Raw genomic sequence first — 57,671 nt, 5'->3', positions numbered from 1 at the left:
CGCTCTCCTCCTCGTCCCTGGTGTGTCGTACGACGACGAGCAGGCTCATCACCGCGGCCAGGGCGCCCGCGTAGACGCCGACGCGCCACGCCGTCAGTGCGCCGAGCGAGTCGTCGAAGACCGGGCCGATCAGCGCGCGCAGGGAGGAGTTCGTCGCCATCTGCTGCATGAGGTCGGCGCGCTGGGCCGGGGTGCCGTACAGGCCCTTGAGGGTGTTCGGCATGGAGAGGACCATCAGGGTGTTCACGGCCACCCAGACGGGCATCATCAGCCGGTCGCGGCGCAGCGCGAAGCGCAACAGGGCGCCGGTGCCGGTGAGTTGCCTCAGCGCGATCGTGCTCACCTTGGCACCTCGTCCTGGTAGTGCCGCAGGAACAGCTCCTCCAGCGTCGGTGGCGTCGACGTCAGCGACCGTACGCCGGACGCGCTCAACGACCGCAGTACGGCGTCGAGCTTGTCCGTGTCGACCTGGAGCCGGACCCTCCGGCCCTGTACGTCGAGGTCGTGGACGCCGGGGAGATGCGCCAACCCATTGGGCGGGCCGGCGAGTTCGGCCGTCACGCTGGTCCGGGTGAGGTGCCTGAGGTCCGCCAGTGAACCCGTCTCGACCGTGCGCCCCTTGCGGATGATGCTCACCCGGTCGCAGAGTTCCTCGACCTCGCTGAGGATGTGCGAGGAGAGCAGGACCGTACGGCCCCGGTCGCGCTCCTCCTCCACGCAGCGCTGGAAGACCTCCTCCATCAGCGGGTCGAGGCCCGACGTCGGCTCGTCCAGGATCAGCAGGTCGACGTCCGAGGCGAAGGCGGCGACGAGGGCGACCTTCTGCCGGTTGCCCTTCGAGTACGTACGCCCCTTCTTGGTGGGGTCCAATTCGAAGCGTTCGATCAGGCCGGCGCGGCGCTTGGTGTCCAGGCCTCCGCGCAGGCGGCCGTACAGGTCGATGACCTCGCCGCCGGAGAGGTTGCGCCACAGGGTCACGTCGCCGGGGACGTAGGCGATCCGGCGGTGCACCTCCACCGCGTCCGCCCACGGGTCGCGGCCGAGTACCTGCGCGGCGCCCGAGTCGGCGCGCAGCAGGCCGAGCAGGACGCGGATGGTGGTGGACTTGCCGGAGCCGTTGGGGCCGAGGAAGCCGTGGACCTCGCCGGTCTCGACGACCAGGTCGAGGCCGTCGAGGGCGTGGGTCCTGCCGAACGACTTGTGCAGTCCGGAGACGGTGATGGCCTTCGTCATGCTTCAGAAAGTACGCTACTTTCAGAAACTTGTGAAGTTAGAGAAGAGTCTGAATCGCCGGATAGGATGGTCCCCATGACAGACGTGGCGGGACGCGACTCGGAGGCGGTCTCGAAGTTCGTGGAGAGCTTCGCCGCGCAGCTCGTCGAGGCCGGCATGCAGCGGATGCCGGCCAGGGTCTTCGCGGCCCTGCTGTCCTCGGACTCGGGCACGCTGACCTCCGCCGAGCTGAGCGAACAGCTCCAGGTCAGCGCGGCCGCCGTCTCCGGGGCCGTGCGTTACCTGGCCCAGCAGCACATGGTCTCCCGCGAGCGTGAGCCCGGTTCGCGGCGGGAGCGGTACCGGGTGCACAGCAACCAGTGGTACGAGGCGCTCACCAACCGGGAAGCGGTCCTCAAGCGGTGGGAAGGGGCCTTGCGGGAAGGCGTCGCGAGCCTTGGCGCGGACACCCCGGCGGGACGCCGCATGGCCGAGACGCTCGCCTTCTTCGAGTTCGTCGACGGCGAGATCGCGGCCATGATGGAACGCTGGCGCGTCCACCGGGACCAGGTGTTCGGCGCTTCCTAGCGCCCCTTCGTCCCCTCCGGGATTCTCACCTCGACGACGGCAACGACGAGGGCAGCGTCAACCCCAACCCGCCCTCCCGCACCGTCCACGTCCGCCTCCGCACCGGGCCCCAGATCCCCGCATCCGCCCGGTACCGGAAGTCCGCCCCGGACACGGTCACCAGCCGCCCCCGCGCCAGCAGTGGCGCCGCCTCCGCGCCCACCGACGCCGGCCGCACCTCCACCGCCGCCGCTCCGGCGCCGCCCGGCGTTACCGACACCGCCTCCACCGGCTGGTCCAGGTCGACCAGCGTCACCCCGTCGACCTCCACCCGCAGCCGGGACGGCCCGGGCCGGGGCGCGGCGACGGGGGACGGGCCCCTGGACGGCCGGGTCGGCACCAGCGTGCGTACGAGTGACTGGCACGTCCGCAGCCAGGGGTGTGCCGGGTCGGCCGAGGGTTCCGGTTCCTCCGGCGTCCGGAACACCGGAAGCGGCGGTATCCGCAACGCCCCCAGCACCACCCCGTCACTGTCGTCGACCAGCAGGTCCAGCCGCCGCTCGGCCCCGTCCAGCACGGCCCGCGCCGCCGCCACGGTCCCCGTCGGCACCCCCAGCGAACGGGCCACCGACAGCGCACTGCCCACCGGCACCACCGACAGCACGCATCCGGCCAGCTCCCGCTGCCGGTGCAAAAGGGACACCGCCCGCACGAGTGCCCGGTCGTCGCCGATGACCACCGGCCGACGGGAGCCCCGTCGCGCCAGTGCCCGGGCGAATTCCTCGGGCCCGTCCGGCAGGCACACCTTCGTCGCCGCACCCCCGCTGAGCACGTCTTTCGCGATCCGTACGGCCTCGCCGTCCGTCTGCCGGGCGACCGGGTCGATGACCACCAGCAACTGGTCGGAAGTCGCCACCTCGGTCATGCCTCGCTTCCTCGGGTAGCATCTTGGTGCAAGAGCCCCTTGCGCTATTGCGCCAGGGGCTTCGTCTATTCCGGGGCATCCGGGTCCGACGGGTTCGCGGCCGACGACGGCCGTCGGTGGCCGACGATGGTCGCCGGTGTACAAGGCACAAGGCCGTGCCGCGTACGCCCCTGACCTTGGACATGCCCCGCCCGGAAGGGGTGTACGCGCGTGCCCGCACTTGTGCTGCTCGGTGCTCAGTGGGGTGACGAAGGCAAGGGAAAGGCGACGGACCTGCTGGGCGGCTCCGTCGATTATGTGGTGCGCTACCAGGGCGGCAACAACGCCGGCCACACGGTAGTCGTGGGCGACCAGAAGTATGCCCTTCACCTCCTCCCTTCCGGAATCCTCTCCCCGGGGTGCATCCCGGTCATCGGCAACGGTGTCGTCGTGGACCCGTCGGTCCTGCTCTCCGAGCTGAGCGGTCTGAACGAGCGCGGCGTCGACACGTCCAAGCTGCTGATCAGCGGAAACGCTCACGTCATCACGCCGTACAACGTCACCGTCGACAAGGTGACGGAACGCTTCCTCGGGAAGCGGAAGATCGGCACGACGGGGCGTGGCATCGGACCGACCTACGCGGACAAGATCAACCGCGTGGGCATTCGGGTGCAGGACCTGTACGACGAGTCGATCCTGACCCAGAAGGTCGAGGCGGCCCTCGACGTCAAGAACCAGATCCTCACCAAGCTGTACAACCGCCGCGCCATCGCCGTCGACCAGGTGGTCGAGGAGCTGCTGGGCTACGCGGACAAGCTCCAGCCGTACGTCGCCGACACGGTCCTCGTCCTCAACCAGGCGCTCGAGGACGACAAGGTGGTCCTCTTCGAGGGCGGCCAGGGCACGCTGCTGGACATCGACCACGGCACGTACCCCTTCGTCACGTCGTCGAACCCGACCGCCGGCGGTGCCTGCACGGGTGCGGGCGTGGGCCCGACGAAGATCAGCCGGGTCATCGGCATCCTCAAGGCCTACACGACCCGCGTCGGCGCCGGCCCCTTCCCGACGGAACTGTTCGACGAGGACGGCGCCGCGCTGCGCCGTATCGGCGGCGAGCGGGGTGTCACCACCGGCCGTGACCGCCGCTGCGGCTGGTTCGACGCGGTCATCGCCCGCTACGCGACCCGCGTGAACGGCCTGACCGACTTCTTCCTCACCAAGCTCGACGTCCTCACCGGCTGGGAGGAGATCCCGGTCTGCGTCGCGTACGAGATCGACGGCAAGCGCGTCGAGGAACTCCCGTACTCGCAGAGCGACTTCCACCACGCGAAGCCGGTCTACGAGACCCTCCCCGGCTGGTCCGAGGACATCACCAAGGCGAAGTCCTTCTCCGACCTCCCGAAGAACGCCCAGGCGTACGTGAAGGCCCTGGAGGAGATGTCCGGCGCCCCGATCTCCGCGATCGGCGTGGGCCCGGGCCGGGACGAGACGATCGAGATCAACTCGTTCATCTGAGGTCGTGCGGTGACAGGAAGAGGGGCGCCCCTTGGGGGGCGCCCCTCTTTCGCCGTTTCCGTTAATTGACCCGGGCATGACCTGCCCCTGGTTCCCGGCGGACCCGGCAGCCGCCACGCTCTACGCGTGTAGTCCCCGCACGGCTCACCCGTCTACCGCGTCCTCCCAGGAGCCCCGTATGCCCATCACCCCCATGAACCGCCGGGAGTTCATGCACAAGTCGGCCGTCACCGGTGCGGCCGCAGCCGCCGCGGGGACCGTCGCGGCCGCCGCGCCCGCCGAGGCGGCCGACCGGACGCCCGAACACCCGCCCCGCACCTGGTCGTTCTCCATACTGGGCACGACCGATCTGCACAGCCACGTGTTCGACTGGGACTACTACACCGACGCCGCCTACAAGGACAGCAAGGGCAACTCGGTCGGCGTCGCCCGCGTCGCCACGCTCGTCAAGCAGCAGCGGGAGGCGAAGGGCGAGGACCGCGTCCTGCTCGTCGACGCCGGCGACATCATCCAGGGCACATCACTGGCGTACTACTACGCTCGCGTGGACCCCATCACCGGAGCGGACGGCAAGAAGGGGCCCCAGCACCCCATGGCCGTCGCCATGAACCACATGCGCTACGACGCCGCCGCCCTCGGCAACCACGAGTTCAACTACGGCATCGACGTGCTGCGCAAGTTCGAGAGCCAGTGCCGTTTCCCGCTGCTCGGCGCCAACGCGCTCGACGCGAAGACGCTCCGGCCCGCCTTCCGGCCGTACACCGTGAAGCGCGTCCGCGTCCCGGGCGCGCCGGACATCAAGGTCGGCATTCTCGGCCTCACCAACCCCGGAATCGCCCTGTGGGACAAGGACAACGTCAGCGGCAAGATGGTCTTCCCCGGGCTGGTCGAACAGGCGAAGAAGTACGTCCCGCGCCTGCGCGCCCTCGGCTGTGACGTCGTCTTCCTCACCGACCACTCCGGGCTCGACGGGTCCACGTCGTACGGTGACGCGCTCCCGTACGTCGAGAACGCCTCCAACCTCGTCGCCGAGCAGGTCCCCGGCATCGACGCGATCCTCGTGGGCCACACGCATGTCGAGGTCTCCTCGTACACCGTCAAGAACGAGGAGACCGGCGAGGACGTCCTGCTCTCCGAGCCGTACTGCTGGGGCTACCGGCTGAGCGTCTTCGACTTCGAGCTCGAACTCCGCCGCGGGCAGTGGAAGGTCACGAGCAAGAAGGCCCAGACCCTCAACCCCAACGGTGTCGACGAGGACCCCGAGATCACCAAGCTTCTCCAGGCGGACCACGAGCTCGTGGTGAAGTACGTCAACACCCCTGTCGGCACCTGCACACAGGACCTGTCGGCGGCCGAGGCGTGCTGGAAGGACGTACCCGTCATGGACTTCATCCACGAGGTACAGATGAAGACGGTCGCGGCGGGCCTCTCCACCTCCGACGCCGCACTCCCGCTCATCTCCGTCGCCGCGCCCTTCAGCCGCACCGCCGACATCCCGGCCGGCGACGTCACCATCCGCGACATCGCCGGGCTCTACATCTACGACAACACCCTCTACGGCAAGAAGCTCACCGGCGCCCAGCTCAAGGACTACCTGGAGTACGCGGCGAAGTACTACCACCAGGTGCCGTCCGGCACGGCCGTGGACACCGCCACCCTCACCAACGCCAACAGCTTCTGGGACTACATGTACGACACGGCGGCCGGTGTCTCCTACGACATCGACATCGCCCAGGCCGAGGGCTCGCGGATCAAGAACCTCACCTACAACGGCACCGCGGTCGCCGACGACCAGGTCTTCGTCGTCGCCGTCAACAACTACCGCGCCAACGGCGGTTCGGGCTACCCGCATATCGCCGCCGCCGACATCGCCTACAGCTCCACCAACGAGATCCGCCAGCTGATGATCGACTACGTGACGGCGAAGGGGGCCCTGGACCCGGCCGACTTCGCAGCCGCCAACTGGAAGCTGACACAGTCCGGGACGCCGGTGTTCTGAGGTGTCGCCCGGGCACTTCCTCAACCAGGCGTGCAGTCGTGGCAGTTGAGCGGAAGGCCCAGGCAGGGATGCAAGGACAGGGTCAGTCTGCGGTCGATGGACGCGCGTTCCGTCGTGAGGTCGGCGGAGTCCGGCGGAGGGGTGAGCGCGTACGGCAGCGAGGTGTTGAGCACGGCGAGTGTGGCCGCCTCCTGCTCCTTCCCTCGCGGCAGGTGTTCCGTCACGTGGTTGCTCAGCCAGTGCCAGGCCTCTTGGTGCCACACGGTCGTCGGCCGCAGCACTGCGGCATGCGCCAGCGTCGGATCGGTCCGGGCCATGGCCCCGACGACAGGGTGCTCACGCAGCAGACGGGCCGCCCGCACGACGATGCGAACCGGGACACACCGCGGCGGCGGCAGCGGTCCCGGTACTTCGCGTGCGACCTCCAGCACGCGTCTGAGTTCCAGCAGCGTGGCGTCCCGGATCAGCACCTGGGGACTGGCCCAGTTCCGGTAGAGGAACGCGCGGTTGGTGTCGGCCAGGCGGGCGATGTGGGTCACGCCGGCGCGCCGGGGACCGTGCTGGGCCAGCGCGTCCAGCGTCGCGCGTGGACGGAGTGCGGGCAGGCGGCGACTTCGACACAGTTGCCACCGCCGCCGTCGCTGTACGACGACTTGCGCCAGGCGTAGGCGACCTCGACGCAGTTGCCGCCCCCCGCCATCGCTGTAGCTGGACTTGAACCACCGAAGGGCTCCGGCGCCTGTCATTGCTCTCCCCCTGCCAACCGCTCGATGAGGCTCAGTGAGTCGTCGGGGACACTTCCGCCGGATCGCTGACCACCCTCCTCCTGTGTGAACTGTTGTTGCTCACGCAGGGCTTTCGCCAGCGCGGCAACGAGATGTGCCGTGCCGCCCGCCTCCACCTTGTTCCCGGCCCGCGCCAACGCGGTCACCCCCCGAACTCAACCGAACTCAACCGGTCACCAACACCCCGCACCCGTTCCCGACCGTCATGAACAGTCGACGCAGAGTTATGGAAGAACGTAACCCGGCCTGCGGAAACTGTCCTCATGAATACGGAAAGTGACGAGGAAACCTCGGCGAACCCCCACTCGTCCCTGAGATGCCGGGCTGGATTCCCGCGACGGGCATCCAACTCCGCAAGGCGGGCGTGCAGTTCGACGCGATCCGGGTCGACGGCGACGAGGGCCGCGCACTGGCGGACCGGCTGGCCAGAATGACGGGCGGCGACCCGGGCCCGGTGGTCGAAGCGGCGAGCGGGAAGCGGGCGGTCTACTTCCTCGTACGCGCCGGAAGCACCGCCGGGTCCAGAACCTGGCCTCCGGCAGGTCGGCCGACGCGGCGTGGCCGGCAAGTTCTGAGCGGTACCTGAGCGGGGGGCACCTGCGGGTGGGTTCCCCGCAGGGGCTCTCCCCGGTCGGGCGCTGCCCCTCAGCTGAACACGATCATCGACCCCTGCGCCAGACTCCGCGTCGCCGCCGCGTGCAGCCCGAGCCAGACGTGCCGCTCGCGCCCGAACGGACTGGGGTCGTACGGCGCCGGTACGGCGGGTTCCTCCAGCTCCGTGGGAGCGGACGGCGGGCTGGGTGCCGCCGGAGGGTTCGCCGGGTCGATGCCGATCGACGGGGCGACGAACTCCAGCTCCCGCAGCAGCGACTGCGAGGAGCCCAGCGGGCCGCCGCCCGCGAGCAGTTCGTCGTTGGACAGGGGCTGCGGGAAGTCCACGGGCACGTACGCACCCGCGTGGTCGTAGTGCCAGACCAGGTGCGACTGCTGGGCCGTCGACTCGAACATCTCCAGAAGCTGCTCGTAGTCGCCGCCCAGATCGTCCACCGGTGTGACCGGCAGCCCGCACACCTGGAGGAGATAGGCGCGGCGCAGGAAGTGCAGGGCGTCGTAGTCGAAGCCGGCCACGGGGGCGACCTCGCCGGACAGGCCCGGCATGTACTGGTACACCGGCACCGGCGGCAGCCCGGCTTCGGCGAGCACCTTGTTGTACTGCGCGAGTTCCTCGGCGAACGGGTTGTCGGGCGTGTGGCACAACACGTCGACGAGCGGTACCAGCCACAGGTCACAGGCCAAAGAGAGCTCCTCGCTCAGCGTGTAGCACGGCGGTCAGGGAAGGGAAGAGTAGTCGGTGCGGCACGGGTTCAGCTCCCCTCGTGCAGGTCCCATACCCACACCCCGCCGGTCCACTTACCGGGCCGGCCCACCAGCTTCTCCAGGGCCTGGCGCAGCAGGGTGTCGTTGGGCTGCGGGGCGAGGACGAGTACGCCCGCCTTCCAGAAGGCGAAGTCCCGTGCGGCCTGCGCCTGCCAGTTCTTGCCGATCGTCGGGACCTTGCCCGAGTAGCGGATGTCCCGCAGCAGGTTGGAGGTGTAGCGCGGGGAGGCGCCGTAGATGCCGATGCGGTCGTCGCCGTAGGGGCCGTTGAAGTAGCCGCCGGGGAGTTTGAAGCCCAGGTGCGCGGCCGTCTGCCAGTGCAGCGCCTCCGCGTTGCCGGGGTCGGGCAGCGGCACCGGGACCAGGCTCTCGCCGTCGCGGACGTACGACTTCCACATGCCGTCCGTGATGAAGGCGGGGACGTCGGGGCGGGCCGTCGACTTCAGGGGGGCGGGTATGAGGGGGAGCAGGGCGAGGGAGACGGCCAGCAGTCCGGCGTACACCGTGCCCAGGCGTCGGATCGCCGCCAGCCGTTCGACCGCGAGTGCGAGGAGCATGCCCAGCGCGGGGGCGCAGACCATCGCGACCCGGCCCTCGATGACCGACTCGAACAGGGGCTTGTCGGAGAGGAGGGCCCAGGGGCCGGGGAGGACCGTGTCGGTCAGCGGGATGCGGATCTTGGGGCCCAGCGACAGTACGGCCGCCGCCAGTGCCGTGAACGCCAGCGCCTTGACCACGGCCCGCTCCCACAGCCGTACGACGATCGCGAAGGCGAGGAGGGCCAGCGGCCAGCCGTAGAAGGCGTTCTGCTCCGTCGGGTTGAGGGAGAGGGCGTTCGCGCGCTCCGCGTCGCCCGCGATCAGTGAGCGTTCGGAGAAGGAGAGCAGGGCGAGGGGGCTGTTGCCCGCGTTGTCGCCGTGCAGGACGCTCTGGTAGCTCTGCGGGCCGGCGAACTGCCAGGCCAGCGGGTAGCAGATGATCGGCAGACAGACCGCGGCGGCGATCAGCAGGCCGCGTAGCAGCGGGCGCCAGGCCGCCTTCGCCACGTCCCGCCGCAGGACCCCGTAGGCGACGGCGAACAGCAGCATCCCGATCGACGCGAGCAGCAGGGGCTCTTCGCCGAGGAAGACCTGGTAGGCCGCCATCAGGCCGAGGATCACCGCGTCCCGTACGACCCGCGTGCCCGCGCACAGCCGCAGGGCGCGGTCGATGATCAGCGGGATCATGAACAGGATCACGAAGTTGGGGTGGGCGTTGGCGTGGCTGACCATCGGCGGGGCGAAGGCGGCCAGTGAGGCGCCGAGGAAGGCCGCGGCCCGCTGCCGTACGACCCGTTTCACGATCAGCCAGTACCAGGCGGCCGCGGTGGCGGCCAGGCCCAGGGTCATACAGAGGCTGAGCGCGATCGCGGGGCCGAAGAGCAGGGTGATGGGGGCGAAGGGGACGGACAGGCCCAGCATGACCGTGTTGGCCATGAGGTTCACACCGTCGGGGAAGCCCTGGAGGTCGGTGAAGAGCGGGTTGCGCAGATGGGCGACGCTGTCGGCGGTGACCGCGAAGAACCACTCCCACTGGTTCTGGTCCTGGAGGGAGTCCGGGAGATAGCGGTGGGACGGGTCGAAGAAGCGGCCCGAGTACAGGGCCGTCGCCATGAGGAGGAAGAGGATGGCCACGAAGGCGTCGGCGGGGCGCAGGGCGCGGGCCTTGAGGCGGCCGAGTTCGCCGAGGACCCGGGCGTAGTCCAGGGGCCGCAGCTTCGAGCCGGACTGGTGGGACCAGGTCACCGGGACCTCGGCGACCGGCCAGTCGGCCCGGCGGAAGTGCTGGAGGACTTCGACGTCGATGCCCCAGCCGTTGAGCCGGGAGCCGGCGAAGGCGGCTCGCGCCTTGTCGCCGTCGAACAGCTTGAAGCCGCACTGGGTGTCGCGTATCCCGGGGACCGCGACCCAGCGTATGAGTAAGTTGCCGGCGCGGCCGAGCAGTTCACGCAGCCGGTGCTGGTGGTCGCCTATCGTCGCGCCCGGGACCGAGCGGGAGCCGGCGGCTGCCGCGTTCCCTTCGCTCAGCGCCTTGTCGAGCTTCTCCAACTCCTCGATCGGTGCCGCCAGGTCGGCGTCCGTGAGCAGCACGCGCCGACCGCGCGAGGCGGCGACGCCGAGCCGCAGGGCGTGGCCCTTGCCCCGGTTGCGGGGGCTGGTGACCAGCTGGATCCGGGGGTCCCGGCGGGCGGCGACGATCTCGCGGGTGGCGTCGGTGGAGCCGTCGTCGGCGACCACGACCTCCCACTCGCCCCAACGGCCCTCGGGTTCGCCCAGATAGCGGGTGATCGCGTCGAGCGTCGGGCCGAGCCGCTGCTCCTCGTTGTAGGCGGGGACGATGACGGACAGCTCGATGGTGCTCCCCCCGGCGGCGCTGATCCGTCCGGTGCCCGGGCCGCTCATCCGCCTGCCACTCGCTCGATGACGGCCAGGGAGTGCGCGTTGTACTCCGCGACGATCGATCGGGCGGCGGCGGTGTCGCGTTGAGCGAGGGCGTCGACCAGCCGGGTGTGGCCGGACCACAGGTGGCCGCGCAGGTCGGCCACCCGGCGCAGGTGCTGCACCGTGCACACCCAGGACTGCACCCGCAGCCGGTGCAGGAAGTCGACCAGGTAGGGGTTGCCGAACAGGGAGCTGAGCTCGCGCCAGAACCGCAGGTCGTAACCGATCAGGACGATCAGGTCACCGGCGTCGGCGGCGCGCTGTGCCTCCTCGCCGCGCCGGCGCACCCCCGCCACGGCGGCGGCGACCCGCGGGTCATCGAGGTTCTGGAAGCCCTTGTGGCCGGATTCGAGCGCGTGGAACATGCCCTCGACGACCAGTCCGCGGGCCTCGATGATGCCCCGGAAGTCCTCGAACGAGTACTCGTGCACGCGGAAACCGCGGTGCTGGTCGGCCTCCAGGAGGCCCTGCGCGGAAAGATCGACGAGCGCCTCGCGCACCGGGGTCGCGGAGACCCCGTACTGCTCGGCGATCTCCTTCACCGTGAACTCCTGCCCCGGCTGCAGCCGCCCGGCCAGCACCTCGTCACGAAGGGCGTCCGCGATCTGCTGTCGCAGGGTGCTGCGGGTCACGGCGCCGTTGCCGCTGGGGCCGGGCATGGTCAGGGTGTCTCCCTCGTCACGTGGAAGGGGCGTGCTCGTCCGCGTCGCTCGTGTACATCTACGAGCACGCCACCTTACGCGTTCGGGTTCCCGGGCCGCCCGGGTGAGGCGCCTACTCCGTGTGCTCGTCGGCCACGGAGAGCGCGGCGTCCAGAGCGGCCAGCCCCTCCTTCAGTTCGGCCTCGCCGGCATTGCACGGCGGCACGAAGTGCGTCCGGTTCATGTTGATGAAGGGCCACACGCCGTGCTTCTTCGCGGCGGCGCCGAACGCGGCCATCGGCGCGTTCGCCTCACCGGCCGCGTTGTACGGCACCAGCGGCTCCCGCGTCTGCTGGTTCTTGACCAGCTCAACGGCCCAGAACATGCCGACGCCGCGCACCTCGCCGACGCTCGGGTGCCGCTCCGCCAGCTCCCGCAGCCCCGGCTCGACGACGGACGCGCCCAGCTTCGCCGCGTTCTCGACTATGCCCTCCTCGGCCATCACGTTGATCGTCGCGACGGCGGCCGCGCAGGCCAGCGGGTGCCCGGAGTACGTCAGACCGCCCGGGTACGGCCGCTTCCCGAACGTCTCCGCGATCGCGCCGGAGATCGCGACCCCGCCGAGCGGCACATATCCGGAGTTCACGCCCTTGGCGAAGGTCATCAGGTCCGGCACCACGTCGAACAGGTCGGCCGCGAACCACTCACCGGTGCGCCCGAACCCGGCCATGACCTCGTCCAGGATGAAGACGATCCCGTACTTGTCGCAGATCTCCCGCACGCCGGCCAGGTAGCCCGGCGGCGGGACCATGATCCCGGCCGTGCCCGGAATGGTCTCCAGGATGATCGCGGCGACCGTCGACGGCCCCTCGAAGGCGATCGTCGTCTCCAGGTGCTCCAGCGCCCGCGCGCACTCCTGCTCCTCGGTCTCGGCGTAGAAGCGGGAGCGGTACAGGAACGGCGCCCAGAAGTGCACGACCCCGGCCGCGGCACCGTCGGACGCCCACCGGCGCGGGTCACCGGTGATGTTGATCGCCTGCTGCGTACCACCGTGGTACGAGCGGTACGCCGAGAGCACCTTCGGGCGTCCGGTGTGCAGCCGCGCCATGCGCACCGCGTGCTCCACGGCGTCGGCGCCACCGTTGGTGAAGAAGATCTTGTCCAGGTCGCCGGGGGTGCGCTCGGCGATCAGCCGGGCCGCCTCGGACCGTGCCTCGACGGCGAAGGCGGGCGCGAACGTGGACAGGGTCGCGGCCTGTTCCTGGATCGCGGCGACGACCTTCGGGTGCTGGTAGCCGATGTTCGTGAAGACGAGCCCGCTGGTGAGGTCGAGGTAGCGGTTGCCGTCGTAGTCCCAGAAGTACGACCCCTCCGCGCCTGCGACGGCGAGCGGGTCGATGAGCTCCTGGGCGGACCAGGAGTGGAAGACGTGCGCGCGGTCCGCGGCCTTCACGGCGGCGCCGGCCTGGGGGTCGGTCTGAGGGGTCATGCGGGTGAGCGTAAATGTCCGCGATGCGGAAGCGGTATCGGCGTCCTGTCTGCGGACAGGGGGTTTCCGCGACAGGTTGTCCAGGCCACCCGTCGTGCCCGACCTCGCTGCCTTCGCCCGCAACGGCTGTTACGGAGCGGTGGACACCGCTTCCGACGGCTCCCCTCGGGACCGCACTATTCTCGGTGCGTTGCACACCTATGGGGGGAAGGCGGCGCAGCCATGGAGGAACTGGCGCCCGGGGAGCCGCCGAGGATCGGCGCGTACCGGCTGCTGGCGCGGCTCGGGGCCGGCGGGATGGGGCACGTGTACCTCGCGCGGTCCGACCGGGGGCGCACGGTCGCGGTGAAGCTGGTGCGCCCGGAGCTGGCCGCGCAGGAGGAGTTCCGGGCGAGGTTCCGGCAGGAGGTGCAGGCCGCGCGGCGGGTCGGCGGGCACTGGACGGCGCCGGTGCTGGACGCGGACACCGAGGCCGCGGTGCCGTGGGTCGCCACCGGGTATGTCGCCGGGCCCAGCCTCCAGCAGGTCGTCGGGCGTGATCACGGAGCCCTGCCCGAGCGTTCGGTACGGATCCTCGCCGCCGGGCTCGCCCACGCTCTGCAGGACATCCACGCCGCCGGGATCATCCACCGCGACCTCAAGCCGTCCAACGTGCTGGTGACCATCGACGGTCCCCGGGTCATCGACTTCGGGATCGCGCGGGCGATGGAGACGCTGACGGAGAGCGGTCTGACACGCACCGGCTCGCTCGTCGGTTCGCCCGGCTTCATGGCGCCCGAGCAGGTGCGCGGCGACCGCGTCACGCCCGCGTGCGACGTGTTCTGCCTCGGTTCGCTGCTCGCGTACGCCGCGACCGGCGCCCTGCCCTTCGGCTCCGCCGACAGCGGGGTGCACGCCCTGATGTTCCGCATCGCCCAGGAGGAACCCGACCTGGCGGGCGTGCCCGAGGGCATCGCCGACCTCGTACGCGACTGTCTGAAGAAGGACCCGGCGGCCCGGCCGTCGCTCGAGACGATCCTGGAGCGGACGGGCGCCGAGGACACCGTCTCCGGCGGACGTTCCCGCGATCCCTGGCTGCCGGGCGCGCTGGTGGCCCAGCTCGGCCGGCACGCCGTGCGGTTGCTGGAGACGGAGGACCCGCAGGGGGCGGCGCCTGCCCCGGAGGCCGCCCCCGAGCACGCGTCCGCCGCGGACGACGTCCCCCCGGCGGACACGGCAGGCCCGGGGCGCCAGCCGACGCCGGTGGCGACGCCGCCGAACGCGGCGGCACCGGCGCCTGCGCACCCCGCCTACGGCCATCCCGCGCAGCACCCCCAGCAGCACCCGGCCTACGGCTACCCCCAGGATGCTCCCGCCGCTGTTCCGGCGCCGTACAACCCCTACGGCAACCCCGGCCCCACCCAGCCGTACGGCGGCCCCCCGCCCCTCGGCGCGACCGCGCTCCATCCACCCGGCGTCCTCCAGGAACCGCAGCGCCGCAGCGGCCGCTCCACGGCTCTCCTCGTCGTGGTCGCCCTGGTCGTCGCGCTGGCCGCGGGCGGTTCGGTGTACGGCCTGATGAGCGGGGGCGGCAGCCCCGCCGCGGGCCCCACCGCCTCGCCGGCCACCGACGCGCGCACCTCGCCGGACCCCACGACCCCCGAGCCGTCCCGGACGGAACCGCCGAGTTCCGAGTCGCCCGGCGACGGAGCCGTCCCTGAGGGGTACCTCGGCACCTGGGCCGCGACGATCGACAACGCCGACGGCGCGAACACCCGCCGGCTGACGATCCGGCAGGGCGAGGTGGGCGAGGCGGTCCTCACCCTGGTCGCCGACGGTCCCGCCGGGAACGGCACCTACCACTGCGAGTTCACGGCGCCGCTGGCCCAGAAGCCGGGCGTGGACGGCCCGTTGGAGATCGGCCCGTCCACCGTGGCGTCCGGCGAACCCCGCTCCTCCTGCTCGCCGGGAGCGGCCACCGAGATCACCCTGCTGCCGGACGGCAGCCTGGAGCGCGTGAACACGAGCACGGGGGAGAAGCTGACGTACCTCAGGCAGAGATGAAGTACCTGTTCCAGCAGGGAAGTTGAACGTACGGCGAACTTCGGCGGTGCGGCCTGGAATGCCCTTTCGGACAGCCGTACGGTGACCCCACGATCCGGCTCCGGGAGTGGCGGGGGAACCCACTGTGGAGTGGCTGAGCGCAGAGAACGTCGTGGCCGTCGGGACGGCGGTGCTCGGTATCGTCGCGTCCGGCGTCATGGTCTGGTACGAGCGCCGGGTGCCGCGGCGCAAACGGATCGGCTACCGCGTACAGATGGACAACCCGATCGGGGACGACGTCAGATCGGGGCGGGCCAACAGACGGCTGGGGCTGTTCGACGAGGCCCCCGGCATGACCGACGCCACGCTCGTCCTGCTGCGGATAGAGAACGACGGCTCGCAGAGCATCGTCGACAGCGACTACACCGGACGCGAACTCCACGGCCTGACCGCGGTGTTCACCGACCGCACCATCCGGGGTGTCTCGGTCACCCAGCCGCCCGAGACCGACCACCTCATGGACCACTTCACCGCGGCCGCCGGCCTCGGCTACGAGGGCAATACCCTGCGCATCCCGCGCGTCCCGCTCAACCGCGGCGACCACTTCAAGCTGCTCGTGCTGCTCTCCGGCGGCGACGTGGGCCGCGAGATCCGGCTGAGCGGCGGCATCCGGGACGGCGAGGTGCACCCCAACCGCAGCGCGACCCCGGACGAGAAGCCGCCCCTGTTCAGCCGCGCGGCCCGGCTGATCACCATCACGCTCACGCTCAGCGTCCTCACCCTCGCCGGCATCGTCGTCACCCGCGACGACACCCCGCCGCCCATCGGCTGCGCCCACGGCACTCTGACGGTCACCGGCTCGACCGCGTTCGCGCCCGTGCTGAAGGAGGTCGCGCAGAAGTACCAGCGGGACTGCGAAGGTGCGACCGTCGTGATCGACGCGCATGGCTCGACGGCGGGTGTACGGGAGCTGGCGGCGGCCGGTGCGCAGGGCAAGGGCGCGCCGCCCGTCGTGGCCCTCTCCGACGGCCCCAAGCCCAGCGACATGCCCGAGCTGCGGGAGAACCGGATCGCGGTGTCGGTCTTCGCGCTCGTCGTCAACGACGACGTCCCGCTGAAGAACCTGTCGACGCGGGACGTACGGCGCCTGTACCGCGGCGAGATCACCAACTGGCGGCAGCTCGGCGGGCCGGACCTGCCGGTGCACCTGGTCAGCCGCGACGCCAACTCGGGGACCCGGCAGGTCTTCCAGCGCCGGGTACTGGGCCGCGGCGAGATCGCCAACTCGTCCGTCGACTGCGTCCACAAGGACGACCCGACGGCACCGGTGACCCGCTGCGAGCTGGACTCGACGGACCAGGTCCTGGCGAAGGTCGCCGAACTCCCCGGCGCGATCGGCTACAGCGAACTCAATGCGGCCGACCGGGCACCGGGCCTGCACCACCTGAACCTCGACGCCGACCCGCCGTCCGTCGACGCCATCGAACACGGCACGAGCGCCTACCCCTACCGGGAGATCGAGTACGCCTACACCTACGGCCGGCCCCCGGCCGACTCCCTGGCGTCGAGCTTCCTGACCTACCTGGCACGGGGAAACGGCCAGGACGTGATCCGCACCCACGGGCACATACCGTGCTGGACACCGGAGGGGATGAAGCTCTGCGCCTAGGGCTTCGCCCAGGCCCGCTGCCCCCGGGTCACCTGGGCTCGGGCGGGCGCTGTCTGGGCATGTTCGGCCGGGCCGGACCCGGCGGCAGGGGGAAGCGCCCCTGCCCGCCCGCGGCGTCCTGCCGGGGCACGGCGGCCATCGTCGACTGGATGCCCAGCGGCGCCGACCCGGTACGGAACTCCATCATCCAGTCGGCGGTCTCCGCCCGCACCAGCTCGGTCACGTCCTCCGTGAACCTTCGCAGCACCCCCAGACACCGGTCGGCGGCCTCGCTCGCCGTGCCCTCCGCCGGACCCAGCACCTCCCGCACGCTCTCCGACGCCCAGTCGAACTGGAACATCTGAAGCCGCCGCTGGACCGCCTGCGCGGTCGCCACGTCCCTTATCCACCCCGACGTCACCCCGAAGAACCGGTCGACGCCCACGCACGCCCCCGCGAGCAGCAGCGCCAGATATCCCCACGGGGCCAACCCGTTGACGACTCCGGTGAGGTCCAGGAAGGGCAGCGCGGCCCCCGAGACCGCCCCGGCCGCCGCACCCGTGCGCAGCACCCGCGCGCCCCGCCGCTTCCACATCCGGTCGGACAGGTACCAGGCCGCGGTCTCCAGGGCCCCGCGCTCCGCCCACCGGTACAGCTCGTCCAGCCGCTCCGCCGGCTCGCCCCAGTCCCCGAGCGGAAACGCCCGCCCGGTCAGATCGCCCGGCCGCAGCCCGGCCGCACCCTCGCCCCGCCCGTCCTGAGGCGGACCCTCGGGCTGCATCTCCGGCTGACCCACCCGGCACTCCCTACTGATCCCGACCGATCACGTTGCGTCACACCGCGCACCGCGACACCGTGACATCTGATGCTGGTGCGCCGCACCTTCCTACCGCCCAATGGGTGGCGAAGAGGAAGGTTTCATTGCTTTTCCGCCCGGACGGGGGCCTTGATCAGGTATAGGGCGGACAATCAACTCACTCGAAAGAGTGCTGGAGCGATGCCTGCCTGGACCACGTAGGCTCGTGCCAGGCGGGGAAATCCCCGCTCCGACAGCCGTACGAAACCAGGAGCTGATCGTGATTCCCGGTGGTGGCCAGCCCAACATGCAGCAGCTGCTCCAGCAGGCCCAGAAGATGCAGCAGGACTTGGCGCGGGCGCAGGAGGAACTGGCGCAGACAGAGGTCGACGGCCAGGCGGGCGGCGGCCTGGTGAGGGCGACCGTGACGGGCTCCGGCGAGCTCCGCGCCCTGAAGATCGACCCGAAGGCGGTGGACCCGGACGACACCGAGACCCTCGCCGACCTCATCGTCGCGGCCGTCCACGCGGCCAACGAGAACGCGCAGACCCTCCAGCAGCAGAAGCTCGGCCCGCTGGCCCAGGGGCTGGGCGGCGGCAGCGGCATCCCCGGCCTGCCGTTCTGACGTTCGTACCGAGTGAGGCCCGTACCGCCTTTCTCGAACGGGCGGCGGCCAACTACGGTACGTACTGAAAGACCCTGAAGACCCAGGAAGGGCAGTCCGTTGTACGAAGGCGTGGTCCAGGACCTCATCGACGAGCTGGGGCGGCTTCCCGGCGTCGGTCCCAAGAGCGCGCAGCGGATCGCCTTCCACATCCTCCAGGCGGAACCGACGGACGTGCGCCGCCTCGCGCACGCCCTCCTCGAGGTGAAGGCGAAGGTCCGCTTCTGCGCGACCTGCGGCAACGTCGCGCAGGAGGAGCTGTGCAACATCTGCCGCGACGCCCGCCGCGACCCCACGGTCATCTGTGTCGTCGAGGAGCCGAAGGACGTCGTGGCCATCGAGCGCACCCGTGAGTTCCGCGGCCGCTACCACGTCCTCGGCGGCGCGATCAGCCCGATCGAGGGGGTCGGTCCCGACGACCTTCGGATACGGGAACTCCTGGCCCGCCTGGCCGACGGGACGGTCACCGAACTGATCCTGGCCACGGACCCGAATCTCGAAGGCGAGGCGACGGCGACGTACCTCGCCCGCATGATCAAGCCCATGGGCCTGAAGGTCACCCGCCTGGCCAGCGGCCTCCCGGTGGGTGGCGACCTGGAATACGCGGACGAGGTCACACTCGGCCGCGCCTTCGAGGGGAGACGACTCCTAGATGTCTGACGCCACGCTGCACGCGACCGAGCAGAACCCGGACGACTTCGCGGTCCAGATCGCGGACCAGGTCGAGAGCTTCCTGGTGGCCGTCACGGAGGTCGCGAAGGGCGACGAGCCCGACTCGGCCGTCCCCTTCCTCCTCCTGGAGGTCTCCCAGCTGCTCCTGGCCGGCGGCCGGCTCGGCGCGCACGAGGACATCGTCCCCGATGAGCGCTACGAGCCCGACCCGGGCCCGGAACCGGACGTGGACGATCTCCGTGAGAACCTCGCCCGCCTCCTGGAGCCGATCGACGTCTACTCGGAGGTCTTCGACCCCTACGAGCCCCGCAAGGCGCCCGTCCCGGCCCGTATCTCCGACGACCTGGCGGACGTCATCGCCGACCTGCGCCACGGCATGGTCCACTACCGCGCCGGCCGCACCACGGAAGCCCTCTGGTGGTGGCAGTTCTCCTACTTCTCCAACTGGGGCACCACGGCCTCGGCCAGCCTCAGGGCCCTGCACTCCGTCCTCGCCCACATCCGCCTGAACCAGCCCCTGGAGGAACTGGACGGCCTGGACACGGACCAGGACATGGGCGACGACGCTCTGGAGATCGAGGCCGGCCGGGTGATGGCGGAGGAGATCGGCGGGTCGCTGGGGCTGGGACCGGCCAAGCAGTAGCGACACCCGCCCTCCGGCCTGCGGCACTGTCAGAGCCCCCACATCCCCTTCCCCAACGTCGTCACCCCGCCCGCCAGGGCGAGCAGCAGCACGAGCAGGCGGGCCCGTTTCTCGGGTATCCGTCGAGCGAGCCCCCTGCCGATCAATCCGCCCGCCACCATCGCCGCCACGGCGGCGGCCCACCTCGGCGCACTCAGCTGCGGCACCCCGTTCGCCGCCACCGAGAACGCGTTGACGACGACGCCGTAGAACTGCGCGTTCGGTACGAACTCCCGTACGGTCCAACCCGCGTTGACCGCGTACAGGGACACCGGCGGACCGCCCACGCCCGCCGCGGAGTTCATGAAGCCGCCCACCACGCCGGCGGCGACCGCGCCCTTCCTGCCGCGCAGAGTGGGGAGTCGGGCGCCTCGGAGGACCAGGAGTACGGCGACCGTGACCAGGGTGCCCATGAACAAGAACAGGGCGGGCTCGGGAAGTTGGCGGGTCAACCAGGCGCCCGCCGGTACCGTGCACGCCGCCGCCGCGCACAGGGGCACCATCGCGCCCGCCCGCACCCGGCGCCAGCCGCCCGCGAGGCCTACGACGCTGATGGCCCCGGCGGCGCAGTTGGCGAGTACGACTCCGTCGGCCGCGCCGAGCAGGAGGACGAGGCCTGGGACGGCCACGAGGGCGAAGCCCATACCGGTGAGCCACTGCACGCAGGATCCGAGCAGCACGATCCCGGCCAGCAGCAGATCGTTTGTCACACCACGGCATGCTGCCCTGGTGCAGCCCGCTCCACCATGGGTTCGGGAGAGTCCTCCCTCGTGACTGCACCCAGGCCAGTGCTTGAAACTTAATTCACAGCAGTCACTTGTGTGTCATTGGTGTCAGTGGGCAGGGAGTGTTCTGGAACGGGCGGCCGGACATCTCACCATGCGGTACCGCAGAGGTGAAATTCGGACGCTCGTTAGACTGAGCCGACCCGCAGTACTCCAATGTATGTGCGGGAAAGAAGACGAACTGAGCGAGGAGCGCACGTGGGCCTTGTCGTGCAGAAGTACGGAGGCTCCTCCGTAGCCGATGCCGAGGGCATCAAGCGCGTCGCCAAGCGAATCGTGGAAGCGAAGAAGAACGGCCACCAGGTGGTCGTCGTCGTTTCCGCGATGGGCGACACGACGGACGAGCTGATCGATCTCGCCGAGCAGGTATCTCCGATGCCTGCCGGGCGTGAGTTCGACATGCTGCTGACCGCCGGAGAGCGAATCTCCATGGCACTGCTGGCCATGGCGATCAAAAACCTGGGGCACGGAGCCCAGTCGTTCACCGGTAGCCAGGCAGGCGTCATCACCGACTCGGTCCACAACAAAGCCCGGATCATCGATGTCACGCCGGGCCGGATCCGCACCGCGCTGGACGAGGGCAACATCGCCATCGTCGCCGGGTTCCAGGGCGTCAGCGCGGACAAGAAGGACATCACCACGCTGGGGCGTGGCGGGTCCGACACCACGGCCGTGGCCCTCGCCGCCGCCCTCGACGCCGAGGTCTGCGAGATCTACACCGACGTCGACGGCGTGTTCACCGCCGACCCGCGCGTGGTGAAGAAGGCGAAGAAGATCGACTGGATCTCCTTCGAGGACATGCTGGAGCTCGCCGCGTCCGGCTCCAAGGTGCTGCTCCACCGCTGTGTGGAGTACGCCCGCCGCTACAACATCCCGATCCATGTGCGCTCGTCCTTCTCCGGACTGCAGGGCACCTGGGTCAGCAACGAGCCGAAGCAAGGGGACAAGAAGGTGGAGCAGGCCATCATCTCGGGTGTCGCGCACGACACCTCCGAGGCCAAGGTCACGGTCGTCGGCGTGCCGGACAAGCCGGGCGAGGCCGCCGCGATCTTCCGCACCATCGCCGATGCCCAGGTCAACATCGACATGGTCGTGCAGAACGTGTCCGCCGCCGCCACCGGCCTGACGGACATCTCCTTCACGCTGCCGAAGACCGAGGGCCGCAAGGCCATCGACGCGCTGGAGCGCAACCGGGCGGGCATCGGCTTCGACTCGCTGCGCTACGACGACCAGATCGGCAAGATCTCCCTGGTCGGCGCCGGCATGAAGACCAACCCGGGAGTCACGGCGTCCTTCTTCGAGGCGCTGTCCGACGCGGGCGTGAACATCGAGCTGATCTCGACCTCCGAGATCCGGATCTCGGTCGTCACCCGCGCCGACGACGTGCCGGAGGCCGTCCGCGCCGTGCACACCGCCTTCGGACTGGACTCCGACAGCGACGAGGCCGTCGTCTACGGAGGCACGGGCCGCTGATGGCCCGAACCGGACGCCCCGGACGGCCGGCGCTGGCGGTCGTGGGAGCGACCGGCGCCGTCGGCACCGTCATGCTCCAGATCCTGTCCCAGCACGCGGACATCTGGGGCGAGATCCGTCTGATCGCCTCCCCGCGCTCGGCCGGCCGCAAGCTGGCCGTGCGTGGGGAGGAGGTCGAGGTCGTGGCCCTGGCGGAGGAGGCCTTCGACGGGATCGACGTCGCCATGTTCGACGTGCCCGACGAGGTCGCCGCGCAGTGGGCACCGGTCGCCGCCGCCAAGGGCGTGGTGGTCGTGGACAACTCGGCCGCCTTCCGGATGGACCCGGACGTGCCCCTCGTCGTGCCCGAGGTCAATGCGCACGCGGCGCGGGTGCGTCCGCGCGGGATCATCGCCAACCCCAACTGCACGACCCTGTCCATGATCGTGGCGCTGGGCGCGCTGCACGCCGAGTTCGGGCTGCGCGGGCTGGTCGTCTCGTCGTACCAGGCGGTCAGCGGGGCCGGGCGGGCGGGCATCGAGACCCTGCGGCAGCAGCTGTCCCTGGTCGCCGGCACGGAACTGGGGACCAAGCCCGGTGACGTACGGCGGGCCGTCGGGGACAACACCGGGCCGTTCCCGGAGCCGGTGGCGCTGAACGTCGTACCGTGGGCCGGGTCGCTGCGTGCGGACGGCTGGTCGTCGGAGGAGATGAAGGTGCGGGACGAGTCCCGCAAGATCCTCGGACTGCCGGGGCTGCCCGTCGCGGTGACGTGCGTACGGGTGCCCGTCGTCACCACGCACTCCCTCACCGTCCACGCCCGCTTCGAGGACGAGGTCACCGTCGACCGGGCCCGCGAGATCCTCGCCACGGCGCCCGGGGTGGTCCTGTGCGACGACCCGGCCGCCGGCGAGTTCCCGACGCCCGCCGATGTGGTGGGCACCGATCCGACCTGGGTCGGGCGGGTGCGGCGGTCGCTGGACGACCCCACAGCGCTGGAGTTGTTCGTGTGCGGGGACAATCTCCGCAAGGGAGCCGCGCTCAACACCGCGCAGATCGCGGAGCTGGTGGCGGCCGAGTTCTCCTGAGGCCCTGGGGCGGACGGAAAACGCCTGGCGGCAGGCGTGCGAGGGTTCGTAGTATCTGTGAGCTGGCTGTGTGTCAGGTGTCGGTCGGATATGGGTCGCATATGGGTCGGATGTGATCCGGTGTGAGCGGACCCATGGTCCGGACCACTTGAATCATGGGCCTGTACAACCGAAGATTTTCTCCCCGCCCTCCGCAACCGCGCCGAGGGCGGGGAGCGTCTTTGCGGTCGCCCTTCCGGGACGTGGGGACGCGTGTGATCCAGGCGTGGGGACGCCGTGGTGTGGGCGTGGGGACGCCCACCGTATGGGACATAGGGGAAGAGCGGTACGCATGAGGGCATTTGAGGCAATGTCAGTTGTGCTGCCTGACGCGAGAACGTTGCCGGTCGCGTCGGCCGTCACGGCTGACGCAAAAGTGACGCCCGGCACGTACAACCCTCACAGGGGGGAGCGTGTCCAACTGGCGTGGCAGAGGTACTCGAATTCTCAACGGCGACGCGCGGCACTGCGCTGCGGCCGCCCCGACGGCCCCGCATGCCCGGTGGGATGCCGGTGATCGCGCCCATGCCCGCAGCGCGGCCCACCCGCATACCGACCCAGCGTGACGGCGCCGACGACGCGGCGGCGGCCGGCACCACCGTCGATCACCTCACCGAGACCTACCGTGCCCACTACCGCTCGCTGCTGGGTCTCGCGGCGCTCCTCCTCGACGACACCGCCTCCTGCGAGGACGTCGTCCAGGAGGCCTTCATCCGCGTCCACTCCGCCCGCAAGCGGGTCCGCGACCCGGAGAAGACCCTCGCCTATCTCCGCCAGACGGTCGTCAACCTCTCGCGTTCCGCCCTGCGCCGCCGCATCCTCGGCCTGAAGCTGCTCTCCAAGCCGATGCCGGACATGGCGAGCGCCGAGGAGGGGGCGTACGACCAGCTGGAGCGCGACTCCCTGATCAAGGCGATGAAGGGCCTGCAGCGCCGCCAGCGCGAGGTCCTGGTGCTGCGCTACTTCGCCGACATGACCGAGGCCCAGGTCGCCGAGACGCTCGGGATATCGCTGGGCTCGGTGAAGGCGTACGGTTCCCGCGGTATCGCGGCCCTGCGCATCGCGATGGAGGCGTCGGCGTGAGGGACGAAGCCGAGGGCAGGGATTCCCACGAGCGACACGAGCCGTTCGCGTGGCACGAGCCGATGACGCCGCCGCACAAGCAAGAGCCGAAGCAATCGCACGCTGGGAACGAAACCGTGAACCACAGCCCTGACGAAAAGAGCCCCTCCGGGCTCGACTCGGACGAGCTGGCACTGCGCAGTCTGCTGCACCAGGCGGTCCAGGAGATGGAGCCGCGCGACGGCACACTGGACCGCCTGCGACGGGCAGTGCCCGCCCGCCGCGCGCGCAAGCGGCAAGCCGCCGTCGGCATGGCGGCCGCGGCCCTCTTCGTCGGCACCGCCATCCCCGCCCTGGTGCACGTGTCCAACTCCGCCGGCTCCGACGCCGACCCGTCGATCGCGGCCAACAGCTCCCAGGTGCAGGGCGGCGCCAGTTCGGGCAAGGGTCCGGACGGCGGGGCGAACACCTCCGGCGGCTCCGGCGGCAAGGCCTCCGGCACGGGCCAGGACAATCCGAAGGACACCGGGAAGGGCAAGGAGACCGGCACCACCACCGGCGCGTCCGGCGGCGCCGACCCGACGGCCACCAGTACGGCGACCGCCCCCGTCTGTAAGGCCGACCAGCTCGGCTCCGCCACCGCGACCGCCGAGGTCCCCGACTCGGCCGGCATCGTCTACGGCACCTTCCGCGTCACCAACGTCTCCACCACCGGCTGTACCGTCAACGGGCCCGGCAGCGTCACCCCCCTCGCCCAGGGCGCCGCGGACGCTACCAAGATCACGGTCGTGGAGCATGCCGCGGGCGACGCGGCCGCCGGCCTGCCCGCCCCCTCCCTCTACGTCCCCAAGCTGACCATCGCACCCGGCTCCGCCTACGAGGTGAAGTTCGCCTGGGTGCCCTCCGAGACCTGCCCCACCACCGGCACCAGCGGCGGCACCGACACCGGCGGGCCCAGTGCCGACCCGAGCCCGAGCGAGGGCGCGAGCTCCGCCTCGGGCACGACCACAGGCACCGACACCGGCACGTCCACCCAGCTGATCACCGAGGACGGCACGGCCGACGGCAGCGTGGTCGTCTCGCACACCACAGAGGCGGGATCGCCGACGGTTTCGGTGACGGTGTCGAACGCGTGCGCGGGGACGGTTTACCGGACGGGTCTGCTGGCGGGGTCGTAAGGAGTCCTGAGGAGTCCTGAGGGGTCCTGAGGGGTCCTGAGGGGGCATTCGGGCGGGGCGCGGTCAGACCGCCGCGTGCTGCTCTTCCTCGGTCACCAGACCGAGCTCCGCGTCCCGCGCGAACTCCACCTCGCGCCGGAGCAACCGGAACCACATGAAGATCACGAACCCGGCGAACACGAACCACTCACCGGTGTAGCCGAGGTTCTGGAATGCCTTCAGGTCCAGCCCCGTGTCCGCCGCGGCGGTCGCGGGTACGGCCTTCATCCCCGAGTCGCCCCGGTTCAGCGTGACCCACGCGTCGTAGACGTCGTACGGCACGAGGTTCACCAGCGACGCCGAGCTGATCGCCGCGGTCTGGCCGGCCGGCAGCCCGCCCTGTGCGCTGACGCCGTTGTCGCCCGGGGTCTCGGACGCCTGGAGCGAGCCGGTGACGGTGACCTCACCGGTCGGCGGCGCGGGGGCCTTGGCCGGGTCGGCGTCACCGGGCAGCCAGCCGCGTACGACGGGCAGGGCCTTGCCGTCGTCGGTGCGCAGCAGGGTCAGGACGTAGTAGCCGCTGCTGTCGTCCAGCTTGCGGTCGGGGACGAGCAGCTGCTTGCCGTACCGGCCGGTCGCGGTGACCTGGTCGCCGGACGTCTTCTTGTCCACGGGCAGCAGCTCGGCCAGCGGCCGGGCCGTCTGCGTCCGCTGGGACGCGGCCTCCTCGGTCGCGTCGCGGTGATCGGCCACCCGCGACTCGAAGCGGCTCAGCTGCCAGGACCCCATGAAGATGCAGAAGGGGATGGCCAGCAGCACGAAGACGTTGATCCCCCACCAGCGGGGCGTCAGCAGGAACCGGTACACGCCTTCAAAGGTACGGGGCGGCCGCGGAGGGGCGGGCGGCGGGGGGAGTGGCTGAGGGCGGCGGGGAAAGTCAGGAAATCGGAAGTGGATCGGAAAGGGACTTCTCGAAGTTATCCACAGGCTGGGGACCTCTTCAGCGGATTGTCGGGCGGTGCGGGCAGTATGGGGTCATGACTGAGAGCAACGGGTCCGTCTCGCCGGATCAGCAGGTACAGCGCGAGAAGATGCCGGACTGGGAGAAGCGCTTCCGGGCGCCGAGGGTGTCGCTGCCCGACTGGGCGGAGGACGCACCGCACCGCTCCTTGTTCGTGTCGAACGCCACGGGGACGTACGAGCTGTACGCCTGGGACCGTTCGACACACGAGCAGCGGCAGGTCACGAACCGGCCGAACGGCACGACGGACGGCGTGCTCTCCCCGGACGGCACGTGGATCTGGTGGTTCGACGACAAGGACGGCGACGAGTTCGGCGTCTGGCGCCGCCAGCCCTTCGCGGGCGGCGAGGACGAGCTCGCCACGCCCGGCCTGGACCCGTCGTACCCGGCGGGCCTGGCCCTCGGCAGAGACGGCCGTACGGCGGTCGTAGGCCGCTCCACGGACGACGACGGTACGACGATCCACCTCGCGCGCGTGGGTGAGCCCCCGGCGGAGATCTACCGTCACCGCGAGTCGGCGGGCGTCGGCGACCTCTCGCACGACGGCGCCCTGATCGCGATCGAGCACACCGAGCACGGCGACGCGATGCACTCGGCGCTGCGCGTGCTGCGCCCCGACGGCACGGCGGTCGCCGAACTGGACGACACGGAAGGCGGCACGCGGGAGCTGGGCCTGGAGGTGCTCGGCTTCGCCCCGGTCGACGGCGACACCCGCCTCCTCATCGGTCACCAGCGACGCGGCCGCTGGGAGCCCCTGGTGTGGGACGTCGCGACGGGCGAGCAGACGGACCTGGCGCTGGACCTGCCGGGCGACGTGAGCGCGGAGTGGTACCCGGACGGCAGCGGGCTGCTGATCGCGCACGGCTTCGAGGCCCGCAGCGAACTGCTGCGCTACGACCTCACGACGAGCGAACTGGCGAGCATCCCCACTCCGCCCGGCACGGTGTCCGGGGCGACGGCCCGCCCGGACGGCAGCGTGGAGTACCTGTGGTCGTCGTCCGCCGAGCCGTCCGCCGTCCGCTCGACGACGGGCGGGGTGGTCCTGGACCCGCCGGGCCTGAAGTCCCCGGGCTCGGTCCCGGTGGAGGACGTGTGGGTGGAGGGCCCGGGCGGCCGCATCCACGCCCTGATCCAGAAGCCGGCGGGCGCGACCGGCCCGCTCCCCACGGTCTTCGACATCCACGGCGGCCCGACCTGGCACGACAGCGACTCCTTCGCGGCGGCCCCGGCGGCCTGGGTGGACCACGGCTACGCGGTGGTCCGGGTCAACTACCGCGGCTCGACGGGCTACGGCCGGGCCTGGACCGACGCCCTGAAGCACCGCGTCGGCCTGATCGAACTGGAGGACATCGCCGCGGTCCGCGAATGGGCGGTCACCTCCGGCCTCGCCGACCCCTCCCGCCTGGTCCTCACCGGCGGCTCCTGGGGCGGCTACCTCACCCTCCTGGGCCTCGGCGTCCAGCCGGACGCCTGGACCCTGGGCATCGCCGTGGTACCCGTCGCCGACTACGTCACGGCCTACCACGACGAGATGGAGGCCCTGAAGGCGATGGACCGCACCCTGCTGGGCGGCACCCCGGAGGAGGTCCCGGACCGCTTCGAGGCGTCCTCTCCCCTCACGTACGTCGACCAGGTCAAGGCCCCGGTCTACATCTCGGCAGGCGTCAACGACCCCCGCTGTCCCATCCGCCAGATCGAGAACTACGTCAAGCGCCTCGAAACCCGCGGCGCGGTCCACGAGGTGTACCGCTACGACGCGGGCCACGGTTCGCTGGTCGTGGACGAGCGGATCAAGCAGGTACGACTGGAGCTGGAGTTCGCGGAGAAGCATCTCGGGAACTGACCGCCCTGCTTGAGCGAAGCCGAGAGCTCGGGGGAGGGCAAGGGCAGCGGGGGTGACCCTCCCCAGCCCTCCCCTCCCCAGCCCGGTCCTTCCCCAGCCCAGTCCTACTCCTCGCCCCGCCCCCGCCTCCCCAGCAACTCCGCCAGCCCTCGCCGCGTAGCCGCCAGCACCACCCGGTCCTCGGCCCGCAGCACATACGTGTCGGGCAGATCCCACACCAGCCCCGACTCACCCTGCCCAGCCTCGGCCGATCCCGATCCCGATCCCGATCCCGATCCCGATCCCGATCCTGACCTCGATCCCGACCCTGACCCTGACCTCGATCCCGCCGAACGCGAACCCGTCGCATCCAACGCCAACACCCGCCACGCCCCCGCCCGAAACGCCTCCGCCACCGTCTTCCCCTCCAGCTGCGGATGCCTACTCACATCCACCGACGCGAACAGCAGCACCCGCCGCTCCACCGGAATCGCCCCCAGGATCTGCCGCCCCAGCATCGCCCCGGCGAACGCGGGCGCCGCCAGATGGGAAACACTCCGGCTCCGGGTGAGCGCCTGTGGATGCGCGGCCCGCAGGGTCCGGTACACGGCGGTCGCGAAGTCGTCGTCGTACAACCGCAGCACCACCCGCAGATCGGGCCGCACGGCCCGCGCGTACAGCACGGCCTCGAGGTTCGTCGTGTCCGAACTCGTCACCGCGAGCAACGCATGCGCCCGATGGATCTTGGCGGCCTCCAGGACGCCCTCCTGTGTCACGTCCCCCAGCACCACCGGCACCCGCAACCGCCGCGCCGTAGCCAGCCCCCGCGCCTCCGGCCCGGACTCCACGCACACCACCGGGATGTTGAGCTCCCGCAGCCGCGTCAGCACCCGAGTACCGATCTTGCCGAGCCCGAGGAGCACCACATGCCCGCCCATCCCGCGCGGCGGCTTCCGCAGCGCCGACGCGCTCCGGAACGTTCCGAGCGCCTCCAGCGCCGCCGCCAGCAGCACCGGCAGCAGCAGCAACCCGACGAGCCCGGACAGGAGTTGAAGCACCTGCCGCTCGGTGGACGCCCCGATCGCCGGGTCGTTGATCGCGAAGAGATCCAGCAGCGTGAGATACAGCGCGCCCAGCGGATGGATCCCGGTAGCCACCCACAGCGCCACGGCCAGCGCGAGCACGCACCCCGCGATCCCCGCCAGCGACAACCGCAATCGCCGCGAGAACAGCGAGGCGAACGGCGGTACGGCCCCCATCCCGCGCCCCGCCGAAGCCGACGCGGACGGTCCGGCGTACGACACCTGCTCCAGTACGACGGTCCCGCGCCCGGTGGCGGCCCGTACCGCCGCGGCGTCCGGAAGCAGCTGCGGCCCGTGCTCCCCGCTGTTCTCGGAACCGTCGGCGCCGGCCGGGTCGTTGCTCGTCGTGGACAGCAGCGCGAGCGTGGCCAGCCCTGGGTCGGCCACCCGCCCGGGACCCGGCGGCGGCCGGTCCACCGCGCGCAGCAGCAGCCCGTCCGTCTGTACGACCTTGGTGGTGCCGGCGACGGCGGACGCGGCCAGTGCGGGCGCCGCGGTGTCGGCGTCGGACAGCACGGTGGTGGAGGCGTCGCTCCCCGCCGCCGTGCTGTCATCGGAGGCGGCCGCCAACGCCGCTGCTTGGTCGAGGAGTTCCTCGATGTGCTGGCCCAACCGCCGGTTGTAGAGCCGCAGGACGAGGTTCAGCCGGGGATTGAGCCGACGGGCGGTGAGGGCGGCGCGGATGTTGGTCTCGTCGTCGTCGTACACGAGCGCCAGCGCGGCCGCCCGATCCACGCCCGCCTCGGCGAACACGGCCTCGGAGGGCTCGGCGGCCTCCAAGGTCCGCTCGTGCCGGGCAGGTTCACCACCACTGGCGGCATTGCTGCCGCCACCGCCACCGCCACCGCTGCCACCGCCGCCATTGCCCGCGGCCCGGTTGACGGCCGCGCTCACCACCCGGTCGAGCAGTGCCGCCGACACCGCCCGGGCGCGCCCGACCACCGGCGGCCGGATCGTACGTTCCGAGGGCGGGACGACGAGCGTCACCTGCTCGCCGTACACGCCGCGCAGCTCGGCGGCGAGCCGGTGCGCGAGCCCGTCGTCGCCGCACACCACCATGTGTGCGCCGACGTCCGTCGGCAGACCTTGATTCGGAACGCTCCCCACGAGGGAGAAGACTGCCTTACTGGGACGGGTGGTTCCAGGAGTCGTCCCAGGCGGCTGAACACCGCTCCCCACAGCCCCGTACTGAAGGGGAGGGAGAACACGGAAAGCGGAGGTGCCCGACCCGTGGCGATCACCAACTCGGCCCCGCCCGGAGCCGACCACCGCGCCGACCCTGATGCCTCCGAACGGGACCACGAACGGGACCACGAACGGGACCACGAACGGGACCACGAACGGGACCACGAACGGGACCAGGAGGGCCGCCGCTTCGACTCCACCCTCGCCCTGACGATGCTTCTGCTCCTGCTGGTGCTGCTCCAGGGCCCCCTGCGCCGCGCGCTGTCCGCGCCGGTGATGCAGAGCTGGACGACGGTGTTCGTGGCGGTGGTCGTGCAGGCCCTGCCCTTCCTGGTCCTCGGTGTCCTGCTGTCGGCGGCCATCGCGGTCTTCGTGCCCCCCTCCTTCTTCGCCCGCGCCCTGCCGAGCCGTCCCGCCCTGGCGGTCCCGGTCGCGGGGATGGCGGGTGCGGTGCTGCCCGGCTGCGAGTGCGCGTCGGTGCCGGTGGCCGGCGCGCTGGTCCGCCGGGGCGTCACCCCGGCCGCGGCCCTGGCCTTCCTCCTCTCCGCGCCGGCGATCAACCCGATCGTGCTGACGGCGACCGCCGTGGCCTTCCCCCGCGCCCCGGAGATGGTCCTGGCCCGTTTCGTCGCGAGCCTGCTGGTGGCGTGCGTCATGGGGTGGCTGTGGCAACGCCTCGGCCGCGCGGACTGGCTGCGCCTGCCGACGCACGCGCCGCACGACGGCCAGAGCAAGGGCGCGGCGTTCTGGGGTTCGGTCCGGCACGACGTGATGCACGCGGGCGGCTTCCTGGTGCTGGGCGCGATGGCGGCGGCGACCCTGAAGGCCGTCGCGCCCGCGAGCTGGCTGCGCACGGCGGCCGACAACCCGGTGCTGGCGGTCCTCGCCCTGTCGGTCCTCGCCGTACTGCTGTCGATCTGCTCGGAGGCGGACGCGTTCGTGGCCGCGTCGTTCTCGCAGTTCTCGCTCACGGCCCGGCTCGCCTTCCTGGTCGTCGGCCCGATGATCGACCTGAAGCTGTTCGCCATGCAGGCGGGCACCTTCGGCCGTGGCTTCGCCTTTCGCTTCGCCCCCGCCACCTTCGCCCTCGCGGTCACCGTGTCGGTCCTGACGGGGACGGTGCTCCTGTGAACCGCCTCGCCCAGGCGGCGGTCCTGTTCCTCCTCGGCGCGGCCCTGCTGCACGCGGGCGCGACCGACCTCTACCTGCGCTACGTCAAGGCGGGTCTCCAGCCGCTGCTGCTGGCCTCGGGCGTGGTGCTGATCGCGGCGGCGGTGGCGACGGTCTGGTACGAGCGGCGTGAGGCAAAGGAAGTACGACAGCCTGACGCAACGGCAGCTCGACAACGTGAGGCAGAGGCAGTTCGACAAGGGGAACATGCGCACGTCCACCGCGAACCCCGGGTCTCCTGGCTCCTGATCCTCCCCCTCCTGGCCCTCATCCTGGTCGCCCCGCCCGCCCTCGGCTCCTACAGCGCGACCCGCACCGGCACGGCCCTGCAACAGCCCCTCGCCTACCCGCCCCTCCCCACCACGGACCCCCTCCGCCTCAGCGTGGTGGACTACGCGGGCCGGGCGGTCTACGACCACGGCCGCACCCTCACCGACCGCCGCATCCAGCTCATCGGCTTCGTGGCCCTCGACCACGACGGCACCCCGTACCTGGTCCGTATGGCCCTCAACTGCTGTGCCGCCGACGCCCAGCCGGTCAAGATCGGCCTGACCGGCCACATCCCGCCGGTCCTCCAGCCGGACACCTGGCTCCAGATCACCGGTACCTTCACCTCCAGGCAGGTGAAGGACCCCGTCAACAACGGCCCGATCCCGTTCATCGAGGTCACCGCCGCGAAGCCGGTCCCGGTGCCGCACGACCCGTACGACGAGTCATGGAACACCTGACGGCTCGCCGGAGTGCTAGTGCCCGGGCTCCTTGCCATCGGATTTGGTGTTCGACTTTCCGTTTGCCTTGGCTGCGCCGGTCTGCGTCTGCGTCTCCGTCGGCGTCTGCGTCTGTGCCAACTGGTCGGCGCAGTAAGCAGCGACGTTCTCCGAACCACCGGCGGCTGTGACGAGCCTCTGCCAGGCCGTCGAGTTCACCGCTTTGCCGCGGCCCTCCACCGATGCGTACGCACGACAGTGGGCCTGGATGTCCTTGGCTGTGGGCGGGCGGTCCGGCGTGGCAGAGGTGGCAGGATCGGGTGATTTGGCCGCTTCCGGCACTGCCGTGGACGGTTGGGGAGCGGTCGGTGACGGATGCCGTCGTCCAGGGGCGTCGCCCTGCGGGGCCCCGGCGGAGTGGGGCGAGCCGATCGCCGCGATCGCGACACCGCCCAGGCTGAGGCTGACGGCGAACAGGGCGACGGTGGCTTTCATCCGGCGCGGGATCGGACTGCGTCGCACCCGCCAGTCGTCCCGTCCAAGTGTCCGCGCCTCCTTGTGCAGGCCGGCGTCCCGGGCGGCGCGGAAAGCCGCCACAGCCCGCTGCTCGCCCGATGCGCCGAGGGCGTCCGCGCGCAACGCCTGGCGGAGCGCCGATTCCAGCCCGGTCGAACCGATCGCGTTGTCCGCATGGGGCGCGCGGCCTCCTGCACCAGCGCGCCGATGTGCCAGTGCTCCGCCCTCGCTGTGTCGGTCACCCATGCCCGTGTCCGTCCCTGCGTGATCGTTGCCCGTTGGTCTTACGCGTCCGGCGCCCTCGTTGCTCACTTCGACTGCCTCAGCGTATGAGCCCCGTTTCGTGTCACATCCGAGGCACCCGAGGCATCCGAGGCATCCGAGGCGCCGAGTTGGCGGCCCAAACGCTTCAGCCCGCGGTGGGCGGCAGTGCGTACCGCGCCGGGACGCTTGCCGAGGACGCGGGCGGCGGCCGGACCGCTCAGGCCGACGACGACGCGCAGCAGCACTGCCTCGGCCTGATCGCGGGGCAGGCTGCGCACCAGTTCCAGTGCGCGTTCGGTCGAGAGGGCTTCCAGAGCCTGGTCGTGGGCACTGTCCGGCCCGGGCAGCTCTACGAGATGCAGATCGACCGGGGCGATCACGGGGCGGCTGCGGCGGCGGCGCAACTGGTCCAGGGCCCGGTGGCGGGCGATGGTCGCACTCCAGCCGCGAAAGCCGGCGCCGTCGCCCTTGAACCGGCCCAAATCCCGGGCGATCTCCAGCCAGGCCTCGGACGCCACATCCTCGGCATCCTGGTCGACCAGCCCGCGCACGTAGCCGAGCAGTCCGGGCTGCACGATCCGGTACACGACCGCGAAGGCGGCCTCGTCGCCGTCCTGGGCCCGTGCGACGGCGGCACCCAGCTCCGCGTCCCGCGCCTGCGTGCTGCGGCGCTCGCCTCCCTGGCCCAAAACCCGTCCTCGTCCGCACCGTTCGTCGAGCACACACGGCGGTAGACCCCTGATGCGGTGCCACGGGCCCTGCCCCTCCCTACTTGGTCATCAGCGTCAGGTCTCACAGAAATGTCACAGGGACCCGCCGGCCCCGGTCGTTCCGGTCGGCAAGGCGGCTGACCGACGCCCGCGCACTGCAGCCGAAGTGATCTATGTCACGGCAACGTGTTTGCCTGTGACGTTTATCGGGCCAGGCGCGCTGTGGAGGCGGGTCACCTTAGTGACGGGTGTGCCCTGAGTGACTTTCCTTTGTGGCCTTTCCGGCCTTCTGTGGGGTGGATTCGTCGTGAGTCGTCGTACGTCGCATGCGTACAGACCGCTGAGCATGAAGCGACGGGCGTGGTTGACGCTCGGTGCCGTGGTCCTGGGAGGCGGGGGCGTGGTGACCTACGCCGTGGCCAGCCCTTCCGGTGATCCCGGCGCGGCAGGCCGGGCCAAGCGACCGGTGAAGGTCTACGACCTCGCGCTGAAAGGCACCGCAGGCGGCAAGCGGGAGCTGCCCGGCACGGAGACCAAGCAGTTCTCGATGCTCGGCGTCTCCTGGGACGGTGCTGCCAAGCGGTTCGACGGCAAGGCGCAGGTTCGCACCCGTAGCCTTGAGACCGGCAAGTGGAGCGACTGGCGGGAACTCGAGGTCGACGTCGACCCGCTGGAGAAGCCCGACCCCGGTGCGCGGGGCGCGTCCGAGCCGTTCTGGGTCGGCCCCTCCGACGGCGTCCAAGTGCAGGTCGTCGGCAAGAACGGAAACTCCGCCGCGCTGCCCAAGGGACTCAAGGTCAACCTCGTGGACCCGGGCGTGGTGACCGATGCCGAGGCCAAGGCCGCCGGCACCGAACCCGCCGCGTTCGTCGCCGAGGACAGTCCCAGCGCCACGGCCACCGACACCGCCACGGCCACCGACTCCGCCTCGCCGAGCGACGGCACCACCGCCACACCGACGGACGAGCAGACCAGCGCATCCTCGTCCCCGACCGACACCACGCCCGCGGCCCCTGCCACCGACTCGGCATCCGCGTCCCCCTCGACGAGCACGAGCACGTCCCCGAGCCCGTCGGCCACCGTGCCCACCGCGCCGCCGTCCACCGTGTCCAAGCCGCCGATCGTCTCGCGCGCCGACTGGGGCGCCGACGAGTCGCTCAGCCCCGACCCGTCGGAGTACATCGCCGATGTGAAGGCCGTGTTCGTCCATCACACGGATGGGGTCGACTACGACTGCTCCCAATCGGCGTCGATCGTGCGGGCCATCTACGCGTACCACACCGCCCCCGCCCCCAACGGCAACGGCTGGAACGACCTCGGCTACAACTTCCTGGTCGACAAGTGCGGCACGATCTTCGAGGGCCGCAAGGGCGGCGTCGACCTGCCGGTGTTCGGCGCGCACACCTACGGCTGGAACCGTGAGTCCGCGGGCATAGCGGTGATCGGTAACTACGTCTCCTCCAACGCCAGCAACGCAGCCCTGACCTCGGTCGCCCGCCTGGCTTCCTGGAAGCTCGGCCAGTACAACGCCGACCCCGCCACCACCGTGCAGCTCAAGGCGGGCGCAACCCAGACGAACTACTCCGGCACCAGCTTCACCGCGGGCAAGTACTACACCTTCAACCGGATCTCCGGCCACCGCGACGGGTACAACACCCAGTGCCCCGGCGGCTCCCTCTACGCCCAGTTGCCGACCATCCGCGCCTGGGCGGCCGGCCCGGTGCAGGGACTGAAGGTCACCTCGGTCGGCGGTGCGGGCCTTTCGGGCTCGACGTACTACACAAAGGGCGGCATCACCGTCCACTGGACGGCCACCACACCGGCCTCGCTCATCTCCAAGTTCGAGCTGCTGGTCGACGGCAAGACCGTCGCCACCACCTCCGGTACGGCCACTTCCGCCACCGCCACGCTGGCCCTGGGCAGCCACACCGTCGCCGTGCGGGCCGTGCACCAGTCCAAGAAGACGACGACCAGCGCCGCGCTGAACGTCGTGGCGGAGACGACCGCACCGACCTTCACCACCACCCCGAAGCTCTCCCTGCGCACCGGCACCGTCAGCACCACCGCCGTCCCGGTCACGCTCGGCTGGAAGGCCACCGACGACAAGGCCCTGAGCTCCGTCAAGCTGCTGAAGCCGACCGCGGCCACGTTCGGCCCGACCGTCACCAGCTCCAGCCGCACCGCCAAGCCGGGCACCGCCACCACCTGGTCGATGGGGGCCTACGACTTCGCCGGTAACTACCGCACGTCCTCGCCCGCCTACACCCCCGTGATCCTGCAGGAGAGCTCCGCCGCCAAGTCCGGCAGCTGGACCACCCGCTCCTCCACCAGCTACCTCGGCGGCAAGTCCTACTCCAGCGGTTCCAAGGGCGCCGCCCTCACCTGGACGTTCACCGGCCGTTCCGCCGCCTGGGTGGTCTCCCGCGCCACCAGCTCCGGCCAGGCATACGTGTACGTCGACGGCACCAAGGTCGCCACCGTCGACCTGAAGTCCGCCACGACCCTGTACCGGCAGGCGATCTGGACCAAGACCTGGTCCAGCAGCGCCAAGCACACGGTCAAGATCGTCGTGGTCGGCACCAGCGGCCGTCCCACCATCACCACCGACGGCCTCGTCTACATCAAGTAGGGAAAGCGACTTCTGGTTTACGCGGGCGACGTGCAGCACACTGCCGCGACCACCGAGGCGGTCATCACCGTCACCAAGTAGTACCCACCGCCCGCGCTGATCTGTCAGCACCGTCAGCGCATGCGCCCCGAGCCGTCTCCGGCCGGCTCGGGGCCCGGGCCGGTCCCGCCTGCCCCTTGCGATCGAGGTGAGCACCGCCTAACTTGAACTGACGGTCCGTCAGATTTGCGGATGGGGCAGTGAGGAGTTGGGTCATGGTCGGCAAGGACGGCGACACCAGGGAACTGCCCAAGGTCATCAGCGTGGACGATCACGTGATCGAGCCGGCGCACCTCTTCGAGACGTGGCTCCCGAGCAGGTACCGGGACAAGGGGCCGAAGCCCTTCACCGCCGGTATCGGCGACCTCGCGTACGTCGGCGGGAAGTACCGGTTCACCACCGATCCGGACGGCCAGCTGACCGACTGGTGGGAGTACGAGGGCGAGCTCTTCCCGTACAAGCGCATCATCGCGGCCGTGGGCTTCTCCCGCGACGAGATGACCCTTGACGGCATCACCCGGGAGCAGATGAGGCGAGGCTGCTGGGACCCGAAGGCCCGGTTGGCGGACATGGACCTCAACCACGTCGAGGCCTCGCTCTGCTTTCCGACCTTCCCGCGCTTCTGCGGGCAGACCTTCGCGGAGGCCGACGACAAGGAGGTCGGGCTCGCGTGCGTCCGCGCCTACAACGACTGGATGGTCGAGGAGTGGTGCGGCGACAGCGGCGGAAGGCTGATCCCGCTGTGCCTGATCCCGCTGTGGGACGTCGACCTGGCCGTCGCGGAGATCCGGCGTAACGCGGCCCGTGGCGTGCGGGCGGTGACCTTCAGCGAGATCCCGACGTACCTGGGGCTGCCGTCGATCCACTCCGGCTACTGGGATCCCTTCTTCGCGGCGTGCGAGGAAACCGGGACGGTCGTCAACATGCACATCGGTTCGTCGTCGCAGATGCCGGCGGCGTCCCCGGACGCGCCCCCCGCCGTCCAGGCCTCGCTGAGCTTCAACAACGCCATGGCGTCGATGATGGACTTCCTCTTCTCCGGGGTCCTGGTGAAGTTCCCCCGGCTGAAACTCGCGTACAGCGAGGGGCAGATGGGGTGGATCCCGTACGCCCTGGAGCGTGCCGACGACGTGTGGGAGGAGCATCGGGCGTGGGGCGGGGTCAAGGACCTGATCCCGGAGCCGCCCTCGACGTACTACTACCGGCAGATCTTCTGCTGCTTCTTCCGGGACAAGCACGGCATCGAAGCGATCGAGACCGTGGGTGTGGACAACGCGACCTTCGAGACGGACTACCCGCACGTCGACTCGACGTGGCCGCACACGAAGGAGGTGGCGGCGGAGCATGTGGCCGGCCTCTCCGACGAGGTGACGTACAAGCTGCTGCGGGGGAACGCCATCCGGATGCTGGAACTGCCCTTCGACTGAGCGCTCCGCTGGAAGTCCAGGAGGCGGCCGAGCGGTGTCCGTCGCAGGCCATCAGCATCATCGAGTGAGTCAGGTGGCCGGATAACGCCACTGGAAGGACGCCAACGCCCTGGCCCTTTCCTCCACGACGGCCATCCGCGCATCGCGCTCGGACGGGTCCACGTGGGCTGCCTGGCCGGTCGCCTGCCCCTCCCACTTGCGGTACAGGAGCCCTACCGCCGCGGAGAACCAGCCTCGGCTCACGGAGTTCAGCGCGAGCAGGAGGCCGGTGTCCTCGGATGCCGGCAGTGCCATCCAGCCGCCGAGGGCGACCAGCAGATCCCGCCGCACGAAGAGCGTCGCCGGATGGACCTGGGCACGGAAACCGTTCGCCTTCCAGAAGTCGAGCACGGCTCCGCGCTCGACGGGCCCGTCGTCCGGGTCGCCGGGAAAACCGGCCGTCGAGCCGTCGGGCATGAGGTCCAGGACGCGGGAGGTCGCCCAACCGATGGTGGGGTCGGCTTCGAGGGCCGCCAAGTCGCGGGCCAGGGCACCCGGGGCGAGCTGGTCGTCGGCGTCCAGGACCTTCACGTACTCGCCGCCGGCGTGGGCCAGGGCGATCGTGCGGGCGATGCCGGGGCCACCGGGCCGGCCCTGCCCGAAGGTCACCCGCTCGTCGTCGGGGACGTAGGGGCGGACCTCGTCGGTCCTGCCGTCCTCCTGGATCAGCCAGTGCCACTCCCAGCCCTCCGGCAGCTGCTGCTCGCGGAGGGACTTGTACGCCTCCGGCAGGAATCGGGCCGAGGGCGCGTGAACAGCAGTGACGATGATGATGCGCCGGCTCACGGCAGCACTCACCACCTTTCCAGGGAAGTGGTGAAGAGCAGCTCCGTGCGGTCGCCGGGCAGCGTGATGTCGGAGATGTCCACAATGCGGTCATTGATGTCGTACGACGTCTTCCGGAGCAGGATCACCGACGTCCCGGGCGGCAGCTCGAGCTCGTCCGCCTCTTCGGGGGTCGGCGGACGGGCGGTGAAACGCTCCTCGACGCGGTCCAGCTCGATGCCCACCGTGTAGAGCTGGTTCTGGGTGCCGCCCGGCCAGGGCTCCTTCGACTCGTCCAGGAGGTCGGGGTTGGCGGCGATCATGTCGCGGACGAGGTAGGAGGTCACGAGCTTGAACGGCGCGGTCTCGGCGGCGTGGCGCGTCCGGTAGGTCCGTTCGAGGAGTTCGGTGCCCATGGGGACGCCGAACGCGTCCGCGAGATCCTTCGCCGCCCTGATCACGCGGTACTTCGCGAAGAAGACGAGATCCCGCGGCTCGAGGCCGGTGTCGTGCTCCGTGGCTCCGGTTTCCGCACGTGTGGCCCGCGGCTTGCGGGCTCGGTCCTTCTCCCACTGGTGCCGGGTGTTCGCGCGGACCGCCAGTCTGCGGGGGATGTCGTCCGCGATCACTTCGTACGCCTTTGGCACTGGTGCTCACCGACCCCAACGACTCCACCCTGAGCCTACGACTCCTGAAGAGGTCTTGACGACCGGGGGCGAGTGCGGGGCGAGCGGAGGGCGATTGGGGGGCGATTGGGGGGGGCGAGTTGCAGCAGGTGGGCGCCGTGGTCGACGGCACAGAAGCGCCCGATCGCTGGCGACGGGGGATGCACCAGCGATCGGGCTATGGCCAAGACTAACAAGGCTGCTTGTCCGGCGGGAGGCGACTGCTCAGCCGCGACGAGGCGGTGTGATCGGGATCACGACTACGTCATTGGCCGCACGGAGGCTCGTACGAGAGCCGGGGCAGGTACTCGTGCCACTTCTCCGGCGTCAGAACACCCCGAGTGGTCGAGCAGATGCGCCGAATGGCGTCGTCGGCATCCAGTTTCCACAGTCGGACGGTGTCGGCGCCGCTCGATACCCCGAGCATGTGGCTGTTGGGACTGAACGACAGGAAATTGCCCGTCTTGGCATTGGGGCTCATCGACTGGCCGATGGGAGCGGCATCGGACGGGGCGGTGATGTTCCAGAGCCGGACCGTGTTGTCGTCGCCGCCGCTCGCCAGGGTGCGGCCGTCCTCGCTGAACGTCAGCGACACGACCGCTTCGGTGTGACCGGTGAGGGGGGACCCCTGCCGGGTCGCCCTGCTGGGATCGCTGATGTTCCACAGGCGGACCGTGTCGTCGTCGCTGCCGCTGGCCAGGGTGTGGCCGTCCGGGCTGTAGGTGAGGGAGTTGACGGGACCCAGGTGGCCCGCGAGGGGCTTGCCGAGCGGGGTCGTGCGACGCGGGTCCGTCACGTCCCACAGGCGGATGGTGCCGTCCGCGCTGCCGCTGGCCAGTGTGTTGCCGTCCGGACTGAACACGAGGGCGTTGATGTAGCCCTTGTGGCCCCTGAGCGGGGCGCCGAGGGGCACGACATGGGAGGGGTCGCTGACGTTCCACAGTTGGATGGTGCGGTCGTCGTAGGCGGTGGCCAGGGTGCGCCCGTCGGAGCTGTAGGCCAGCGCTTCGGGGCCCATGAAACGGGTGTGCAGGGCGATGGGGGGTCCCGAGGAGACCGGGTGGGACGGGTCGGTGACGTTCCACAGGTACACCGCCCGGCTCGCCGTCAGCACGGCGAGGGTGTGGCCGTCGGGGGAGAACGCGAGCGAGCGGTCGCCGCCGTCCCCCGGCATGAACGGCTCGCTCAGTGACCGGGGACGGTCGGGGGCCTCGACGTTCCACAGCCGGATCCGTCCGTCGCGCGCCGCCGTGGCCAGGACCTTGCCGTCCGGGCGGAACGCTCCGCTCCGGCCGATCATGTCCGACGTCGGGATCGACCACAGCCGGACCTTGTTGTCGCCGCTGCCGGTGGCGAGGGTGGCGCCGTCGGGACTGAACCCCAGGGCGTACATCTCGCCACTGCTGCCCGCGAGGGGCTCACCGACCTGGGACGGGTACGCCGAATCGCTGACGTTCCACAGGCTCGCCGTGCTGTCCGCGCTGGCGGCGGCGAGCATGGAGCCGTCCGGGCTGAAGGCCACGGACCAGATGGGACCGGTGTGGCCGGTCAGCGGCCCGCCGAGCGCCGCCGCGCGGTCCGGGTCGGTCACGTCCCACAGGCGGATGGTGTCGTCCGTGCCGCCGCTGGCGAGGGTGCGGCCGTCGGGGCTGAAGGCGACGGAGTGCACCGTGCCGTCGTGGCCGGTGAGCACCGGTCGGATGGACTTCGGGTGGCGCGGATCGGCCGTGTTCCAGAGCCTGATCGTGCTGTCGTCGCCGCCGGTCGCCAGCGTCCGGCCGTCGGGGCTGAAGGCGAGGGAGCGTACGGCGCCGGTGTGGCCGGTCAGGGTGTCCAGGGCGGTCGGCCTGCTGGGGTCCGTCATGTCCCACAGGTGCACGGTGTGGTTCTCGTCGGCGGTGGCCAGGGTGTGGCCGTCCGGGCTGAAGGCGAGCAGGTAGATCGTGCCGCCGTGGCCGGTCAGAGGGGCGTGCAGGGGGCGGGGGTGGCTCGGGTCCGTCACGTTCCACAGGCGGACCGTGCCGTCGTCGCCGGCGCTGGCGAGGGTGTGCCCGTCCGGGCTGAAGACCGCGCTGCTCACCCAACTCGTGTGGCCGGTGAGCGGCTTGCCCAGGGGCACGGGGTGGGAGGGGTCGGCCACGTCCCACAGGCGGACCGTGCGGTCGTAGCTGGCGGTGGCCAGAACCTTTCCGCTGGGGCTGAACGAGGTGAGGTAGACGGCGCCGGTGTGGCCGAGGAGCGGGGTGGCCAGCGGGGCGTTCACGATCGAGATGAGGCGGTTGCTCGCGCCCGCGTCGTCCGGGCGCAGGCGGTGGGCGACCAGGTCGAGCTGGGCGGACAGCGACGGATCGGTGTACTGCACGCGGTCGGCCTCGGCGATCACCTGCTCGAACACGGCGTCGTTACGCTGCTGCCAGGCGATCACCGCCGCGCCGGCGGCGAGGATCGCCAGGACGACGAGCGTCGACACCGCGGCCCGGCTGATCCACACCGTGCGCTTGCGCAGCCTGGCCGACGCGGCGAGGAAGTCCACCGCGCTACGGGTCAGGAAGGTGTTCCCGGCCGACTTCGCCCAGCTGTGGGCCTGTTCCAGTCGCGAGCCCCGGTAGAGCAGCGAGGAGTCGCGGTTCGAGCCCTCCCAGGCCCGGCCGTCCTCCTCCAGCCGCTGGCGCAGCAGATGGTCGCTGCGGTCCTCGTCGATCCAGGTGCGCAGCCGCGGCCAGGCGGTCAGCAGCGCTTCGTGGGTGATCTCCACGGTGTCCGAGTCGAGCGTCACCAGCCGGGCGCGCACCAGCGCTTCGAGCGACTCCTCCGTCTTGCCGGGGTCCGTCGACTCCTCCGCCAGCTGGCGTCGCGTCCCCCGCCTACGGGTGGCCTGCGTGTCCTCGCCCAGCCGGACCAGCCTGAGGAGGAGCAGGCGCGCGGCCGTGCGCGCTGCCGGGTCCAGGCCGGACCAGGCCCGTTCGGCGGTCGCCGCCACCGCGCCCTGGATTCCGCCCGCCGCGCGGTAGCCGGCCAGCGTCAGCCTTCCCGCCTTCCGTCGCTGCCAGGTGGCGAGCAGGGCGTGGGAGAGCAGCGGCAGCACCCCCGCGTCGTGCGCCCCGCGGGGTCCGTCGGCGCTCACTTCCCGGACGATCAGCTCCGCCAGCCCCGGTTCGAGTTCCAGCCCCACGGCCTTGGCCGGCCCGGTCACCGCTTCGCGCAGTTCCGCGGTGGTCAGTGGCCCGAGCACCATGTGCCGGTGTTGCAGCGCGTCGGCCAGTTCGGGATACCCGAGGCACTGCTCGTAGAAGTCGGCGCGTATGCCGAGCACCACGAGCACGGGGGCCGGGCCACCCGGGTCGGCGGGCGTGCACGCGGCGTGGAGGAACTGGATGAAAGTGCGCCTGTGCGCCTCGTCGGAGCAGAGGGTGAAGGCCTCCTCGAACTGGTCCACGATGACGACCGGACGGGCGGCGGTGGCCGTCTCGCGTTGCGCCCACGCCGTGAGGGTTTCCCGCACGGCGTGCGCGAACTGCGAAGTACCGGACGGAGTGCCGGACTCCTTCGCGGCCGCTTCCTTCGCGGCGGATACGACGGGTTCGAGCTCGGGTATCCGGCGGGTCAGCTCGGCGAAGGGATCCGCGCCCGGCACCAGCTGGAGCACCTCCCTTGCCCGGCTGCCCTCGTCACTCAGTCCGCCGTTCTGCAAGGTGGGCACCAGGCCGGCGTTCAGCAACGAGGACTTCCCGGCTCCGGAGGCGCCCACGAGCATGACCAGGCCACCCGTCCTCTCCGCTGCGCGCAGCTGAGCGACGAGAGCATCCGTGCTCCGCTCCCGGCCGAAGAACCACCGGGTGTCCTGCCGACGGTAGGGAGCCAGCCCCCGGTACGGGCACACCCCGCCGGGGACGGCCACGGCCTCGGCCGACTGGCGTTCCTTCTCCTCCGCGGCGGATGGCGCAGGGGGGTCGCCGACCGGGTCGGCCACGGCGCGCTCCCAGAGCCGCTGCCACTGGGCCAGGTCGTACAGGCCCGTGGACACCGGCGCGGGCCGCGAGCGCCGCGCTTCGGGGATCAGGACGTGCAGCACAGCGGCGAGGGCGGCGAACTGGGCAGGTACGTTCCTGGCCCGTCGCCAGTCGCTGATCCGCTGGACGGACACCCGCACGGGCCGCCCTCGTTCGTCGACCCGCTGAAGTCGGAGGACCGCCTCGGACACGCTCTTGAGGGGAGGGTTACCGGCTTCCTTGTACAGCAGCGCGAGACGCTCCGCGAAGGCTGTGCGTGCCCCTGAGTCGGAACTCAAGGCCTCCACCCCTTACTTCCCTCGCACTTGAACATCCGGACCGGAAAACTCACTTTATACGGCTGACCTGCGATGAAGCCCTCGTCCGGATGCCGGAACCTCCTCGGCGAGCGCCATGGCTGGCAGGATCATGCAGTAGCAGCGTAGTAACAGGGCGTCGCCCGGACAGTCCATCAACCTCGATCCCGCGCCGACCCGCCGACACGGCCCGGATCGACGCCGCTCGCACCGTCCGGCACCGGTCCCCACGAGGGGAGGGACCGGTGCCGAACGACGCGATGCCAGGCGATACGAAGGGGCCCCCTCCTACGGGAGGGCGGCCTCTTCGACGTACCCAAGGACTACCCGCCCTCAACCGGCAGCGCGGAGATGTTTCTGGGACCGGCAGTCCCGGCAGTCCCGGCAGTGTCCGGGTTCCGGCGCGCGGAAGGCCCGGTCGCAGCCGTCGCAGGTCTGCAAGGGCAGCACGGCGGGGCGTTCCGCGATCTGCGGGAGCGGGGGCGGCGCGGGCAGGGGCGTCTCCCGGAGGCGGAAGGCGAGGACGTTTGCCGGACGAGCCAGGAAACTGTCGGGCAGTCGTGCGGTGAGCAGCTCGGTGATCTGCGCCGCTCCCACACCCGCCGCCATCCACCGGGCGACGGCCGGTGCCAGACGGGCGGCCTCCCGCTCGGACAGAACCAGACGGGGGTCGATCCGGCGCAGCGCAGCCAGCACGGCGAGTGCCTGCGGGTCGGCGTCGGCGAGTGACACCGGGTTCTCCGCCCGCTCCCGGGCCGGAGCGGGCACCGCTTCCTCCACGACCGAGGAAGCGGGCGCCGCCGCCTCCGGAGCGGCGGGCTGCTTCCGAGGCGGCCGACGCGGCTTCGGCGGCTCTGGAGGCCCCTCGGGATCCGGAACACCGCCGCCGGGTACGTCGTAGAAGTACGTCCGGGTACGGATCTGCCCGGCGGAGAGTCGCTCGCGGCGGCGCTCCAGATATCCGGCCGCTTCGAGCTCCCTGAGGGCCCGCGAGATCAGAATCTCGCCCTCGGTGAAGTGCTCGCACAGCGCGGCGATGCTCACGGGGGAGCCGTCGGGCAGGGAGAGGATGTAGGCTGCGACGCCGATCGTGACCGCGCTGCCGCGTCGTTGCGCGAGGGCGTTGGAGATCACGGTGAAGTCGGCGGTGAGCCGGGTGCGTACGTGGATCACGCCGGAGGTCGGAACTCCGGCCTCGGCGCGCAGGCGCGCGTTAAACTGCGATTCAGCCATCGGGAAGAGGTTCACTTCCTGATCGGTCAGGCCCTCGTTCGGGATTGCAGTCCCGGCCGGGGGCCGTATCTGTTTGCGGTTGTCGCGGCGAACGTAACCGTCCGCATCCTGCCCCTGCAAGCCAGTCACTCGGACGGGTGACGGGGGCCGGGAGGACGCGGGAGGGTGGGCGGGCGGGTAGTTCTTTCCCCCGGTTCTTTACGGAGGTCAGCGGCCCGCCGGACCCTCGCGGACAAGGATCCGGCGGACCCGGAAGACGGGCCGTGACCGGGACCTGGTTGACTCAGACGCGGCGCTGACCGGTCTTCAACTCGCCTATGAACGTGGCCCAGGAGTCGACCTCGAAGGTGAGCGCGGGACCGCTCGGGACCTTGCTGTCACGGACGCGGCCTCCGGGAAACGACCGCCCGCCGTCCCGCCCTCGTCCTGCCCCGACGGAGAGTCGGGCCGCGGCCTGCTCCTGGTGCACGGCCGCCGCCCGAGGACAGGTAAAGCCGAAACTGTCACACATCTCCCAGATCTGTAACACTTTCAGCCGGTACCCCCCCTCCGCGGACACGCCCCGGCGAGGGCCGTGGCCGTCCCAGGGTGAAGAGCCACCGATCGCCGACTGGCCCGCGACCTGGGTACAGCGTGCCTGAGACACTCCATCTCCAGTGCCGTGCTTCGAGGAGATGCCATGCAGGTAGCCGTGGTCACCTTTGACGGATTCAACGAGCTCGACAGCTTCATCGCCTCCGCGCTGATCAACCGGTGCCGAAAGGACGGCTTGGAGGCCTTCATCACGACGCCGACGCCGATGGTCACGTCGATGAACGGTGTCGAGGTGACCGGGCAGCGCCCGATGGAGTTCGTGACCGAAGCCGACGTCGTGCTGATCGGTAGCGGGGTGAAGACGCGAGACGTGGTCGCCGACGACCGGCTGATCTCCAGGCTGCCTCTCGACCCGTCCCGACAGCTGATCGGTGCGCAGTGCTCCGGCGCGCTGGTGCTCGCCCGGCTCGGGTTGCTGGATGGCATGCCCGCCTGCACGGACCTGAAGAGCCGGCCCTTCGTCGAAGCCTGCGACGTCACCGTGCTGGACGCGCCGTTCCACGCTGAGGGAAACATCGCTACGGCGGGCGGCTGCCTGGCGTCCCAGTATCTGGCCACCTGGGTGATCACCCGAACCCTCGGGGAGGACCCCGCACGCGACGTCATCGGCTACGTGGCTCCGGTAGGCGAAAACCAGGAGACCGTCGAGCGCGCCATGCGTGCCGTCCACACGGGCGAGACCGCACTGCGCTGACACCCCGCGAATCAGCCCTCGCTGGTTGCCTCGCTAACCTGTGGCGGTTACTCGCCGGTGGCGCCGTCGATGGCTTCGCGGAGGAGATCCGCGTGGCCGACGTGGCGGGCGTACTCCTCGATCACGTGCTCGAGGACGAACCGCACATCGGTGTCACCGAACTCGGGGTTCGGAACGATGCGCGCAGGGTCCTCGGTCACCTGCGCGAACACCTGCCGCGACTCCTCGCACGCCTTCAGGTAGTCCTCGTACACATCCTTGGCCGGCGTGGGGTCCGACTCGTCGTACCACTCGCCGCCGACAGCGGTGACGTAGGTCCGATAGGGGAAGTATTGAGGGGTTACGCCTGCCAGCGTCCGCTGGAACCAGGCACGCTCGACCCCCTGTAGATGGCGCATGAGCCCGAGCAGGGTCAACGCCGACGACCGCACAGGCCGTTGCCGCAGTTGGGCGTCCGAGAGGCCCTCGCATTTCCACAGGAAGGTCGCTCGGTGGTAGTCGAGGTTCGAGGCGATCACCTCCAGCCAGGACCCCGATACCGTGCGCTCCGGTCGAACGATCTTCTGGACCACAATGTCGCTCACGCTGGGCGTCTCCTTGCTGAGCAGCCTTGACGAAGTCCGGTGCGGTATCGCGCCCACTGCTCCCCCGTGTCAAGCGCGTCCAGCCAAGAGGACTCCCCTCCGCATCGAAACTCATCGCCCGGTTCGATTCCGTCGCTGACCGACCTGCCCCTTTCGGTTGATCTGTTCTGTCCTGCGAGGCCGAGGTGTAACACTTCCGGCCGAGTTCGCTCTTTCCCATCGGACGACCGCGTCGGTCGGCCAGGACAAGGAGCACGACTCGTGCAATGGACGGACGAAAGCGGCAGAGCGTACGGCGGGGATCCGTACGGCGGCGCGTTTTGCGCAGCCGGCACCGTGCGGCGGCTTTTCTGACTCGTGCCGCCACGCCGGCCTTCGCCGGGATTCACACAGTCCATTCGAACTCGAAACGACCTGAGCCATGCCACCACACTGTCAGTGGTGCGAACTGGTGTGCGAGAAGTGGTCGGAACGCTTCCTGGCACACCACAGACAAGAGGGAGACCCGTATGCCCGTCGGTCGCTTGACCCGCAGAGGAGCACTGCCCATCGTCCTACTGTCCGCCGTCGCCCTGCTGGGCGCCGGGAACGCCCCGGCTGTAGCGGACAGTAGCGTCTCGCTGCCGATCTCCTCGGCCTCGGACATCGTGGTGGACAGCGTCTATCAGCACCTTTTCATCAGCGACGCCGCTGACAGCAGCGTCCTGGTCACCGACTACGACGGCTCCGTCGTCACCGAGATCCCTTCGCAGTCCGGCGCGGCGGGGCTCGCGATGGACGAGGATTTTGTTTACGTCGCGCTGCCGAGTGCCAACGCCATCTCCGTGATCAACAGGTCCACGCTTCAAGAGATAACCCGCCGACCCACCGGAGTTGGCATCGCGCCGCAGCACCTGGCCTTCGCGGCCGGCAAGCTGTGGTTCGGCTACGACACATCACTCCAGGGCAAGCTCGGCTCCCTCGACCGCTCCGGCTGGTATATGACGCTCAATCAGGACGGAAACCATTCGTGGAAGTCGGCGCCGCTCCTCGCGTCGTCTTCGGGGGCTCCAGGGATGTTGGCGGCTGGAGCCCCCGGACAGAGCCCGACCGAATTGCAGGTCTACGACGTCTCGTCCGGCACCGCGGTGTCGACGGCATACGCATCGGACCCCGGCAGCCAGGGCGGCGGCAACGTGTCGGACATGGCCCTCGCCCTGGACGGCAAGGACGTCGTCACTGCCAGCGCTTCGCCCCAGTATGCCCAGGTCTTCCGTACTTCGGACCTGAGCGTAGATGGCAACTACGCAACCAGCGGGTCGCCGAACGCCGTGGCCGTCTCCCCGGACGGCAGGGTCGCGACTGGCATAGCTGGGCCCGCCTCGACGGACCTGTCCGTCTTCCTGCCCGGAAACTCCACAGCCGTGCAGAACTACGATCTCTCCGACGACCTCGTGCCTGCGGGGCTCGCGTGGGATCCGTTCAATAACCGCCTCTTCGCCCTCACTCAGCCCAGCGGCGGCGGCCCCGTCACGCTGCACGTGGAAACGCCCGCGAAGGCCGACACCACCATGGAGCTCCAGGTACCCGCCACGGCCAAGCGCAACAGGCCGCTGACCCTGAACGGCACGCTCAGCTCGCCCATCGCCATTCCGGACGCAACTGATGTCAGTGTGACCCGCACGGACTCGGCGTCGCCCAACGGCATCACCGTGGGCAACGCCGGCGTCAGCAGCCTCAACACGTTCACGATCACCGACATCCCGCCGGTGGCTGGGGTGGTCACCTACACCGTCACCTACGCAGGTGACAACGCCCACAACGGAACAACCGCCACAGCAACGGTCCAGGTTTCCAAGTAAGCGGGATGTCAGACGTGCTGCCTGGGTGCCATCGAACCCGGGCAGCACACTTGGCCGCGAGCCGCCCTGTCATTTGGACAGTGGTCGGTCTGCGGCGGGACACGACCACGTGCGAGGGCTCCGAGCTCCGGTCAGTCCTTGTCCTTGCCTTCGTGTTTGTCGGCCTTCCCGGCGCTTGGTCCGCCGTTGGTCGCCTCGTTCTCTTGGTCGGCGGGTTGCGCCGAGGATGGGGAAAGTGACGGCGAGAGTGAGGAAACGGTGCTGTCCTGCATGGGCGACGGGGACGTGGCGGCGCTCGTGGACGGCTCAGCCTGCGGCCCCTGCGCCGAGCCGGTGCCGGGCGAGAACCAGGCCAGGCCGACGAGCAGCGCCACGGTGAACAGGGCGGTGCCACCCAGTACCGCCGACAGGCGGGAACGGCCGAGGAACGGCAGCCGCGAGCGGCGGGGCGCGGTCCGGTGCACGCTCGTCTTCCACTCGGTGTCCGCCACCGCGACGAAGGCGGGCTCGGACGTGCCCGGCATCGAGGTGGCAGAGGCCGTCGCCGCCGGACCGGGGACGGTCGGCCCGCCCGGATGTCTGTGGCCCTGGTACTCGCTCGGCAGGGGCTCCGGCGCCCCGTGCCAGGCTCCGCGCCCGAACCAGCCGGTCACCTCCTGGGCGGTGGGCCGGTTGTCGGGTTCCTTGGCCAGGAGGCCGAGCAGATAGCTCTCGAAGGCCGGCGGAAGGTCGACGCTGAGCTGCCGGGGCGGCACCGGGGGCGTGTCGAGGTGCTGGTGGAGGATCGCGAGGGCGGTGTCCGCCTGGAACGGTGGTCGGCCGGTGAGGAGTTGGTAGAGCACGCAGCCCAGCGAGTAGATGTCGGAGGCCGGGCCGGCAGTGCGGCCCAGGGCCCGTTCGGGCGCGAGGTAGAGGCTGGTGCCGATGATCTGTCCGGTGGCGGTGAGCGCCGCGCCGGGGTCGTCGAGGAAGCGGGCGATCCCGAAGTCGCCGATCTTCACAGTGCCGTCGGCGTCCAGCAGAAGGTTGGCGGGCTTGATGTCCCGGTGGACGATGCCCTGCCGGTGGGCGGCGGCGAGCCCGGAGGCAGCCTGCGCGGCGATACGGGCCACCCGCTCGGCCGGCAGCGGACCGGAGGCGGTGAGCACCCGGGCGAGGCTGTCACCGTCGACCAGTTCCATCACCAGGAACAGGCGGTCCTGGTACTCGCCGAAGTCGAGGACGCCGACCACATGCGGGTGGCTGAGACTGCCGGCGGTCTGTGCCTCCAGGCGGAAGCGGGAGACGGCGGTGGCGTCGGAGTTCTGGGGGAGCAGGAGTTTCACGGCTACCGGTCTGCCGAGCGTCTCGTCGAAGGCCCGCCAGACCTCCCCCATCGCGCCCTGCCCGATTGCGTCCCGCAGCCGGTACCGGCCCGCTATCAGCACCTGTGTCTCATCCTCATACCCGAAAACGTCCCGATCGCCGCAGGCCATGACTCACCGCGAGGGCGGGAATCAAGGTGGAGGGTGCCGCAGCGGCTCCAGCGTACCGGCCCTGCAACTTCCGCCCGTCACGAGAGCGTTGGATCTGTGACCGTCTTCCGCCGCCGGTGATGTTTCAGGGACGTGGTGCGCTGGACAGAGTGACCCGATCATGAGGGTCGAGGCGCCCGCTCTCATGGGGAGGTACGCGGGCGCCGACCGCGGGAGCGGGCCGGCTCCCCGTGCCGGCTCGCTCCTGCGCGCGTACGGCAGCCCGGGTGTCCCACGTGGCAGTGGCGCCCGGGCTGCTGTCGTGAGCGGGGCGACTGTGAGGCCGCCCGCTACTCGGCAAGTGGTCGGGACGCTGGAGATGAGGAGTCTGTCCGCGCCTCCGCAAAAACCCGTTGGCGGACCACGGCGACCACTGCTACTTTTCCGGAGGCCGTGCGAGAGAACGAGGAGGTGGTACCCGTGAACGCAGTATCGACATGGGTGCTCCCCTCCGGGGTCACGGTCGGGCGATAGGTCGTCCGGGAGCGCCGCTCTGAGCACTCCCGAAAGGCACGACCATGCAATTCACTTCCGAGCAGCGCCTCGACGACGGCGTCCTCGAACGCGAATTCACCCTCGGCGAGATCCCCGGCACCCTGTGGACGCCTGAATCCGCCGTACCGGTCCCGCTGATCCTGATGGCCCACAACAACGGCCTGCCCAAGGGGGAATCCCGGCTGGTGGCCCGGGCCCGGCACTCCGCGGCGTACGGCTACGCGGTGGCCGCCATCGACGCCCCCGGGTGCGGCGACCGGCCCCGTTCCGCCGCCGACGAACAGGCCCGCGCCGACCTCCGCCGGGCGATGCAGGCCGGCGAGCCGGTCGACGAGATCTTCGAGTCCTTCATCGGCCCACTGGTCGAAAAGGCGGTCCCGGAGTGGCGGACCACCCTGGACGCCCTCCTTGCGCTGCCCGAGATCGGCGGCCCGGTCGGGTACTCGGGGTGGACCGCCGTCGGCATTCGGCTGGCGGTGGCCGAGCCGCGGATCGCGGCCGCCGGTTTCTTCGCCGGGGGTTACGTGCCCCGCGCCCAGCGCGAGGAGGCCCGGCAGGTCACCATTCCGCTGCTGTTCCTGCTGCAGTGGGACGACGAGGGGAACCCCCGGCAGCGCGCCCTGGACCTGTTCGACACCTTCGGCAGCAAGGAGAAGACGCTGCACGCCAATCTGGGCGGGCACGTCGGCACCCCGTGGTTCGAGGTGGAGGACGGGGGTCGGTTCTTCGGCCGGCACCTGAAGTGAGGCCGGGCAGACGCTAGGTGGGGTCGCCAGGATGCCGCTCATCGAGGACAGGTTCCGGCCCTCCTCGATGGCGGTGGCCGGCAGATGCACGACCGCCCCGATCGCGGCGGTACCGGCCATCGGCGGTACCGGCCGGTCGGGGCGGACTGTTGCGTTCGGCCCCCTCTTTGGCCCGGGTGGCTGTTTAGCCTGATCGGGCCCTGTGCCGAGGCCCCGTACGGGGGCACCTCCCCACCCGCTGCGGTACGCCGCGCCTCCTCCCGGGAACCCCTCCTCCGCACCTGACCGACGGAGATAGGAGGTCCCATGTCGCAGGAGGCTGCCGAGGCGGTCGATCCGAAAACCGATGCGGACGAAGAGGCACTGGACCGTGCCATCGCAGCGGGCCGGTCCGGCGCTCCCCCCGGCGGGACGGACAATTCGAGCCCGCAAAACGCTCTGACCCGGCCCGACGGAAGCCCGGCTGCCCGCAGGCAGCCGAGCGGGGAGTAGGAGGCGCGCCGTGGCGCTGAGGTTCAAGAACAACTACGAGCGCGAAATCTGGACGATGGTCGAGCGGTACCAGCCCAACTGCTCGGCCAGCAGCAACTGGCGGAAGGAGGGCTGGTGGCAGATCGGCCCCGGGGAGACCGCCGTCGTCTACGGCGGTGACGCAAAAGCCGTCAACCCGATCTGGTACTGCTACGCCTACGCGGGCGACAACACCGAGTGGCGGGACAAATACCAGGAGACGGTCCCGCACAGTGTCTTCGAGTGGTGCTCGAACGTCTCGGACTCGAGCTCGCGGACGATCCTCATGCTGGAGTTCACCGTGACCGCCCCGGACTTCACGTTCAACTTCAACCCGTAGCCGGCAGACCCGACAGACCGACCGATCCGGGCGGACGGTCTGGGCAGGCTCGCTTCTCCAGGATTTCTCCAGAGAACCTCTGAGAACAGGTCAGGCCCGGTGCTGATTTCTCAGCATCGGGCCTGACCTGGTGTTTCGGCTGTCGGGGTGGCGGGATTTGAACCCACGACCTCTTCGTCCCGAAGCAACTTGGGAGGGGATGCTGCCTTGGTCTGGAGAGCCTCTCACCTGCACTCCTGGTCCGCAGGCGTCCGTGGTCGTCCGCGGTTGTTTGTCGGCGTTGTCACGCAGTTAGGCCCTGTCTCCCCGATCACGAGCGGAGCCAGATGAGGATGGCTGCGGCGGTGACGGTTCCGAGGAAGACGTACGCTCTTTTGTCGTAGCGCGTTGCGACGGCTCTGAACTGCTTGAGCTTGTTCACGGCCCGTTCCACCGTGTTCCGCGCGGCATAGCGTTCGGTGTCGAAGCCCGGTGGCCGCCCGCCGCGTGAGCCTCGCCGCTCACGGGCAGCGATGGTGTCGCGCTTCTCCGGGATGGCATGGCTGATTCCCCTGCGTCGCAGATAGGCGCGGATCTTGCTGTTGCTGTAGGCGCGGTCGGCGCTGACGCTGTCCGGCAACCGCCGTGGTCGGCCCGAACCCACGCGCGGGACCCGGATCTTGTCCATGACGGGGATGAACTGGGTGCAGTCGGCCCGCTGCCCCGGGGTGACGAGCAAGGCCAGCGGACGGCACAGCCCGTCCGAGGCCAGGTGCACCTTCGTGGTCAGCCCACCGCGCGAGCGGCCCAGGGCCTCGCCAGGTGCGCCACCGCCTCCCGGAGGCTGCGGCGCATGTGCGCGCGCACGTGAACTGATCTTCGCGCAGCCCCCTTTGCCCCAGCCGGCAGGGCCGGTGGCGGCTTCCTCGGTGCACCGGCCGCATGCTGATGGGCGCGGATCGAAGTGGAGTCGACGTTGATGTCCCAGTCGATGTCGCTCACCGCATCGGCGACGGCCTGGAGGTGGTGAAGCAGGCGTTCCCAGGTGCCATCGGCCGACCAACGCAAGTGGCGCTTGTGGACGGTCTTCCACGGGCCAAAACGTTCCGGGAGCTCTCGCCACCGGCCGCATCGGTTGTTGCTCACCGGCAGCAGTGACTCCAGCACGGCCCACTCAGCGTCGGTCAGATCACCCCGGCTCATCATGAGCGGAACAACGAGCGACCTGATGCCAGCGGCACGGTCAGACCGACGCGTGACCGGTTGTTTCCGGACGTCCACCGTGCTGGAGCCACTCCGGCGCCAGGATCGACATCACCGTCGCGTCCACCCGCTCGCCCTCCCAGAGCAGCGCGTCACGCAGTACGCCCTCGGCGACGAACCCCACCTTCTCGTAAGCGCGGCGGGCTCGCGGATTGAACGCATAGACCTCCAGCGAGATGCGGTGCAGCCCCAGCTTCTCGAAGCCGTATCCGACGATCAGACGGGTCGCCTCCGTCCCCAGGCCAGATCCGTAGGTGCCGGGCACCAGGCAGATGCGGAAGCTGCAACTTTCGTTGCCTGGGTCCCACTCGTTGAGGACCGCCTCGCCGATGACGTTCCCCGTCGCCAGCTCGACCACGGCAAGGTCCAGCCGGTCATCTTGCTCCCGACGACTGTCGTACCAGGTACGTATTCGCCCCTCATCGGGCACACCGTCGTCATGACTGCCGGTCAGCCGTGATGCCTCTGTGTCCAGGAACATCGGCATCAGCGCAGGCACGTCATCCACCGTGACTGGCCGGAGCAGCACCTGTTCCCCTCGTAGCGACGGCTTGCTGAGGAAATCCGGGCGTGAAACATCTCGAACGTGATCAACCATGGCCGCATTGTGTCCGGCCGAACCGCCCAACGTCCTCCTGATATTCGCCACAGGACCCCGTGATCGGGGAGACAGGACCTAGACACTCACCCGGTGCGGTGCTCGTGCAGAGGAACCACCGGTGAGGGTCTCTTGAGTGCCGTCCTGCGAGCCCGCCGCCCCTCTTCGTCCGGCCTGGCGAGTGCTGTAGCACCCTGAATCGCAGGGAAGGGCTGGGCAAGCACGCTGCGGGGCAGACTACTTGGCGGCACATGCAAGGGAGCGATTGCGCAGTTCGATCTGAGAGTCACCGGTCTATTTGGGGGACATGTGAGCTTGGCTGTTCAACTCCCAGCTCTGATAGGCGTCGTGATCGGCGGGGTTGTCTCCTTCGCCGGCAGTGCGCTATCTGAGCGATTCCGATGGAAGCGGGATGTGCAACGCGAGTGGAGCCAGCGCCGATTCGAGGCGTACCGAGAGCTAATCCATGTAGCACATGTTCAGGTTGGTGCTGCGCGTTCGCTTGCGACCACAAGGAATCTCCTCGAAGGACCCCCTCCCGTTTCTACTGAAGACGGGATGAAAGAGATCGCCGAATCTGATAGACGCCTGGCACTCGCATACGAAACGGTACAAATGATCGGAGATGAGCAAGTTGGTAGGGCTGCACATGCGTTTCGCTCGGCCTTGTGGCAACTGAGCGACTACGCACGCGGATTGATTGAGGTGGACGCAGCGGAGTGGGGAAAGGCGTATAAGAGATACCGGATATCGCGTGACGGATTCCATTCCGCCATTCGCCACGATCTCGGCATAGCTGGGCGAGGGTATCAGCGCAATACGGCAGGACTTTCCTCTCGTCCCCCCACCGTTGAGTCCCCGTGAGACGAGCAGATACTGCTTTCCGAGCTCGCCGTTCTAAAGCCCCACCTTAGGAGAGAGGCTGGGTGATCTCACGCTTGAGTTGCGGCTTCGTCGGCCGAGGAAGCGGCCGCTCCTCGACCGCAGGGAACCGGTGTTGACCGTGACTGACCCCTGCATCTGGCACGGTTGTGGCACGAACCTCATCCGACGACAGCCAGCCACGACGGCGGGTGCGCCGACCGACCACGCACGCGTGTGCCTCGCTGCACCCCCACCAGCCTCCACCACGCTGCCCGCACGCGCTCAGTGCCATCCCTCATGGTGCACGATGTGGCGTCGGTTGATGCCGCTGGGAGGATGGGGAACTATGTCGTCGCTCGACCGTCTCAGGACGCTGCTGGGCGAACCGGTGACCTGGGGCTGGGCCAGGCCGCGTCTGTGGACGGCGTCCGAGCAGTATCTCGGTGTCGGGCTGCCTTCGGATTACAAGGCGTTCCTGGATCTGTACGGGCCGGGGAGCATCGACGGTTACCTGTCGCTGAGCCGGCCTCTGGAAGCCGACGCCACCGAATTGGACCGGTTGTGGTCGCTGGAGGACTGGCGCCGGGCGCGACTCAGTGCCCCGGACCTGTATCCGTATCCCTTCCACCCCGATCCTGGCGGCCTCATCTCCTGGGGTTCTGACGAGCATGGCAGCGAGTACTACTTCCTCGCGATCGAGCCGGACCCTGATGAGTGGCGCATCGTCGTCAGCAGCGAGTGCAACAGTTGGTTCGAAACTGCGGGCACCTTTTGCGACTTCCTCGTGCGCTGCTTCGATCGCATCGACCGGCCGCCTTTTATGGCCCGCGCTTGGCCCACTCCTGATGCCCGCTACCACTCCTATGCCTGATGCAGCGCTCGCATCGCCCAGCTCGGCATGTGGCTGACACCCGCTTTAGGAGTTCGATCCGAGCACGGCCCGGCTGCTGCCGTCGACTGGTGCGACGGCCGGACAGAGTCGCTGGCGTACGCCCCCGTCCGGCGTCGTTGATGTCAGTCGTAGATGTCAAAGGGCCTTCTGATCCATAGGCCTAGCCGATCCTCTGAAGGGTCGCGAAACAAGTCGGAGACGCTGTGGTCGGGGGCGGCGGCTGCGGGGGAGGGTGGGTCTGGCCGGCATCCGGCAGCACCGAGGCGCATATGGTCTAACGCGTTCGGTCGTCGGCAGCGACTGCGATGGTCCGCGGGTGGGCCTCAAATCCGCTGGGGCTGCCAAGCCGGTGAATCAGTAGACAGAAGGTACTGATGGTGATCGCGCTCGTTCTCTGGCTACTGCTGCCCGTCGCCTGGGCGGCGCTGCCCTGGCTGCCTCCGAACCGGGCGTTCGGCTGCTTCGTGGCAGCGGTGCAACTGATGCTGTCTGTAGCGGCCCTCTCCGTCGGAATGCCGACGGAGAATCTGCCGGCGTGGTTCCTCATACCAAGGCTGGTCTCCTTTGCGGCGCGACTGGCGTCTGTGCCCTTGATTCGCCCGAGGAAAGGATGAGCGACGCCGTGCGGCGATGATCTCGACCGGAGGAGACTGCGAACTGCGACGCCCGCTTTAGGAGCGAGGTTGGGCGATCACATGCGTGACCTGCGGATTCCCTAGCTTGGGCAGACCCCGGCGGAACTCACCCCTATGCCCCTCGGTTCCCCGTGAGTCCCTGTCCGTTCTGGCACGAGAGTGGCACGGCCCGGGGCGGCGCCTTGACTCCCTCGATGCGAACTACGGGCGGGTAAGTCACTGCGGTCTCCATACCTGGTCACGGGGTCGGGGGTAGTCACCCGCACTCCCCACAGCCCGCTACCCACCTCTGAGGGGTAGAGAGTCGGGTGTATCGCACTGTTAGATGCGGGCGTGCCGAGGAACGATGATTACGAGCGAACCAGTACTCGATTGACCGTCTGGGGCTGCCTTGCCGGGTTGGCTGTGGCCCTAGCCATTCCGGTGTACATACTGGTGGCTGTCCTCCTCTTTGGGATGCCAACCCCGTAACCCACCACACCGACCTGTAGTCGACGACGGCGAGAGGTTGGCTGCGAGACTTTGGGCTGGAGCTGCCATGGGGCGAGTGATCATGGCCCCGTAAGCTTCTGGCGAGTCGGGCCCCGCGCTGGGCACAGGATTTGAACCTGTGGCCTCATCCTTATCAGGTCGATCACGGAGCCTCGGTCCATCAGACAACGCCTAGATGAACGGCAATGCTGTGGTCGCTGGGGGCCGCCATGGTTCGGTTCCGTTCATCGCTGTTGGTGTCAGCCGTTGGTGTCAGTCGTCAGTGGGTGGCTTGACAGCACTGGTGCTCAACCTGTCGCACGATGCGGGTGACAGTTGACCGGGAGAGGGCATGACACGCAGCTCTTACGCGAGGGAAGTCATAGGACCTGACGACGTCACCTTCTCCGACGTGTGGCTCCTCGGCGGGTTCCTGCTCTTCGGGATCGTCGCGTTTGCCTACAACGCCTGGCTTATCAGGAAGGCCGAGGAACGCAGCTTCAAAAAGGGCTGTGTACTGGCCTTTTGCGCCACCGGCTACCTGAGCCTGGCCCTGTACGGATTCGTCTGGGCCTTGGCCCACGCGATCGACAACAGTTAGAAGATCGCCGAGTCGATTCCCTGTAGGCACAGCACTGCGCCCCCTGACAACGAGAAGGGGGGAGCACCCCGCGCACGCCACTACGGGCCCGCAGTCGGAAGCGGCGCCCTCTCCACCCCGGTGCCGGCCGATCCCCCGCCGGAGGCACTGTCTTGACCGCAGCCCACGTTCTGCAGTGATCGCCTCATGGCCGCTAGCCTCGTGTCAGGGCCTTGACCTCCGGAGGCAGGCTGCCACTGGGTTGGACGGCGAGGAGCATGACCTCGTCCGAGGGGTACCGCACCGCGATGGCGATACGTGGATTCAAGCCGTCGACGGCATAGGCCGTGGTCGGTTCGGGCCCTGCGACATCGCCGTTGTGGCCTGTGTCATCGCAGGGCGGGAACTCGGCGGGGCCGAGTGCTTTGCCTGCGGTGAAGTCGACGTTGGCCACC

The 57,671-nt window shown here is 69.9% G+C and carries 48 protein-coding genes and 2 pseudogenes (2 of these 50 running past the window's edge); 25 read left to right on the top strand and 25 right to left on the bottom strand.

Going from position 1 to position 57,671, the window contains the following annotated elements:
• Together ABT114_RS05015 and ABT114_RS05010 are read right to left on the bottom strand one after the other, a co-directional pair.
• On the bottom strand, nt 1–268 hold the beginning of the coding sequence (locus ABT114_RS05015; RefSeq protein WP_351139498.1) for an ABC transporter permease. The gene continues 1,241 nt to the left of window position 1, outside the view; 268 of the gene's 1,509 nt are visible here — the first part of the coding sequence; it begins with the start codon at nt 266–268; the stop codon falls past the left edge of the window.
• Nucleotides 269–339: 71 nt separating this feature from the next.
• Nucleotides 340–1,233 carry an ABC transporter ATP-binding protein gene (locus tag ABT114_RS05010; RefSeq protein WP_351138695.1) on the bottom strand — a complete coding sequence of 298 codons (894 nt, stop codon included), beginning with the start codon at nt 1,231–1,233 and terminating at the stop codon, nt 340–342.
• Nucleotides 1,234–1,308: 75 nt separating this feature from the next.
• Between ABT114_RS05010 and ABT114_RS05005 the strand changes: the two genes are divergently transcribed.
• Nucleotides 1,309–1,800, top strand: coding sequence for a GbsR/MarR family transcriptional regulator (locus tag ABT114_RS05005; RefSeq protein WP_351138693.1), 492 nt, complete (start codon nt 1,309–1,311; stop codon nt 1,798–1,800).
• Nucleotides 1,801–1,825: 25 nt separating this feature from the next.
• Here the strand turns inward: ABT114_RS05005 and ABT114_RS05000 are convergent, their stop codons facing one another.
• Entirely contained in the window at nt 1,826–2,704 is an 879-nt protein-coding gene (locus ABT114_RS05000) for a diacylglycerol kinase family protein (protein WP_351138691.1), read from the bottom strand.
• A 210-nt stretch (nt 2,705–2,914) separates the two neighbouring features.
• Between ABT114_RS05000 and ABT114_RS04995 the strand changes: the two genes are divergently transcribed.
• Together ABT114_RS04995 and ABT114_RS04990 are read left to right on the top strand one after the other, a co-directional pair.
• Nucleotides 2,915–4,198 (top strand): adenylosuccinate synthase, encoded by a 1,284-nt coding sequence (locus tag ABT114_RS04995; protein ID WP_351138689.1) that lies wholly within the window; start codon nt 2,915–2,917, stop codon nt 4,196–4,198.
• Nucleotides 4,199–4,376: 178 nt separating this feature from the next.
• Nucleotides 4,377–6,197: a bifunctional metallophosphatase/5'-nucleotidase gene (locus ABT114_RS04990; RefSeq protein WP_351138687.1), complete on the top strand. Its 1,821-nt coding sequence runs from the start codon at nt 4,377–4,379 to the stop codon at nt 6,195–6,197.
• A 20-nt stretch (nt 6,198–6,217) separates the two neighbouring features.
• On the opposite strand, the gene ABT114_RS04985 is transcribed toward ABT114_RS04990, so the two are convergent.
• On the bottom strand, nt 6,218–6,736 hold the full coding sequence (locus tag ABT114_RS04985; protein ID WP_351138685.1) for a hypothetical protein: 519 nt from the start codon (nt 6,734–6,736) through the stop codon (nt 6,218–6,220).
• Nucleotides 6,733–6,943 (bottom strand): annotated as a pseudogene (locus tag ABT114_RS04980) (DUF397 domain-containing protein). The gene ABT114_RS04985 and the pseudogene ABT114_RS04980 overlap by 4 nt, the downstream one beginning before the upstream one ends.
• Before the next feature lie 355 nt (nt 6,944–7,298).
• Here ABT114_RS04980 and ABT114_RS04975 point away from each other — a divergent pair.
• Nucleotides 7,299–7,517, top strand: a pseudogene (locus ABT114_RS04975) (bifunctional DNA primase/polymerase); the annotation flags it as partial.
• A 110-nt stretch (nt 7,518–7,627) separates the two neighbouring features.
• Here ABT114_RS04975 and ABT114_RS04970 read toward each other — a convergent pair.
• The 4 genes from ABT114_RS04970 to ABT114_RS04955 all read right to left on the bottom strand — a co-directional run bounded on the left by ABT114_RS04970 (nt 7,628) and on the right by ABT114_RS04955 (nt 12,969).
• Nucleotides 7,628–8,278: a putative DNA-mimic protein gene (locus tag ABT114_RS04970; protein ID WP_351138683.1), complete on the bottom strand. Its 651-nt coding sequence runs from the start codon at nt 8,276–8,278 to the stop codon at nt 7,628–7,630.
• Nucleotides 8,279–8,346: 68 nt separating this feature from the next.
• Nucleotides 8,347–10,800, bottom strand: a complete 2,454-nt coding sequence (locus ABT114_RS04965) for a dolichyl-phosphate beta-glucosyltransferase (protein ID WP_351138681.1) — start codon at nt 10,798–10,800, stop codon at nt 8,347–8,349.
• Nucleotides 10,797–11,498, bottom strand: a complete 702-nt coding sequence (locus tag ABT114_RS04960) for a GntR family transcriptional regulator (RefSeq protein WP_351138679.1) — start codon at nt 11,496–11,498, stop codon at nt 10,797–10,799. The genes ABT114_RS04965 and ABT114_RS04960 overlap by 4 nt, the downstream gene beginning before the upstream one ends.
• Nucleotides 11,499–11,613: 115 nt before the next feature.
• Complete coding sequence (locus ABT114_RS04955; RefSeq protein WP_351138677.1) at nt 11,614–12,969, bottom strand: aspartate aminotransferase family protein; 1,356 nt, start codon at nt 12,967–12,969, stop codon at nt 11,614–11,616.
• 222 nt (nt 12,970–13,191) lie between these two features.
• Here ABT114_RS04955 and ABT114_RS04950 point away from each other — a divergent pair, with 222 nt between their 5' ends.
• The gene (locus tag ABT114_RS04950; protein ID WP_351138675.1) at nt 13,192–15,012 is read left to right on the top strand and encodes a serine/threonine-protein kinase; all 1,821 of its coding nucleotides are present in this window, start codon (nt 13,192–13,194) and stop codon (nt 15,010–15,012) included.
• A gap of 124 nt (nt 15,013–15,136) precedes the next feature.
• Nucleotides 15,137–16,660, top strand: a complete 1,524-nt coding sequence (locus ABT114_RS04945; protein ID WP_351138673.1) for a substrate-binding domain-containing protein — start codon at nt 15,137–15,139, stop codon at nt 16,658–16,660.
• Between the two features lie 28 nt (nt 16,661–16,688).
• Here the strand turns inward: ABT114_RS04945 and ABT114_RS04940 are convergent, their stop codons facing one another.
• Complete coding sequence (locus ABT114_RS04940; protein WP_351138671.1) at nt 16,689–17,435, bottom strand: SLATT domain-containing protein; 747 nt, start codon at nt 17,433–17,435, stop codon at nt 16,689–16,691.
• Nucleotides 17,436–17,715: 280 nt separating this feature from the next.
• On the opposite strand from ABT114_RS04940, the gene ABT114_RS04935 reads away from it, so the two are divergent.
• The 3 genes from ABT114_RS04935 to ABT114_RS04925 all read left to right on the top strand — a co-directional run bounded on the left by ABT114_RS04935 (nt 17,716) and on the right by ABT114_RS04925 (nt 19,414).
• Entirely contained in the window at nt 17,716–18,060 is a 345-nt protein-coding gene (locus ABT114_RS04935; RefSeq protein ID WP_351138669.1) for a YbaB/EbfC family nucleoid-associated protein, read from the top strand.
• Nucleotides 18,061–18,159: 99 nt separating this feature from the next.
• Nucleotides 18,160–18,759: a recombination mediator RecR gene (recR, locus tag ABT114_RS04930; protein WP_351138667.1), complete on the top strand. Its 600-nt coding sequence runs from the start codon at nt 18,160–18,162 to the stop codon at nt 18,757–18,759.
• Entirely contained in the window at nt 18,752–19,414 is a 663-nt protein-coding gene (locus ABT114_RS04925) for a DUF5063 domain-containing protein (RefSeq protein ID WP_351138665.1), read from the top strand. The genes recR and ABT114_RS04925 overlap by 8 nt, the downstream gene beginning before the upstream one ends.
• Nucleotides 19,415–19,443: 29 nt before the next feature.
• Here ABT114_RS04925 and ABT114_RS04920 read toward each other — a convergent pair whose 3' ends face one another.
• A complete protein-coding gene (locus tag ABT114_RS04920) occupies nt 19,444–20,163 on the bottom strand; it encodes a TSUP family transporter (RefSeq protein ID WP_351138663.1) in 720 nt (239 codons plus the stop codon).
• Nucleotides 20,164–20,436: 273 nt separating this feature from the next.
• Between ABT114_RS04920 and ABT114_RS04915 the strand changes: the two genes are divergently transcribed.
• The 4 genes from ABT114_RS04915 (at nt 20,437) to ABT114_RS04900 (ending at nt 25,057) form a co-directional block, all read left to right on the top strand.
• A complete protein-coding gene (locus ABT114_RS04915; RefSeq protein WP_351138661.1) occupies nt 20,437–21,711 on the top strand; it encodes an aspartate kinase in 1,275 nt (424 codons plus the stop codon).
• The gene (locus tag ABT114_RS04910) at nt 21,711–22,778 is read left to right on the top strand and encodes an aspartate-semialdehyde dehydrogenase (RefSeq protein ID WP_351138659.1); all 1,068 of its coding nucleotides are present in this window, start codon (nt 21,711–21,713) and stop codon (nt 22,776–22,778) included. The genes ABT114_RS04915 and ABT114_RS04910 overlap by 1 nt, the downstream gene beginning before the upstream one ends.
• A gap of 534 nt (nt 22,779–23,312) precedes the next feature.
• Nucleotides 23,313–23,900, top strand: coding sequence for a SigE family RNA polymerase sigma factor (locus ABT114_RS04905; protein ID WP_351139496.1), 588 nt, complete (start codon nt 23,313–23,315; stop codon nt 23,898–23,900).
• A 116-nt stretch (nt 23,901–24,016) separates the two neighbouring features.
• Entirely contained in the window at nt 24,017–25,057 is a 1,041-nt protein-coding gene (locus tag ABT114_RS04900) for a hypothetical protein (RefSeq protein ID WP_351138657.1), read from the top strand.
• A 63-nt stretch (nt 25,058–25,120) separates the two neighbouring features.
• On the opposite strand, the gene ABT114_RS04895 is transcribed toward ABT114_RS04900, so the two are convergent.
• A complete protein-coding gene (locus tag ABT114_RS04895; RefSeq protein WP_351138655.1) occupies nt 25,121–25,903 on the bottom strand; it encodes an SURF1 family protein in 783 nt (260 codons plus the stop codon).
• 170 nt (nt 25,904–26,073) lie between these two features.
• Between ABT114_RS04895 and ABT114_RS04890 the strand changes: the two genes are divergently transcribed.
• Entirely contained in the window at nt 26,074–27,900 is a 1,827-nt protein-coding gene (locus tag ABT114_RS04890) for a S9 family peptidase (RefSeq protein ID WP_351138653.1), read from the top strand.
• A 104-nt stretch (nt 27,901–28,004) separates the two neighbouring features.
• On the opposite strand, the gene ABT114_RS04885 is transcribed toward ABT114_RS04890, so the two are convergent.
• Nucleotides 28,005–30,020: an NAD-binding protein gene (locus ABT114_RS04885; protein ID WP_351139494.1), complete on the bottom strand. Its 2,016-nt coding sequence runs from the start codon at nt 30,018–30,020 to the stop codon at nt 28,005–28,007.
• A 171-nt stretch (nt 30,021–30,191) separates the two neighbouring features.
• Between ABT114_RS04885 and ABT114_RS04880 the strand changes: the two genes are divergently transcribed.
• Nucleotides 30,192–31,277, top strand: coding sequence for a permease (locus ABT114_RS04880; protein WP_351138651.1), 1,086 nt, complete (start codon nt 30,192–30,194; stop codon nt 31,275–31,277).
• Nucleotides 31,274–32,044, top strand: coding sequence for a TIGR03943 family putative permease subunit (locus ABT114_RS04875; protein ID WP_351138649.1), 771 nt, complete (start codon nt 31,274–31,276; stop codon nt 32,042–32,044). The genes ABT114_RS04880 and ABT114_RS04875 overlap by 4 nt, the downstream gene beginning before the upstream one ends.
• A gap of 15 nt (nt 32,045–32,059) precedes the next feature.
• On the opposite strand, the gene ABT114_RS04870 is transcribed toward ABT114_RS04875, so the two are convergent.
• Both ABT114_RS04870 and ABT114_RS04865 read right to left on the bottom strand, forming a co-directional pair.
• Nucleotides 32,060–32,785, bottom strand: coding sequence for a hypothetical protein (locus tag ABT114_RS04870; protein ID WP_351138647.1), 726 nt, complete (start codon nt 32,783–32,785; stop codon nt 32,060–32,062).
• Between the two features lie 62 nt (nt 32,786–32,847).
• On the bottom strand, nt 32,848–33,492 hold the full coding sequence (locus ABT114_RS04865; protein ID WP_351138645.1) for an RNA polymerase sigma factor: 645 nt from the start codon (nt 33,490–33,492) through the stop codon (nt 32,848–32,850).
• Nucleotides 33,493–33,859: 367 nt separating this feature from the next.
• Here ABT114_RS04865 and ABT114_RS04860 point away from each other — a divergent pair, with 367 nt between their 5' ends.
• Nucleotides 33,860–36,142 carry a peptidoglycan recognition protein family protein gene (locus ABT114_RS04860; protein ID WP_351138643.1) on the top strand — a complete coding sequence of 761 codons (2,283 nt, stop codon included), beginning with the start codon at nt 33,860–33,862 and terminating at the stop codon, nt 36,140–36,142.
• Nucleotides 36,143–36,396: 254 nt separating this feature from the next.
• Nucleotides 36,397–37,608: an amidohydrolase family protein gene (locus ABT114_RS04855; RefSeq protein ID WP_351138642.1), complete on the top strand. Its 1,212-nt coding sequence runs from the start codon at nt 36,397–36,399 to the stop codon at nt 37,606–37,608.
• A 69-nt stretch (nt 37,609–37,677) separates the two neighbouring features.
• Here ABT114_RS04855 and ABT114_RS04850 read toward each other — a convergent pair whose 3' ends face one another.
• The 5 genes from ABT114_RS04850 to ABT114_RS04830 form a co-directional block, all read right to left on the bottom strand.
• A complete protein-coding gene (locus ABT114_RS04850) occupies nt 37,678–38,433 on the bottom strand; it encodes a glycosyltransferase family 2 protein (RefSeq protein ID WP_351138640.1) in 756 nt (251 codons plus the stop codon).
• Between the two features lie 8 nt (nt 38,434–38,441).
• The gene (locus ABT114_RS04845; protein WP_351138638.1) at nt 38,442–39,059 is read right to left on the bottom strand and encodes a UTRA domain-containing protein; all 618 of its coding nucleotides are present in this window, start codon (nt 39,057–39,059) and stop codon (nt 38,442–38,444) included.
• Nucleotides 39,060–39,342: 283 nt separating this feature from the next.
• Nucleotides 39,343–43,374 carry an nSTAND1 domain-containing NTPase gene (locus ABT114_RS04840; RefSeq protein ID WP_351138636.1) on the bottom strand — a complete coding sequence of 1,344 codons (4,032 nt, stop codon included), beginning with the start codon at nt 43,372–43,374 and terminating at the stop codon, nt 39,343–39,345.
• Between the two features lie 342 nt (nt 43,375–43,716).
• Nucleotides 43,717–44,616, bottom strand: coding sequence for a hypothetical protein (locus ABT114_RS04835; protein ID WP_351138633.1), 900 nt, complete (start codon nt 44,614–44,616; stop codon nt 43,717–43,719).
• Between the two features lie 283 nt (nt 44,617–44,899).
• Entirely contained in the window at nt 44,900–45,085 is a 186-nt protein-coding gene (locus ABT114_RS04830; RefSeq protein WP_351138631.1) for a DUF397 domain-containing protein, read from the bottom strand.
• Nucleotides 45,086–45,295: 210 nt separating this feature from the next.
• Here ABT114_RS04830 and ABT114_RS04825 point away from each other — a divergent pair, with 210 nt between their 5' ends.
• Nucleotides 45,296–45,904 carry a DJ-1/PfpI family protein gene (locus tag ABT114_RS04825; RefSeq protein ID WP_351138629.1) on the top strand — a complete coding sequence of 203 codons (609 nt, stop codon included), beginning with the start codon at nt 45,296–45,298 and terminating at the stop codon, nt 45,902–45,904.
• Nucleotides 45,905–45,951: 47 nt separating this feature from the next.
• On the opposite strand, the gene ABT114_RS04820 is transcribed toward ABT114_RS04825, so the two are convergent.
• Nucleotides 45,952–46,488, bottom strand: coding sequence for a DinB family protein (locus tag ABT114_RS04820; protein WP_351138627.1), 537 nt, complete (start codon nt 46,486–46,488; stop codon nt 45,952–45,954).
• A 509-nt stretch (nt 46,489–46,997) separates the two neighbouring features.
• Between ABT114_RS04820 and ABT114_RS04815 the strand changes: the two genes are divergently transcribed.
• Entirely contained in the window at nt 46,998–48,329 is a 1,332-nt protein-coding gene (locus ABT114_RS04815; protein ID WP_351138625.1) for a YncE family protein, read from the top strand.
• Nucleotides 48,330–48,460: 131 nt separating this feature from the next.
• On the opposite strand, the gene ABT114_RS04810 is transcribed toward ABT114_RS04815, so the two are convergent.
• Complete coding sequence (locus ABT114_RS04810; protein ID WP_351138623.1) at nt 48,461–49,756, bottom strand: serine/threonine-protein kinase; 1,296 nt, start codon at nt 49,754–49,756, stop codon at nt 48,461–48,463.
• Nucleotides 49,757–50,361: 605 nt separating this feature from the next.
• Here ABT114_RS04810 and ABT114_RS04805 point away from each other — a divergent pair.
• Together ABT114_RS04805 and ABT114_RS04800 are read left to right on the top strand one after the other, a co-directional pair.
• Complete coding sequence (locus tag ABT114_RS04805) at nt 50,362–51,084, top strand: dienelactone hydrolase family protein (RefSeq protein WP_351138621.1); 723 nt, start codon at nt 50,362–50,364, stop codon at nt 51,082–51,084.
• 502 nt (nt 51,085–51,586) lie between these two features.
• Complete coding sequence (locus ABT114_RS04800) at nt 51,587–51,934, top strand: DUF1036 domain-containing protein (protein WP_351138619.1); 348 nt, start codon at nt 51,587–51,589, stop codon at nt 51,932–51,934.
• A 310-nt stretch (nt 51,935–52,244) separates the two neighbouring features.
• On the opposite strand, the gene ABT114_RS04795 is transcribed toward ABT114_RS04800, so the two are convergent.
• A protein-coding gene (locus ABT114_RS04795; RefSeq protein WP_502987824.1) for an IS5 family transposase occupies nt 52,245–53,116 on the bottom strand; the annotation gives its coding sequence in 2 pieces (ribosomal slippage) (nt 52,245–52,787 and nt 52,790–53,116; 870 coding nt in all).
• A 40-nt stretch (nt 53,117–53,156) separates the two neighbouring features.
• On the bottom strand, nt 53,157–53,774 hold the full coding sequence (locus ABT114_RS04790) for a GNAT family N-acetyltransferase (protein ID WP_351138617.1): 618 nt from the start codon (nt 53,772–53,774) through the stop codon (nt 53,157–53,159).
• 1,210 nt (nt 53,775–54,984) lie between these two features.
• Between ABT114_RS04790 and ABT114_RS04785 the strand changes: the two genes are divergently transcribed.
• The 3 genes from ABT114_RS04785 (at nt 54,985) to ABT114_RS04775 (ending at nt 57,237) form a co-directional block, all read left to right on the top strand.
• Complete coding sequence (locus ABT114_RS04785; RefSeq protein WP_351138615.1) at nt 54,985–55,509, top strand: SMI1/KNR4 family protein; 525 nt, start codon at nt 54,985–54,987, stop codon at nt 55,507–55,509.
• 395 nt (nt 55,510–55,904) lie between these two features.
• A complete protein-coding gene (locus ABT114_RS04780) occupies nt 55,905–56,144 on the top strand; it encodes a hypothetical protein (RefSeq protein ID WP_351138613.1) in 240 nt (79 codons plus the stop codon).
• 844 nt (nt 56,145–56,988) lie between these two features.
• Entirely contained in the window at nt 56,989–57,237 is a 249-nt protein-coding gene (locus ABT114_RS04775) for a hypothetical protein (RefSeq protein WP_351138611.1), read from the top strand.
• Between the two features lie 193 nt (nt 57,238–57,430).
• Here ABT114_RS04775 and ABT114_RS04770 read toward each other — a convergent pair whose 3' ends face one another.
• A protein-coding gene (locus ABT114_RS04770) for a DUF6281 family protein (RefSeq protein WP_351138609.1) crosses the window boundary here: on the bottom strand, nt 57,431–57,671 show its 3' portion. It continues 191 nt past the right edge of the window; only the last 241 of its 432 coding nucleotides appear in the window; its start codon lies beyond the right edge, outside the window — the gene reads right to left on this strand; the stop codon is at nt 57,431–57,433.

Source organism: Streptomyces sp. NPDC002088 (genome assembly GCF_040296605.1).
In the GTDB taxonomy this organism is placed as follows: Bacteria; Actinomycetota; Actinomycetes; order Streptomycetales; family Streptomycetaceae; genus Streptomyces.
The sequence above is the reverse complement of the archived record's forward strand: the minus strand, read 5'-3'. Positions and strand labels throughout refer to the sequence as shown.

Coding starts and splice junctions, on each gene's coding strand:
- ABT114_RS05010 (WP_351138695.1), bottom strand. CDS start 1,233: ATGACGAAGGCCATCACCGTCTCCGGACTGCACAAGTCGTTCGGCAGG.
- ABT114_RS05005 (WP_351138693.1), top strand. CDS start 1,309: ATGACAGACGTGGCGGGACGCGACTCGGAGGCGGTCTCGAAGTTCGTG.
- ABT114_RS05000 (WP_351138691.1), bottom strand. CDS start 2,704: ATGACCGAGGTGGCGACTTCCGACCAGTTGCTGGTGGTCATCGACCCG.
- ABT114_RS04990 (WP_351138687.1), top strand. CDS start 4,377: ATGCCCATCACCCCCATGAACCGCCGGGAGTTCATGCACAAGTCGGCC.
- ABT114_RS04965 (WP_351138681.1), bottom strand. CDS start 10,800: ATGAGCGGCCCGGGCACCGGACGGATCAGCGCCGCCGGGGGGAGCACC.
- ABT114_RS04960 (WP_351138679.1), bottom strand. CDS start 11,498: ATGCCCGGCCCCAGCGGCAACGGCGCCGTGACCCGCAGCACCCTGCGA.
- ABT114_RS04955 (WP_351138677.1), bottom strand. CDS start 12,969: ATGACCCCTCAGACCGACCCCCAGGCCGGCGCCGCCGTGAAGGCCGCG.
- ABT114_RS04950 (WP_351138675.1), top strand. CDS start 13,192: ATGGAGGAACTGGCGCCCGGGGAGCCGCCGAGGATCGGCGCGTACCGG.
- ABT114_RS04925 (WP_351138665.1), top strand. CDS start 18,752: ATGTCTGACGCCACGCTGCACGCGACCGAGCAGAACCCGGACGACTTC.
- ABT114_RS04910 (WP_351138659.1), top strand. CDS start 21,711: ATGGCCCGAACCGGACGCCCCGGACGGCCGGCGCTGGCGGTCGTGGGA.
- ABT114_RS04905 (WP_351139496.1), top strand. CDS start 23,313: ATGCCCGGTGGGATGCCGGTGATCGCGCCCATGCCCGCAGCGCGGCCC.
- ABT114_RS04890 (WP_351138653.1), top strand. CDS start 26,074: ATGACTGAGAGCAACGGGTCCGTCTCGCCGGATCAGCAGGTACAGCGC.
- ABT114_RS04885 (WP_351139494.1), bottom strand. CDS start 30,020: ATGGTGGTGTGCGGCGACGACGGGCTCGCGCACCGGCTCGCCGCCGAG.
- ABT114_RS04870 (WP_351138647.1), bottom strand. CDS start 32,785: ATGGGTGACCGACACAGCGAGGGCGGAGCACTGGCACATCGGCGCGCT.
- ABT114_RS04860 (WP_351138643.1), top strand. CDS start 33,860: ATGAAGCGACGGGCGTGGTTGACGCTCGGTGCCGTGGTCCTGGGAGGC.
- ABT114_RS04855 (WP_351138642.1), top strand. CDS start 36,397: ATGGTCGGCAAGGACGGCGACACCAGGGAACTGCCCAAGGTCATCAGC.
- ABT114_RS04835 (WP_351138633.1), bottom strand. CDS start 44,616: ATGGCTGAATCGCAGTTTAACGCGCGCCTGCGCGCCGAGGCCGGAGTT.
- ABT114_RS04825 (WP_351138629.1), top strand. CDS start 45,296: ATGCAGGTAGCCGTGGTCACCTTTGACGGATTCAACGAGCTCGACAGC.
- ABT114_RS04815 (WP_351138625.1), top strand. CDS start 46,998: ATGCCCGTCGGTCGCTTGACCCGCAGAGGAGCACTGCCCATCGTCCTA.
- ABT114_RS04805 (WP_351138621.1), top strand. CDS start 50,362: ATGCAATTCACTTCCGAGCAGCGCCTCGACGACGGCGTCCTCGAACGC.
- ABT114_RS04790 (WP_351138617.1), bottom strand. CDS start 53,774: ATGGTTGATCACGTTCGAGATGTTTCACGCCCGGATTTCCTCAGCAAG.
- ABT114_RS04785 (WP_351138615.1), top strand. CDS start 54,985: ATGTCGTCGCTCGACCGTCTCAGGACGCTGCTGGGCGAACCGGTGACC.
- ABT114_RS04780 (WP_351138613.1), top strand. CDS start 55,905: ATGGTGATCGCGCTCGTTCTCTGGCTACTGCTGCCCGTCGCCTGGGCG.
- ABT114_RS04775 (WP_351138611.1), top strand. CDS start 56,989: ATGACACGCAGCTCTTACGCGAGGGAAGTCATAGGACCTGACGACGTC.